Genomic DNA, 56312 nt, shown 5'->3' with positions numbered 1-56312 from the left:
AACTCTTGATCCTGCTGGAGTTTACTCCACAGAGAAATTTCAGCTAAAGAAAAAGCAGTCAGCCGTTGATATGAGATTCCTTGCTTTAGCATCTGTACAGGTGGGGATGGATGAGCTACCTCTTGCAAGTTATCCGTTGGTCCCGCATGGAGCTTGGCCAAAGAGCTACCTACTTGCCGTGAAAAACTATCAGGAATAGTCTCGTCAACAAGAAGCTTTGCTAGGCTCTCGCCATTGCAGTACTCAAAAGCAAGTAAGCCAGATGGGCGGTGAGAAGCTAATAACTTTGGTGAGTTCGGCACATTCGTTGGATTACTATCAGAAAACTTCGCGAAATTAACCGAACGATCGAATGCATAAGGTCCAGCGATAGTCTTATTTACCTGTTTGAGAAAAACCTTGTCGCCACCATCAAAAGTCAATACCCATGACTTATTACGGCCCCGAAAGCTAGGGCTAGAAACTGCTTGAACCCTGCCGTAATAATCTTCAGGCAGCAGCTTCTGCACATGCTGTCTAACATCTGAATCAAGTTCAGTAGTTTTCTGATCTGATCCATGGTGTATGCTCATCGCTGTTCTCTTTCCATTAGGTAAGTTGGTTACCCCGCCCACCATTAAACTTCTACCGATTTAGAAGAAGAGGGTTACTACCGCGTAGCCCACACCGCCGCCGATCAAGGCCAGCACCACGCTACGAGCCCAGCGGCCAACCGGTGAGGTGCCTTTGGAAGCAGCAATATAGGTGGTTTCGGTCTTGTGAGTAGTCATGTTATTTTTCCTTTCAATGATGATGGGCAAGTAATCCCAGAGGATGAATCGGACAAAAGCCCGGCTTTAAGCCACGTTGTCTGAGGCAAATGATCGTTGCAGTGAAACCTTAGAACCGGTTCGCAAAGCATTGTTGCTGTACACACGGGTTGCTATCCAGAACAGTAGTGGGATAGTTATCGCAGCAATACCAGCAGCGACCACCATTTCCCAGGTCTGTACGCCGTCTAGGCCAAAGCGGATAGGCATCAGGTAAGAAGAGAAAAGCGGGACGAAGGACAACCCCTTAAGCCAAGTCTCTTCAAGATAGGTGGGTGTAAGATACAGGGCGACGACCAGCAGAACCATCTGTAAAACCGACAGGGGCATCACTGCTGCACTTAGGTCTTCCTGCCGAGAAACCGTTGAAGCCAGAATCGTGTTCATGGTTGCAAAAATCATGTAGCCCAGCAAGAACCATACAAGGAACCATAGAAGAACTGCACCTACTTCAAGCTCTAACAGTAACCATCCGTCCACTATGGTGAAACCCAGCAGGCCAGTGCCGCCGATGAGAAGTAGCTGGACCAGCGTTATTGCTCCGATACCGATCATCTTTCCGGCCAACAGAGGCACAACACCGATTTTGGTGAGGAGGATTTCGACGACCCTCGATGACTTCTCTTCAACAACACCAGAGGTCAGGCTCTGGGATGAGTACACCAGAGAGCTAAGTAAGGCGCTGACCATCGCTGTAGCAAAAAGCAGGCGGGCATCTAGCTGGAAACTAGTATCCCCTATTTTCTCCCCTAAGAGCCAACCGCCAACGCCTGCGCCAACACCCGCGGTAAGGGCAAGCAAGCCAGTGACTAACAGGATGGTCTTATTCTTGGTACGGGTAAGAACTTCACGTCTAATAACGATTAACATTTCTTGGAAAGCAGTACTCACTGTTATTTCACCTACTTCATGCTGGGTAATTTGCTGAGTCATACATTTGGCCTTCATCGTGATTTACCTGCCGTTTCAAGCTCTGTTTCGAGAACAGGGGTGATACCGCGACCCGATGAGATATAATCCTGCGATAAGAGTGCGCCCAAGGACCGCTGCACTGGTTCAATACTGCGCAGCCCCCCGAATCGTGTCGCAGTTTCAAGTACACCCTGGGGAATGGTTGCTTCTCTGCCTTCAACGGTAATAAAAACTGATAACTGGTTGCTCATCTTGAATTCGATATGGAAGGAAGCAACCAATGACAGTTCGGCAACAAATTCTCCAGCTGGACGGTCAAACTTTAGTTCCCACCGGGTCTGGTCGGTATTTTGTAACTCTGAGACAGCACCGTCCGCCATCACTCTGCCGCGATCAAGTACGCAGACGCGGTCGCACAGGCGCTCAACAAGCTCCAGCTGATGCGATGAAAACAAGATGCCCACACCCTGAGCTGCCTGTTGCTGGATAAGACCAGCCATCGTATCTACCGCTAGAGGGTCAAGCCCTGAGAAGGGTTCATCAAGCACCAACAGTTCTGGGTTACCGACCAACGAAACAGCTAGCTGAACTCGCTGTTGGTTACCTAGCGACAGGTCTTGGGTGAGAGTTTTCTCATGACCAGATAGGCCCAGCGTGGCGATAAGTTCGTCAGCTTTTTCCTTCGCCTGTCCCAGGGTTTTCCCTTCAAGTAGAGCAAAGTGAACAATCTGATCTTTGACACTCATCTGGGGGTACAGGCCCCGCTCTTCCGGCATGTAGCCGATTGACCTGCGGTTCTCGGTTGAGATAGGTTCCCCGTCCCAGGTAATATACCCACCGGTGGGTTTAAGCATTCCTAGAATGATTCGCATGGTGGTGGTTTTACCTGCACCGTTACCCCCAATGAAACCAACAATTTCACCGCGGCGGACACCGAAATCTACATCTTGAAGCACCTTATGGTCACCGAAGCTACGGCCAATTCTGTGGAGTTTGAGACCGTTCATTGCGCACCTCGCTTTTCTTACTCTTGCGTCTTCACTAAAAACTCTAGTGAGGCGTTAGAGCTTGCCACATATACTTTCGTACAGTTCTGGGGTAGACGATAGTTCACGCATTTGTATGTTCGCTGCCGCACCTGCAACAGTTGTTGAACAATCTGAGGTGGTCTCGCCCAGGTTGGCTTTCTTTTACAGTCGCTACCATAAAGGAAGCACATGCACTTGGTTTCCTGCCCCATGAACAAATGCTTCGACGCACTCGCAGTGCTAGTCAATTGCACCAACCTTGAAGTTGCACTGCGCATGTGCGCCCACCTGGTTGAACACTCTGCCACCATCAAACAGGAAGATACCTTCATGTCCGTCGTCAGCCGGCCCCAGCGGCGATGTGAGTCCACACAGGCAGACCGTCACAATCGATGCAATCTATAATGATCAGGATGTTATCGATGTTGCATCTCTGCTAAGCATTAGCCAGGATGCTGTGGTCATGCCCATACCACCGGGCATTGGTCGGCAATTGTTGTAGGCTTTGACCCCGGGCTTCTTCTACTTGCACCGCCACAACAAAGCTCTGGAGGCGCCCCGCTAGCACTGGGGTCGGAAGCTAGTTCAACGACACGAAAAAGCAGGGCCTTTCACTAGAGGTCCACTATTCCCAGCTTCTGCCACTGCCCTAAGCTGTAGCGGTACACCATCAGCTGAGTCACCGAAAAACGGGCAAGTTCAGAGGGCAGATTAGCAAAGTCGTGTAAGGACGCCGCCAGCACAGGGGCCGGGGCGTGGTTGGCTAAGGTGAGGTGCGGCTTATAGGGGAAAGGTGAGACTGACTCCCCCACCACCTGCTGGCAGACGCCACGCAGGAGTGTAAGCTGCTCTTCCCCCTCCGCCAGGGGAAGGTAGGTCACCGGGGTGACCGGCTCAAAGGTCAGGGCTGGCCCCAGGTGCACCTGCACCGGGCCCAGCCCAGCCACCGCTTGCTGCAAAGACCCCAGAGGGTTGCCGCCGGCGTCCTCACTAATGAGCACCGTAATGTGACAGCTTTCGGCAGCAGGGCCCACCAGCCCCTGCCCTGCCCGCCAGCAGGTAAGACGCTCAGCTAGCGCCGCAGGTACCCCAGCAACAAGGCTGAGATACCTGCGGTGAGGGTCTATCGTCGGTGAAGAAAACACCAGGCCAGTACCACTATCTCTTAGAGGGCAGGCAGGAAGCCAACCGCGTCGTAGACCTTCTTCACGGTCACAGAAGCAATCTCACGGGCCTTGCCAGCGCCAATAGCTAAGAGACGATCCAGCTCAGCCGGGTCATCCATCAGTTCCAGGGCACGCTCACGGATGGGTGAGAGCTGCTCAACCACAATCTCAGCCAAATCAACCTTCAGGTGCCCATACATCTTGCCCTGATAGTCGGCAACAATATCGTCGATAGCCTTACCTGTGACAGCCGAGTAGATGGACAGCAGGTTAGAGACACCGGGCTTGTTCTCACGGTCGTAGGCGATCTCGCTACCGGCGTCAGTCACCGCGCTCTTAATCTTCTTGGCGGTCTTCTTAGGGTCATCAAGCAACCAGATAATACCCTTATCTGTGGTTGCAGACTTGCTCATCTTAGAATCAGGGGTCTGCAAGTCATAGATCTTAGCGGTCTCTTTCAAAATCACCGGCTCAGGCACCACAAAGGTAGTACCAAAGCGAGAGTTGAAACGCTGAGCCAGGTTACGGGTCAGTTCCAGGTGTTGACGCTGATCTTCACCCACCGGCACCACATCGGCCTGGTAGAGCAGAATATCTGCGGCCATGAGCACCGGGTATGTAAAGAGACCCACCGAGGCGTTGTCGGTGCCCTGTTTAGCGGCCTTGTCCTTGAACTGGGTCATGCGGGCAGCTTCACCATAGCCGGTAAGACAGTTAAGCACCCAGGCTAACTGGGCATGCTCAGGCACATGGGACTGCACAAAGAGCGGGGTCTTCTCAGGGTCGATACCGGCTGCAATATACTGGGCCGCAGTTTTACGGGTGCGCTCTAGCAGGACAGCAGGGTCCTGAGGCACCGTAATGGAATGCATATCCGGGATGAAGTAGAGACATTCGTGGTCTTGCTGAAGACCAACCCAGTTATTGACCGCACCAATATAGTTACCCAGGTGCATAGAATCTGCGGACGGCTGGGCGCCCGAGAAAGCACGCGGGGCACCTGTTGCCGCGTTAGGGATCATAGCCTTGGGGTCTTTTTCGGGGGTGGTCTGCTGTGAATTGCTCACGGGGCGTCCTTCGCTATCTTTAGGCCCCTTCACGGGCCAGTTCCATACCGTTCTTAGCGGTGAAGTTAATAGTGTCAACAGCGCGATCAATCATGTCGCGGGAATTCTCGTCATTGACCTCAAGCTGCTCAGCAATCACCTTTGACTGCACCAGACAAATCTGGAAGGAATGAGCAAGCTTCTCAACGTGAACATCAGACTCATACTCGGCCCGCTTCACAGCATGCTCCTTATAGGCTTGACGCTGGGCTGCCAGAGTGCGGTTGACGTTCACCAGCAGATAAGCTGCGATACCCAGCCAGGCCGCGATAATACCGGCCAGAATCCAACCCAGCACTGACTCTTCCCGGGCTGACTGTACGATAGCCCAAGCAAGTAGGGCAACCAAAATTGCCATACCGATGCCCGCACCTACCAGGGCCATCTTCGTGTTCTGCTCTTGCGCTGTTTTCTCTGAACCGTTCGACTGCATGACCTCTATTATGTCAAAGGAAGTAAGGCCGCGCTGAATCGTAGACCAAACTTAAGCGTAAAGTGGGGTACATGATGCCCCCGTCACGTGAAACCAAGTACCAGCAGGTCGCAAAGCTCATCAAGGAAGGCTACATTTCCCCTGCAGAGGAGAACATGCCCCTGCCCACAGAACGGCAGCTCCAAGATATCTTCGCCGTCTCACGGGCCACCGTCCGCCGGGCTCTGCGTGAACTGGCCGAAGCAGGGCTGATCTACCATGTGCAGGGCTCTGGCACCTACGTTGCGCCCCACAAGCAGCTGAAGCGGGCCCCGTCCTTACGCTCTTTCACAGAAGACATGGCAGCACGCGGCCACCGCCCCCACTCGCTAACCCTCGCCTGCCATCTCATCCAAGCGTCGCGGCCCGTCCAACGCGACCTCAACCTGGACGCTGGTGCTCAAGTCATTCAGATTCAGCGGCTCCGGCAGGCAGACGGCTCCCCTATCGCCCTAGAAACCGCCCACTTTCTGCCCGAAGCCTTCTCCCACCTAGAACCCCAGTTATCGGCCTCTCTCGACGCCCAGATGCAGGCCTCCGGTTTTCAGGTAGAAACCGCAACCCTACGGGTAGCAGCAACCAATCTGACCCAGGCAGAAGCAGCCCAGTTAGGGGTACCGCTAGGGGCAGCAGCCCTGCGAGTTGAAAAGGTGGGCTACACCCTGCGCGGTCTGCCCGTTGAAAGCACCCAGACCCTCTACCGGGGCGACCGCTACGATCTAGAAGTACAGGTTAAAAGGTAGCCCCCACTAGGTGAAGGTAGCTCCATGAAGGCACATGAGCGCATATAAGAATCGCCGGGTGCAGAGGCTTTGCAGCATGCACCCGGCGATTCTTGCAGAGACTCTAGTTCTCGGCAGCCTGACGTTCAGCGGTCTCAACCACATTGACCAGCAGCATAGCGCGAGTCATGGGGCCAACCCCACCAGGGTTAGGCGAGTACCAGCTCGACTTAGCGGCAGCCTCAGGTGAAATATCGCCGGTCAGCTTCTTCTTACCAGTCTCAGGGTCCTCAATGCGAGAGACACCAACATCAAGCAAAATAGCGCCGTCCTTCACCTGGTCAGCCTTCACAGCATGAGCCACGCCCACAGCGGCCACAATAATATCGGCATCGCGTAGGGCGGCGCTGACGTCCTCAGTGCCGGTGTGTACCAAGGTGGCAGTGGAATTGACGTCCTTGCGGGTCAGCAGCAAGCCCAAGGGGCGGCCTACGGTAATACCGCGACCCAGTACAGCCACCTTCTTACCCTTCCACGAAATACCGTGACGCTCCACCAGCTCAATCACACCGTTAGGGGTGCACGGCAGAGGCGAGGTTAGGGGGTCACTCACATTCAGAACCAGGCGGCCCAGGTTCATGGGGTGAAGGCCGTCGGCGTCCTTCTCGGGGGCAATCTTCTCAAGAACCCGATTGGTATCAAGGTGCTTGGGCAGGGGTAGCTGCACAATGTAGCCGGTGCAGGCCGGGTCATTATTGAGCTTCTCAAGCTCAGCTTCTAGGTCCTCCTGGCTGATGGTCTCAGGTAGCTCCACCTTAATGGAGGCGATACCGACCTCAGCGCAGTCGCGGTGCTTACCGCCCACATAGGAGCGGGAAGCAGGGTCATCGCCCACCAGCACAGTTGCCAGGCCGGGAGTAATGCCCTTTTCCTTTAGAGCAGCTACACGCTCAGCCAGTTCACTCTTAATCTGGGCGGCGGTAGCGGTGCCATCAAGGATCTGCGGCATGTTTACCACTCCTCAATACCGGAGTAGAGGGGGAACTTCTCGCACAGGGCGGTGACGCGCTCACGCTGGGCAGCGACGTCCGCACCGGGCTTGAGGGTTTCAGCGATAATATCAGCGACCTCGGTGAAGGCCTCTGCATCAAAACCGCGGGTTGCCAGGGCAGGGGTACCGATGCGCAAACCGGAGGTCACCATGGGCGGGCGGGGGTCGTTAGGCACAGCATTACGGTTGACGGTGATACCAGCTTCATGCAGCAGGTCTTCTGCCTCACGTCCGTTAATCTCAGCATCACGCAGGTCAACCAAGACCAGGTGAACATCGGTGCCACCGGAGATAACCTTTACACCGGCCTCTGCCATATCAGCCTGGTTCAGGCGCTCAGCTAGAATCTTTGCACCTTCAAGGGTGCGCACCTGGCGGTCCTTAAACATGTTAGAACCAGCGATCTTGAAGGCGGTAGCCTTACCTGCAATGGCGTGCATGAGAGGCCCGCCCTGCTGGCCGGGGAAGACAGCCGAATCAATCTTCTTCTTCAAATCTTCAATACACATGATGAAACCAGAACGAGGCCCAGCCAGAGTCTTGTGCACAGTCGATGAAACCACGTGGGCGTGGGGGACGGGGCTGGGGTGCAGGCCAGCGGCAACCAGTCCAGCAAAGTGGGCCATATCGACCCAAAGGTAGGCTCCTACTTCATCAGCGATCGCGCGGAAGGCAGCGAAATCAAGCTGACGAGTGTAAGCTGACCAGCCAGCAATAATGACCTGAGGCTTCTCAGCCAGTGCCAGTTCACGAACCTCATCCATGTTAACCCGGCCGGTTTCTTCATCCACACCGTAGGCGACAACCTCGTAAAGCTTCCCTGAGACGTTGAGCTTCATACCGTGGGTCAGGTGACCACCGTGAGCCAAGGACAGGCCCATAATCTTATCGCCGGGGGTGAGCAGGGCATGCATGACAGCATTGTTAGCCTGGGCACCGGAGTGAGGCTGCACGTTAGCGTGATCAGCACCAAAGAGGGCCTTAGCGCGGTCAATAGCCAACTGCTCCACTACGTCAACAAATTCACAACCGCCGTAGTAGCGACGCCCAGGGTAGCCTTCGGCATACTTATTGGTCAGAACAGAGCCCTGAGCTTCAAGAACAGCGCGGGGGGCAAAGTTCTCTGAGGCAATCATTTCCAGGGTGTTCTGCTGGCGGCCCTGCTCTTGCTTGATAGCTTCAGCGACCTCGGGGTCTACCTCAGCCAGAGGCAGGTTGGTGACGTTATGTGAAAGGTTGGTCATGCCACTTCCTTGAGTATGGTGATTCAGTTTCTTCTGCTATTCATATGAGGGATACAGAAGATTACGTGAGGCTTTAAACCGAGCGGCGCAGGTAAGCGCACTCTGCTTATAAGTGTATGTGACCTAGCTAGACAGAACCCGCTCCCGCGGCAGATTTGAGATAATTTTCAGGAAAATTAGACAATGCTGCTATTACGCTTTCTTGCTACACTAAAGGGCGAACTATGGGCGCTACCCCACTCATCGTAGTGCCCAGCGAGCACCTTGCAGACGCACCTGTTCCAGGAAAACCCCACTCGCCCCCACCACCACCGCATTAGGGAAGAGGCACCAGGCAATGGCCAGTATTACCAAGTCGCGCCGCCAAGAGCGCGTTGAAAACCAGAAGAAGAACAGCCGCAAATGGATTGCGACCGGCGCCGCAGCCGTCATTTTGCTCTGCGGTGGCGCTATCGTCTACAACAACGTCACCGGCGATAACCAGCCCTCCACCAGCAGCCAGGCCGTACCGGCAGCCTGCTCAACCACCCAGACCGTCACAGTCGCCACTACCGAACCCATGGCAGAAGCCCTCAAAACCATGCCGGTAGATGAAGAAACCTGCATCACCCTAGACATCACCACAGATAAGACCGCCAGCGATATAGTCACCGAATCAGCCAGCGGGACTGCAAGCACCAACCTCTGGATCCCTGACTCCACTGCCCGCGCTGAGCTAGCCATGGGCGAAGCCGGCACCGGCCTCACCCCCCTAGCAGAGTCCTTAGCCCAGACCCCCGGCGTCATCGTCTCAGAAAACAAGACCAGCTACGACACCTGGCTAGAAGCTCTCCACGCTGAAGAGACCGTCAGCATGGGGGACCCTAAAGAAGACCCCGGCGCATTTGCCGCCCTGCTTGCCGGTATCTCTGAAGCATCAGCAGGCACCGTCAGCGTTGAAGACCTCATTGGTGGCACCGCCCTGCGTGCCCAGAGCATCGGTGTTATCGAAGCCGCCCAGAGCGCCCCTGAGCTACTAGCTGATGTGGATAACGGCACCAAGGACGCCGTCATTGTGACCGAAGCCGACTACGCAGCCTACGCAGCAGCCCACTCAGATTCCGGGCTCACCGCAACCGTCCCCGGTGACGGCTCTTTTACGCTCAACTACCCCCTCTACCAGGCTTCTTCCAGCACGAACGCCACTATCGATGACGCCGCCCAGCAGATTATCGACTTTATGGCTAGCGAGGAGGGCAAGCAGGCCCTAGCGTCCGCCGGTTTACGCCCCGCAGACGGTCAAGAGCTAGAGGGCCAGTACAGTGCTGGCAGCTTTACCTCGCTGACCCCCAGCAACCAGGACATCCTCACCCAGGTGTGGACTTCTTACTCCTTGCAGTCAGCGCCCCTCCACGCGCTGGTCGTGCTTGATACGTCAGGTTCCATGCTCACACCGGAGCCCGGCAGCGACAAGACCCGCATGGACATCACCGTTGAATCTGTGCTGGCAGGCTCCCAGCTCTTCCCTGCCCGCGACTCCATGGGCCTGTGGAAGTTCTCCCGCGACCTCACCCTGCCCGATGGTACTGTCTCTGACTACCAAGAGCTCCTGCCTGTACGCGGTCTTGAAGAAACCGTAGACGGCAAGACCCAGCGTGAACTGATCCAGGAAGCAGGCGCCGGGATCGCCTCAACCGTTAACCCCCACGGCTTCACTGCCCTCTACGACACCACCCTGGCAGCTTTCCGCTCCGCTAAGGAAAACTACGACTACGGTTCAGTCAACGCCGTCATCATGCTAACCGACGGTAAGAACTTCGATGAAACCTCCATCAGCGAAGAAGAACTGATTGCCGCCCTTCAGGCAGAGCAAGACCCTGAAAACCCGGTCTTCATCATCATGATTGGCATCTCTGAAGAGGCCGACATGGAGGCTCTAACTTCTATCGCCCAGAGCGTCGGCGGTGAAGCCTACCAGGCGACCTCCCCCACCGATGTTCAGCGCATCTTTGCTGAAGCACTGACCGGTATCTCTGAAGCCGCCGCACAGCAGTAAGGTTCTTCCCTTAACACAGTAAAAAGTCCGCCCCTCCGTACTTGGAGGGGCGGACTTTTTACTGCTGATGACCAGTTCTACTAGCGGCGGAGCGAATATACCGGAGCCAGCTGGCGAAGGTATATTCGCTCCGTAGCGCTGGTGAGCTTAGTGGAAGAAATGACGTGCTCCGGTGAAGTACATGGTCACGCCAGCTTCCTTAGCCGCGGCGATTACTTCTTCATCACGGATAGAACCGCCGGGCTGAACAACGGCGCGCACACCGGCGTCCAGAAGCACCTGCAGGCCATCTGCGAAGGGGAAGAAAGCATCTGAGGCCGCAACGGCGCCACGGGCACGCTCAGCACCCTCAGCTAGAGTGTTAGCACGCTCTACCGAAAGGCGGCAGGAATCAACGCGGTTGACCTGGCCCATACCGATACCCACAGCAGCCCCATCATTAGCCAGCAAGATAGCGTTAGACTTAGCTGCGCGCAGGGCCTTCCAGGCGAACTCAAGGTCAGCGAGGGTCGCCTGGTCAGCAGCCTCACCGGCTACTAGCTGCCAGTTTTCGGCCTTGTCGCCATCGGCGTGCAGGCGGTCAGCGTCCTGGAAGAGGGCGCCACCAGATACCTGACGGTACTCGACAGTTTCACGGGCGAAACCTTCAGGTAGCTGCAGAATACGCAGGTTCTTCTTGGTCTGCAGAATCTCCAGGGCTTCAGGAGCGTAGGAGGGGGCAATAATAACCTCGGTGAAGATGCCCTTAACAGTCTCTGCCATTGCAGCAGTTACTTGGCAGTTAGCGGCAATAACGCCACCATAGGCGGAGAGAGGGTCGCAGGCGTGGGCCTTAGCGTGAGCATCGGCGATAGCGTCTTCTGCATCAGCAGCACCGACTGCGATACCGCAAGGGTTGTTGTGCTTGATGATGGCTACGGCGGGCTCATCGAAGTCGTAGGCTGCGCGCAGGGCTGCGTCACCGTCCACGTAGTTGTTGTAGCTCATGGCCTTACCACCGAGCAGTTCTGCCTGGGCGATGCCGGGGGCGGCAGCGGGGTCAACGTAGAGGGCAGCAGCCTGGTGGGGGTTCTCACCGTAGCGTAGGGATTCGGAGCGTTCGAAGGCAAGACCTGCGAAGGGGGGCCAGTAGTTGGCGTCCTCGTCTTGCTCGAACTGGGCTGCGGTCCAGGTAGCAACGGCGGTGTCGTAGGCGGCGGTGTGGGCGAAAGCAGCCGAGGCCAGGCGGCGGCGCTCTGCCAGGTTGAAGCCGCCTGCCTTGGCAGCTTCAACAACCTGACCGTACTTTGCCGGGTCAACAACGATGGCTACAGCGTCATGGTTCTTAGCTGCAGCGCGCACCATGGAGGGGCCACCAATATCAATTTTTTCGATGATAGCGTCCTGGTCTGCACCGGAGGCTACAGTCTCAACGAAGGGGTAGAGGTTGACGATGACCAGGTCGAAAGCCTCAATTTCCATGTCTTTGAGGGTGTCGATGTGGTCCTGCTTGCGGCGGTCTGCCAGGATACCGGCGTGGACGCGCGGGTGCAGGGTCTTGACGCGGCCTTCTAGGCATTCGGGGAAGCCGGTGATGTCAGAGACTTCGGTGACGGGTACACCGGCACCAGCGATGGCGGATGCGGTGGAACCGGTGGAGACGATAGCGACGCCAGCTTCGTGCAGGCCCTTTGCTAAATCTTCAAGGCCGGTCTTGTCGTAGACAGAAATAAGGGCACGCTTGAGCGGTACGCGGTCGAGCTCGATGAGACTCACAGATTAACTCCGTTTCTTTTGCTGCCGGGGTAAGCCAGGTAGCAGGTGGTTACGTGGATGTGAGTCGTTTTGGTATGGAGCCCCGACCCTAGGCCCAGCCCCGCAGGAGGAGGCTAAATTTGTGGGTTAGGCGCTGGGGCCTTGGAGGTCTTGGGCTAGGCGGGCGATGGTTTCTACCAGCAGTACCCGCTCTTTGATCTTGATGCGTTCGTGCAGGGTTTCTTCGGTGTCATCGTCGAGCACATCGACGGCAGCTTGGGCCAAGATAGGGCCGGTATCGACACCAGAGTCAACCAGGTGCACGGTCAGGCCGGTGACTTTCACCCCGTGGGCCAGGGCATCGCGGACGCCGTGGGCACCGGGGAAGGAGGGCAGCAGGGCGGGGTGGGTGTTAATGATGCGGTTCTTAAAGCGGTCCACAAGCTGGGCGTCAACAATACGCATGAAACCTGCAAAGATAATGTAGTCGGCCTCGTAGCTGGCGATGGCTTCTTCTAGGGCCCGGTTCCAGGCTTCGCGGGTCTCGTAGGCCTTAGGTTCTACCAGGAAGGTTTCTATTCCGGCGGCTTGAGCCCGTTCAAGGCCTAGGCAGGGTTTATCGGCGCCGACGGCTAGAACCGTGGCGTTGAGGTCGCCTGCTGCTACGGAATCAAGGATAGACTGTAAATTTGTGCCCGAGCCGGACACCATCACCACAATGCGCATACAGAAAAGTTTATCGTATGCTAGCGCCCCACACCGCAGAGTTTTTGTGATGAGACAGTGAAGGGGTGAGGGCTGTGCGGGGTCTTTGCTGTGGGGCGGTAAGGTGGTAGGTATGTCTGACACTGTGCGTCCTTCTCATCAGTTGCCCTCTGAGTCTGCCCTTGCGAGTATCAAGGTGTGGTCGCGACTTTCTTTTTTGGCCATGGTTGCCACGGTCGCTAGCGCCTCTTACCCTGGCTGGTTGGCTCTGGTGACCGCTGTGCTGGCGGTGCTCACTTGTGTGTTTGCCACCGTGGCGCTGGTGAAGATGGCGGGGGCTAGGTTCCCTGCTTTTTCGATGATTTTGATGGTTCTGCTGATATTGTGGTCGCTCTTTTTGGGTTTTGCGGCCCTCGTTCAGCTTCTTTTTGTGGATGCAACAATGGCCTACGCTGAATGTTTGCAGCAGGCTGTGACCTTAAGCAGGCAGCAGCAGTGCACCGTACAGATGAGCGATGGCCTGCTGCAGCAGCTTCTGGGCCAATAGTTGGCCTGGTATGTTATGAGTTTTATTGGGTGTGCATAGAAGAGTCAGGCTCACATGAGTTGTGAGCCTGGCTTATTTTTTAGGGGGAACGGGTTTCGTTCTCTGCGCCTTCAGCTAGTTCTTCCAGGCGTTTTTGGCGGCGGGCTTGCAGGGATTTCGGACGCCGGACCACAGGGCGGAAGGGAAGAGCAGGTTCTGCTTCTTCTTCGGTTTCGGCTACAGGTTCGGGTTCTGCCTGCTTGTTTGCAGGATCAGCTTCTGTGAGCTCAGTAGCTGGCTCTGTTTCCGCTAGCTCTGTCTCTACTTGCTCCTTCTCCATATGCTCGTCTTTCACTGGCACAAGTTTAAGCTGCACTTCTCTGTCTTTCTGAAGAGAACGCTGAATACGGGTCCTTGCTTTCTCGAGCTTAGCCTGAGCCTTTGTAGCTTTTTTCTGTTCGCGGGTGGGCTTGGTTTGGGCAAATCGTTCTAGTTCGCCGGAGGTATCTCGCACCAGCAGGTGAGCCAGGGCCAGGCCGAGCATGGTGCCTAGTGCCAGTAAGAGAGCTGAGTAGGCACCAAAGATGAGGGGGTGAGGGCCGATAGCGGTGAAGCGCCCCAGCCCCAGTGACCCGTTAGCGGCCCACCCTAGCAGGGCTATCAGCAGGAAGGTGGGGACGAGGGTAAGGACGGCTAGCCCCAGGGTAGAGAGAGTCCACGATAGCCAGCGGTAGCGGATTTTAAGGGAGAGCCACTCATCATAATGGTTTTCACCTTCGCGGAAGAACCACCAGCCCCCTAGGGCACCGGCGGCGAGGGGGACTGCTAGGGCCAGGTAGCCCCAGGGTTCGGTCGCGTGCGGTAGGGCCCCTAGCACCGGCAAGGAGGGCATGACCCCCACATTGGTGCCGGTCAGATCAACAGAGGTGCCCTCACCTAGGGCAAAGCCCGCCCCGGAGCTCCAGGCCATGGCATAGACCACCAGGTTGACCAGTAGACCTAGCTGTAGCAGGGTCAGGGCCAGGTCGCCGACTGCCCCGGCGCGTAGGCTCTGGTAGAGGGTGACTACCTCAGCCCAGTGCCAGAAGAGAGTGAGTGCCAGAAGTAGGGCGCCACCGGCTAGGAAAGCTAGTGAGCTGACCAGGGCTGCACGTAGTAGGGCCCAGGCGTAGGAGCCAGCCCAGCGGGAGTACTGGCTAAACTTTTTCACCCAGTCAGCTGCGTTCACACCGATCATGGCCGCCAGCGAGCGCGATTCGGCGTACCCGCCTAAGAGGATGCCTAGGGCTGCTACCCAGAGGGGCACGAGGGCGGCCCGTGTTGGGGAGGTGGAGAAGAAGTCGTTGGTGGAGAGTAGGCTCACCCCGGCACCTACCAGGGCGTAGGCGGTGAGGCCTCCTGCTAGGGGTTGCCAGAATTGGCCTTCGTAGCTGGCGCGGGCTAGGCGGCGTCCGGCCCGGTAGCACAGGGCTAGGGGGATGAGGGTTAGCCCTAGTGGTACGAGGCTCATGGTTCCGGTGACTGCTGAGAAGACTCCTTGTTCGGGAATGTTCATGTTCAGGGGTACGCCGTGGATTAGTAGCCAGATATGGCCGGCTGCAGAAATAGCTGCGGCGAGGGTGCCGCTGTTAAAACCGTTGGTGTACCAGATCGCTGCCAGGAGTAGGACGACGGTGAGGTAGGAGGCCAGCGCCACGAGGGCAAGTTCAACTGAGCCCTGGAGCCATAGGGGCATGGGGAGGGAACGTTTGGGGTGAGCGGTGGTATTCATCGCCTTTCATCATGTCATGTTTCTTTGTTCTGTGCTGTTCTTTCCTTGCACGCTGTAAGAAGTGCAGGGGTTCTGTGGGTCTGCGCTTCTCTTTTGGCTGCCTGGGTGGGGTTTATGATGTGAGAATTTAGTCTTCCCAGGGGTTAGTTGCTGGTACGCCCCAGGATTTATAGATTTCGGCTTTGCTGGAGATAATTTCGAGCTGGTGGACGGTGGCGGTTGCGGCCATGAGCCCTTCGAGGGCTGCTGTGGGGAGGGGGCGTGGGTCTTGGCCTCCTACGAGGTGTAGGTGCTTGTCGGTGTGGCGTCCGGCCCATTGCAGGGCTATCTTCGCGTCGATGTCTAGTACATGCGAGTCGAAGCGTTCCATGAGCTCAGCAAGCCAGCGTTCGGTTTCTGGGTAGGGGTAGAGCCCTTTGAGTTCGCCGAGGCTGAGTACTGAGATGTACATGGTGCGGTAGGAGCGGCGGCGGAGGCAGTTCACTACCTGCTGGTGCGGGGTGGCCTTGCGGATTTCGGCAAGGACGTCGGAGTCGAGAAGCAGACCTACCTGGCTCATGCAGCTTTGAGAACACCGTACTCGGTTGTGGCAGGGGTGCCCTTGGGGTTGAAGGCGAGCAGGAAGTTGAGGAATTCGCTGCGTTCGTTAGAGAAGCGGGTGTAGTCCTGGATGCTCATTGCGGTGTAGCCGCCGCGGGCTGGTACTGAGGCGGCGGAGATGTTCTTTTGAACGGTCAGGTGAGGACGGTGGGTGTGGGGTCGAGCGTTTGACATGCCGTCGTTGCGCGTAAGGTGCGCATTCCTTTCGAATACTTGCTCTTGCCTGCACCAAACAGCGCTGAATATGCGCGATGCAGACCGCTTCGTCATCCGAGCCACCCGTGAACATGGGGTTGGCGTTCAACCAAAGTCGGAGCTTAACAGTTGAATCTCTTGAAGCTGGTAAAAGCATAACCTGCCCTCGAAGTTTCTGTAAATATCTGTCTCATTATTTTTAATGCTGGAGTGAGTTGGCCTGCTGGTGCTGGGTCTTAGGTGGTGCGATACGCTAGAAGACTAGGTATTTGCTCTGTTGTGAAGGTGTGCCTGTGTCTACTTCTTTCCCTGAAATTCCGGTAACAGCCCCAGCCATTATTCGGCAGGTGGGCTCTGGTGCTTATACGCGGGGGCAGCGATATATGCGTGAGGGGCAGGTCATTCGTTACACCTATGATGAGCAGGCTCGGGTGCTTGAGGGGCAGGTGGCTGGTTCTGGCTCGGCGCCCTATACTGCGCGGGTGGCTTTCCCTGCTGAGGTTGTTGCTGGTTCTTATGCTTTTTCGGCAACGTGTTCGTGCCCGGTGGCTCATAACTGTAAGCATGCGGTGGCGCTCATGCTGACTGCTATTGACCGTACGGCTAAGGCTAAGCGGGCGATGACGGCCTCATCTAGCACCTGGAAAACCGCGCAGGAGCCCAGCAGCCCCCAGGAGAAGGTTCAGCAGATTCTTGAGGTGGCTCAGGGGGTGGGTCTGCAGCGGGCGGCAGATTTGGCACAAGAGCAGAGGGGTGAAGCGGCGATGTTTAGCCTGGAGGCTCAGGCCGATGAAGGCACCCAGGCGGACACCGGTGGGCAGGCTAGTAGGGCCCTGCCGGCGTGGCGGCGTTCTTTGGCTCATTCTCTAGCAGCGCGCCCCAGCTACGATAGCCGTAACCACCGGGTTGCCGGGGCCCTCGATGTGCGGCTGGTGGTGCCCGGTAAGTACGGGTGGACTAAGAATATTGGTGCTCCCCGGGTGTCGCTTGAAGCTCGTCCGCTGATGATGGGGGCCCGCGGTAAGTGGATTAAGGGAGGTTTGAGCTGGGAGAAATTTTCGGGCTCTGCCGCCGGGGCTGCGGGTACGGGTCTGCTCCCTGAACATGCAGCCTGGTTCAACGAATTTTATGCGGTGATTCGAGGCTCCCAATCTATCTATTCTTCGCACCGGGATTGGGCTTCTATTTCGAATGTGGATTCGTCCTTGCTCTGGCAGATGCTGGAATCTGCTAGCGATGTGGGCCTGACCGTGCTCCTAGAGGGCAAAGAAACCGGGCTGGCTATCGCCAGCGCCCCCCAGATTGAGCTGGCTTTAGACCCTGTGCCCGAACGGGGCTCTTCCACCGATGCTCTGCGGCTCACTCCCCTACTGCGCTGGGGCCCTTACACTCTTCCTGCTCATTTCACCCATAAGCTGGGCAATAACCGGCAGGGTTTCATTGCCCTGGGTGGGGCAGCCCAGGAGGCCTATGTTCAAGCTGCTACCGCTGCCCGCTGGGAGACTACCCTGCCCTCAGCCCTAGCCCAGGCTAGTGAGGTGGCACCTGAACACCGGCCCTCCTGGCTGAGCGCTGACTCTGAGCTGGTGCTCATTCCTCTTGCTGAGCCGGTCGATGCGGTTGCCGAATCCCTCATATCAGGGGAGCAAGTGACAGTACCGGCCGCAGACGTCCCCGCCTTTTTTGCTGACTACTACCCTGCCCTGACCCGGGCGCTTGCTGTCTGCACCACTAGCGAAGACCTGGAGCTACCGGCCGTCCGTATGCCAACTTTGGTGCTCACAGTCGCCTTCGATCAGCCAGGCCCGCCCTTTACCGCTTACACCGCCTGGCACTGGGAATACCCGGTCAACCCCACCGGTGACGATAGTGACTTCATCAGGCTCGATGCCCTGGGCTACCCCGGTGAAGACAGGGCCGATGTGCGCGATACCGCCCACGAATACCGGGTCCTCAAAGAGGTCAAAAAGATTCGCCCCGGCCTGCCCTTCACCCGCCACTCCACCGAAAACTGGGGCACCCGCACCCTGCTAGAAACCTACCTACCTGCCTACCAGCAGGTTGAGGGGGTGCGGGTCGATATCACAGGCCCGAAACCTGAATTCCGTGAACTGGATCAAGCCCCCGAAATTATTGTGACGGTGGACGATACCCGCCGCCGCGACTGGTTCGGGCTAGGGGTAGCTATCAAGGCTGGGCAATGGCATGTGGCTTTCTCAGAGGTTGTTGCAGCCCTGGCCAAGGGCCAAACCCACCTGCTACTGGGCAATGGCCAGTACTTTGCCCTTGACCGGCCCGAATTCATGAAATTACAAGAGCTACTGCGCGAAGCAGCCCAGCTCACCGACAAGACCGGGCCGCTAGAAATCAACCGCCACCAGGTAGGCCTCTGGGAAGAACTTGAAGAACTCGCCGCAGAAACCCAGACCGTTGCCGCCTGGGACGAGCAGGTCTCAGCCCTGCTCAACCTGGGCCACCACTCCCCCGCAGATGTTCCCCCCACCTTAGAGGCAACCCTGCGCCCCTACCAGGTGGAGGGCTACCAGTGGTTAGCCTTCCTCTGGGAACACGGCCTGGGTGGTGTGCTGGCTGACGACATGGGCCTGGGCAAGACCTTACAAACCATCGCCCTCTTCCTGCACGCCCAAGAAAAGAAGCAGGAGGCCAGCCAGCCCACCCGCGACCGCCAGCTAGACGGGAACGAAGCGGGGGTGGCACCGGGGGCAGAAGCCGATCCGGACGCGTCCGCCCCCTTCCTGGTGATAGCCCCCACCTCTGTTGTGCCCAACTGGGTGCGAGAAATCAAACGCTTTGCCCCCTCCCTTAAAGTAGTGGGTGTTGAAGAGTCGGTGCGTAAATCTAAACGGCACCTGACCGACACTATCGCCGGGGCTGATGTGGTGGTAACCAGCTACGCCCTCTTCCGCCTAGATGAAGAACACTACTTTGAGCTAGGTAGCCAGCAGCCCTTCGAGGGGCTAGTGCTCGATGAGGCCCAGTTCGTCAAAAACGCTAAAACCAAGGCCCACCAGGTAGCCCGCGATCTACCTGCCCGCCTCAAGATTGCGGTCACCGGCACCCCCATGGAAAACAACCTCATGGAACTGTGGTCCATGTTCTCTATTGCCGCCCCCGGCCTCTTCCCCTCCGCCCGCACCTTTAAGGACGTCTACGCCACCCCCATCGAATCCGGGGAAGAAACCAAGGCCCTGGGCAGGCTGCGCCGCCGCATCCGTCCGCTCATGAAACGCCGCACCAAAGAACTGGTGGCTGCCGACCTACCGGAGAAGACCGATATGCGCATCGATGTGCCCCTGGCACCGGCCCACCGCCGGGCCTATGATACGCACCTACAGCGCGAGCGCCAAAAAATTCTGGGCCTGCTGGAGGACATCGACAAGAACCGCTTCACCATTTTCCAGTCCTTGACGACCCTGCGCCGCCTGGCCCTGGATGCCACCTTGATTGATGCTGAACGCTATACCGGGGTGGAGTCTTCTAAGCTGGACTACCTGGAGCAGAATCTGCCTGAGATTATTCATGATGGCCACCGGGCCCTGATTTTTAGCCAGTTCACCGGCTACCTCAAGAAGGTCGCCGGTAGGCTCTCTGATATGGGTATCCCCTTCCTCTACTTGGATGGTTCTACCCGCAATCGCGGGGAGCTGCTGGAAGAGTTCGAGTCAGGTACGGCCCCTGTCTTTCTGATTTCTCTCAAGGCAGGTGGCTTTGGGCTGAACCTGACCAGCGCCGATTATTGCTTCATTATGGATCCCTGGTGGAACCCGGCTGCCGAGCAGCAGGCGGTTGATCGTGTGCACCGCATTGGGCAGACCAAGAATGTGATGGTCTACCGCCTGGTCTCAGCGGGCACCATCGAAGAGAAGGTCATGGAGCTCAAAGAGTCTAAGGCTGCTCTTTTTGATGCTGTGGTTGATGAGGGCGCTTTCTTTGCCTCCCAGCTCACCGCAGCGCAGATTCGCGACTTGCTGACTGTCCCTGCCCCAGAAGAGGGAAGCCAGCCTTCTTAGAGGGGGGGAGGGCAGGCTCACGCTGGCTGTCTTCCTTACCGTAGATTGTGGCGGCGCCGGTTACCCTTACGGGCTTTGGGCTCTGGCTCTTCTAGCAGCAAGGAAAGAGAAATACGCTGACGGGCCGGGTCTGCTTCAACCACCCGCACCTGCACAATATCACCAGATTTAACAATGCTGTGAGGGTCAGAGACAAACTCGCGGCTCATCTGCGAAACATGCACCAGCCCGTCCTGGTGCACCCCAATATCCACAAAGGCACCAAAGGCTGCCACGTTAGAGACGGTGCCCTCAAGAATCATGCCGGGGGTCAAATCGGCGATAGTCTCAACACCTTCTTCAAAGCGTGCGGTGCGGAAGGTGGGGCGGGGGTCGCGCCCAGGGGCTGAAAGCTCAGCAATAATATCGGTGATGGTGGGCAAACCGACGCTAGCTGTGGTGAAGTCACGCGGGTCCAGGGCCGCCAGGGCTTCTGCGCTGACCTTACCCTCAATGAAACCACCGGCAGCAGCCACCATAGAGCGGGCCAGATCGTAGGATTCGGGGTGCACCCCGGAGGCATCTAAGGGTTCAGTACCATCGGTGATACGGACGAACCCGGCAGCTTGCTCAAAGGCTTTAGGGCCCAGGCGGGGCACCTTCAGCAAATCGGTGCGGCAGGTGAAAGGGCCGTGTTCGGTACGGTAGGCAACAATGTTTTCGGCAATGGTCTTGTTCAAGCCGGCAACACGGGCAAGCAGGGCTGGGGAGGCCGAATTAACAAGCACACCCACCGCGTTGACGGAATCTTCAACAACCCCGTCAAGGGCACGGGTCAGGGCTGCCGGTGACACATCGTGCTGGTACTGGCCCACACCGATGGATTGGGGTTCAATTTTGACCAGCTCGGCCAGGGGGTCTTGCAGACGGCGGGCAATAGAGACCGCCCCGCGCAGGGAGACATCCATGCCCGGCAGTTCGCGACTGGCAAGTTCTGAGGCGGAGTAGACGGAGGCACCTGCCTCGGAGACAACGACCTTCTGGAGCCCGCGGTAGCCGCTAGCTGTGCATTCTTTCATCAGGTCAGAGGCAAGTTTGTCGGTTTCTCGGCTGGCGGTTCCGTTACCGATGGCTATGAGTTCTACCTGGTAGGTGCCCACCAGGTGCGTGAGCCTATCGAGGGAGGCCTGCCACTGGTTGCGGGGCGCATGGGGGTAAATAAGGTCAGTAGCCAGCACTTGGCCGGTCTGCCCTACCACTGCAACTTTGACGCCGGTGCGCAGGCCAGGGTCCAGCCCAAGGGTGGTGCGGGAGCCAGCAGGTGCTGCCAGCAGAACATCGCGCAAATTGGAGGCAAAGACGGTGATGGCGTCCTTTTCTGCCTGTTCGAAGAGAGAGGTTCTGGCTTCTGAGGCCAGGCGGGGCAGCAGGCGCTGGCGGCAGGCTATGCGCACAGTTTTAGCCAGCCAGCCAACCACCATGGTTTCGTCGGAGACCATGTTGAGCACCTGGGCACCAATTCCCAGGGCTTCGGCCACGGTGCGTTCGTACCAGCTGCGTTCCCGGTCGTATTCTTCAGCCAAAATTTCGGCTGCTTCGCGGGCCGCACCTTTGAGGGAGGACTTGGCCGGTGGGAGCACGTCCACATCGACGCTGACCTTGACGGCCCCTTCTTTTTCGGCCCGGAGTAGGGCTAGCACCCGGTGGGAGGGGATACGGCGGATTTCTTCATTGAATTCGAAGTAGTCGCTGAACTTGGCACCAGCTTGCTGCTGGCCGGGGATCAGGCGGGAGGTGATGACGCCGCGGCGCATGAAGCGTTGGCGGAGGGTTTCTGCCAGGGCTGGGTCTGTGAGGGCCTGTTCAATCAGCAGGGCGCGGGCCCCTTCCAGGGCGTTATCGACTGAGGCGACGGTTGCTTCAACGGTGCCGGGCTCAGCATCAGCTAGTTCAGACTCAACGTAGGCCTCAGCGATGTCAGCGGTGGGGGCGAAGGGAACTTCTAGCAGGTCTTCAACTAGTGATTCCAGCCCGGCCTCCCGCGCGAGGAAGGCCAGGGTCTTGCGCTTGGTTTTGTGGGGGGCGTAGAGCGCTTCGAGCTCATTTTTGGTGGGGGCGTGCGCCAGGGCGGCTGCCAGTTCTTCTGTCAGTAGGGCACGTTCGTGCAGGGTGCGGACGATTGCCACCCGGCGCTCTTCGAGTTCTCGCAGGTAGCGCAGGCGTTCAGCTAGGGTGCGGAGCTGGGTGTCGTCAAGCCCACCGGTGGCTTCTTTGCGGTAGCGGGCGATGAAGGGCACGGTGGCCCCGTCATCGAGCAGGGCTATAGCTGAGCGCACCTGGTCGGCCCGGGCACCGAGTTCTAGAGCGATTCGTTCCTCGAGGGGAGGGAGGGGGGTGTGGGGGGCATCTGCCGCGCCTGCATGTGTCATAGTTTCTAGTTTCTCATACTGTTTTTGCTGTTGGTTTGAGCAGGCTCTGCCAGGTGATGGGGGTCTGCTGTGGGGGCTGGGGGAGGTTACTTGGGTGGTGGGTGTTTGTTCATCTACTTGTAATAGTTAAGCTTGCAGTGGTCACAGAGGGGTGGGAGCACCTAAAGTGGTGCTACAGGGTACTTGGGAGCGGTCTAGACAGGGCTGTTACCAAGACTCTTTGACCCCGAGCCCATTCTTGTTTGACCTTGCTTTGGAGAACCACTGTGCCAGAGGAAACCGATCTTTCCTATACCGAATTCTGCGAGCGCTATGACTCGCTCTTGAGTGGGCTTGCGAGCATGGGCTGGACCTCTTCTGAAGCTCTTCATCGTGTATCTGTGCTTTACCCTGGTCTTGACCGGGACTTGGTGGAGCAGGCGGTTCATTCTGGCCGTTGGCTTTTTGGTAATGGTCAGGGGCAAACTCATTCGCATGTGCTGATGGCTTCGGCCCTGTGGTATGCGGTGGCTGTGACCTATGATTTGGACCCTGATTACGAGTACGCGGCGGTGGGGATTGACCCCATTATTATTCAAGATCTTCCGCGTATGCTTGAGGCTTTTGCTGTGCCTCCTGAGGAGATCGCTACGATTGTTGGGCGTATTGGTGCTGCTCTCAATTACATGGCCCAGCACCCCTATACTGAGCTTGATGAGCAGACCTACGATGATTTTTTGGCTCATCTTCCGCAGGAGATTGTCCATATTTCTCGTGGGGATTTCTCTTGGCCTCCGTCTCGGGCTCTGATTGAAGATCGCCTGGGGGATCGTTCTTGGTCTAGGGCCTTGCTGAAGGTGGGGGTTTGCCCGCCCAATGCTGAGGAGCAGGGTATCACGCTTGCAGCTAGTACCCTCAGTGAGCGTGTTTTCCGTAATACTCTGGGCGAGTTTTTGAACTATTGCATCCGTTATGACCGTAAGCCGTCGGTTTTGCTTTATGGTAGTTGGGCTGAGGATTCGGCAAGAAGCGGGCGCGTGCCTCACCTGGGTACGGTGCGAGCTAAGTATGGTTCGTGGCATGTGGCTCTTCAGGCTGGCCGTCAGATGTTTAATGATGTGCTGCTCATGGGGGCTTCGGGCTTGTCTGCCCGGCCTGTGGGTCAGCCTGCGGTTGATTCTACTGAGTCTCTTAATATTAAAGAGATTCAGGCGCAGGGTATTGGTGTAGTGCAGCCTAAGACTCTGACCGAGGCTGAGCGTGTTGAGCGGGCCTGGCGGCAGTTGGTTTCGGTCACGGAGCAGCGTCTTGAGGAGTTGCCCTGGAATCTTTCCTTGCGGATCTATTACATCTGCCCTGAGGTGGTTGCGACTAAGGATTTCACTAATTTTGTGAGTATTTTGCGTTCCCCTGCTGGCTATTTTTGTGAGCTGACGTCTCCTGATGAGTTTGAGACTATTGAGGTTGAGCTTGATACCGAGATGCTAGAAGATGCGGGGTGGACGGCACCTAATGGCCGGTGGACCCGTAACTTCTTGTCGGTTAAGGACGCCGCCGAGGGCATTATTGAGGCTATGCGTGAGGGTATGGGCTGTGACCGCCCTGATTTCTATCAGTCAGATGATCCGGCAGGCCACCCGGCGGTGAATGTGGCTCACCCTACTACCGGGTCTATTCCTATGGTGCCTGTGACCGGTAGTGGTTATATAGCGATTGAGGATTTTAGGTAGGGAACCCAACTCACGGCGTTAGAATAGGTGACCTATGAGTACCTCCCGTAAGCGTCCTTCTGCCCCTCGTTTTTCTTCACCTAGTGACCGCCAGATTCGTGCGGGCGTCCGTTTTGTAGCGGGTTTACCTGCTGGTGTGCAGCGTGCCTTGGCTCTGCTGCTTGTTGTGGTCTTACTGGTGGGCGGTCTGCTGTGGTTGCGGTCGCACCAGTGGAATGTGCGGTCTGCTCTTGATAGTTTGCTCAACCCTGCGGGTACGGCTGTGAGTACCGGATTTTCGGGTTCTGGGGTGCAGACTTATTCGACGGCTAGTGAGGTTCTTGAGGGTTTAACGGTGGCTGATTCCTACTCTGGGACTAAGTATAAGCGTGATGCTTATGGGCAGGCTTGGGCTGATATTGACAAGAATGGTTGCGATCAGCGGAACGATATTTTGACCCGTGATCTTACCGACCTTGATGTTGCTAGTAACTGTTTTGTGCTCTCAGGGCACTTGGTAGACCCTTATACGGCTGAGGCTATTGATTTTAAGCGTGGGCCTAAGACGAGCGATGCCATTCCTATCGACCATGTGGTGGCGCTGTCTAATGCCTGGGTTTCTGGGGCTTGGCAGTGGAGCCCAGAGCAGCGGGTTCTTATAGCTAATGATCCGCTCAATTTGCAGGCGGCTGGGCAGACTGCTAACACGCAGAAGTCTGATAAGAGTGCGGACGCCTGGCTGCCCCAGCCCGGTTACCGCTGTGAGTATGTGGCGCGGCAGGTGTCGGTGAAGGCCGCCTATGGGCTTACTGTCACTGGTGCTGAGAAGCGGGCTATGCAGGGTGTGCTGGCAACCTGCCCTGATCAGCCAGCCTATCGGTCTGCTTTTACCGGCTAGCTAGTGGCGGGCGGTGCGTGGCTCCCGGCAAGAAGGCGCCAGAGGCGAAATTTCCTCCTTCCAGGCCATGAGCACAGCCCTGGGTACCACCGTCGGTACCGGTAATATCGTTGGTGTTGTCCTCTCCCTGAGCATTGGTGGGCCCGGTATCTGCCGTGTTTTTGCCTGCTTCGGCATCGGAAACATGACCCAGGCAAAAGCCATCTCAGCTAACCTAGAGCACTCCTTCAGCATCTCGCCCTACCTTACTGCCGGCGTCCTTGCGGTAGGAACAGCCGCCGCCCTGCTTGGCGGCATTAGAACCGTAAAAAGGCTATCATTGGCTACCGCCTTATCTTCGCCCTGGTCTGTGGGCTGGGCGCTATCGCCCCACTCACCCTAGTCTTTGCCTTCTCAGACATCATGAACGGGCTGATGGCGATCCCCAACCTCATCGGGCTCTTGCTACTCTCTGGTCTAGTAGCGCGTGAGACTAAGAAGTACCTCACCCACCACCCCAACTCTTGAACACCGGGACACGACCAGCCTCAAAAAGGTCGCAGCAAAAATGGTTACCGATCCGCGGGCTGCTGACCGCCCAGATAAGACATCGAAATAATTTTTCGTACGCCTGAACACAAAACGCCAACAGTCCTATAGGTTGCGATATAAGCACGCTAAAATACCGCTAAAGTGGGGACAGGTCTTTTCGTATCTTCAACGTATTTCGCACATACTAGCGAAACGGCCTGCATGCTCATAGCCTCCCAGACCTGTGAGCAGCACCCATTCGGTCTCGCACCCGCACCTAGAAAAGGACACTCCTATGCCATTTACCCCTAACCGCCGCTCAGCTCTCAAACTAACCGCAGCAGCATCTGCCGCCTCCGCCCTAGCAGCTACCGCCACTACCGCCCACGCCAACGGCCAAAAGCGCATCGCCATTATCGGCTCCGGCTACGGCGGCGCAGTAGCCGCCCGCGCCCTCACTGAAAAGGGCTACACCGTCGACATGATCGAAATGGGCGCCGACTGGGAAAAGATGGCGCCTAAGTCAAACGGCTACCGGTTTGACCAGATGACCTCCCCCACCGAACGCTCCATGTGGTTCGAAGACCGCACCGACATGCCCCTCTCCAGCGTCTTCGGTCTAGACTACGTCAACCGCCCCATCAACCGGGCCGCCGGCGTCCTAGGCATCGAACGCTTCGCCAATATGAAGGTCTACGTGGGCAAGGGCGTAGGTGGTGGCTCACTGGCCAACGGCGGTATGGCAGTTACCCCTAACCCCTCTTTCTTCCAGCAAGTCCTACCCCAACTTGACGCTGCAGAAATGTACGCAACCTACTTCCCGCGCGCCAACACCAACCTGGGAGTCACCACACCCCCATCCGACGTGGTCGGCACCTCCAAGTGGTACCAGTTCTCACGAGTCTCTGCCTCCCAAGCAGCCAAAGCCGGCTTCAAACACCAGTTCGTACCTAACGTCTACGACTGGAACTACATGCGCCAAGAGAACTTCTCCCGCGTCCCCCGCTCAGCCCTAGGTCGCCAGGTCATCTTCGGTAACGACCACGGCAAAAAATCACTGCCCAAAACCATCTTGGCCACCGCCTTTGCCACCGGCAAAGTCAACCTCATCCCCCTGACCGAGGTAACCGCCCTCACCCAGCAAGCCGATGGCACCTTCTCCCTCGACTTGAAGACCATTGACTTCACCGGCAACCTGGTCAGCGCCACCACACAGGTCTACGACCGCGTCATCATGGCTGCAGGTTCTGTTGGCACCAACCGTCTACTGCTGCAAGCAAAGAACGCAGGCACTGTGAAGAATCTGCCCGCAACGCTGGGCACCAACTGGGGCCCCAACGGCAACATCATGGTAGCCCGCAACGTCAATGCTGCTACCGGCGGCTACCAGTCAGGAATCCCTGCCATGGGCATCTCCAACTGGGATAACTCCACCAACTCAGTCTTCGCAGAGCTTGCCCCCTTCCCTGCAGGCCTAGATATGCGCATCGGCCTCTACCTGGCTATCACCAACAACCCCAACAAGGGCACCTTCACCTGGAACGCCTCTACCGGCTCCATGGACCTCGACTGGGACTCCACCAAGGCAGCCCCCGGTGTTGCCGCAGCCAAAGCCTTCATGGACAAGATGAACGCGGCCAACCCCGGCACCTCCTACAACTCTGGTCTCTTCCAGGGTGGCAAGACCTTCGCCGACTACTTCACCTACCACCCGCTCGGCGGTGCCGTCATCGGTGAAACCACCGACCTCAACGGTGAAGTAAAGGGTGTGCCCGGCCTCTTTGTTATGGACGGCTCCCTGATTCCTGGCAAAATTGGTGTCAATCCCTTCGTCACCATTACTGCTATCGCAGAACGCAACATGGACCGTCTGCTGGCAGCAGGCCGTTTCGCCTAAGACTTTCGAGAGATGTACTAACCTATGACTTCTTTACTGACACCCCACCGCCGCACCCTGCTCAAGGCCAGCGCCTGGGCCGCTCCCGCCGTCCTAGCTACCAGTGCAATTCCCGCTTACGCTGCGAGTTTTGAAGAGATTCCTCGCACCGATCTGGCAATTCAGATTGCTGATCCCACTGTAGATTGGTCAACCTTTGAGCCTGTCTACGACACCCCTATTTACCGGGGCCCGACCACCACGACTAACGTAGCCGCTTACGCGTCTTTTCCCAATACCATGACCATCACCAATGTTGGTAGCGTACCAGCAGTTAACCCCACAGGGACCCTGCTCAGCGACATGCAGGACGTCTTTACGGATGCAACCGGCTCTAACCAGGCCGGAACCCAGGTCAATTCAAGCGACTCCCGCGTCACCTTCACCTACGCAGGCTCAGCAGGCTGGGGTTCTCCCAGCTTTGTCTGGACCTTTGCTGGTACTCTGCAGCCCGGCGAGTCAGTCGATATTCCCCTGCGCTACTACATCAACTGGCCTTTCTGGAACGTCCAGTATGAGCTCTTCCTATCCGCTACTGTAATTGACGAGATGGACGGCGACTCAGACGATAACTCCGATCACATGGGTACTACCCAGGGCCGCGTTACCTACTAAGTAGAGCTATGAGGAACCTTCCACCGGGGCAGGCTGTTTTCAGCCTGCCCCGGTCTATATCTGTGGCGATATAATTGGGGACGCCTTTCTTTTCTCTACCGGCGGCACTTAGCGTTTCCGTGTGCGCCGGTTTATCTGTCTCAACCTCGCAAGGAGAGTTATGGAAACCAAGAAGCAACAACAAGATCTAGCAGCCAAAGCCGAACGTGCAGCAGCAGGTGAAGATTTGAGCGCCCCGGTCCCTGAAAAATTTCACCGCCAGCCCTACTCCTTCGTCCGCCGCGGCGACCGCCTGACCGCCCGCCGCCAAAAAGCCTGGGACGCCTACGCCCCCACCCATGTGCTTGACCTACCCCGCAACGTTGGGGATACTTCGGTAGCTGAGGGTGCGACCTTTGACCAGCAGGCCCTTTACGGACGCACTGACGCGCCCCTGGTCGTTGAGATTGGCTCCGGCCTGGGTGAGGCTATCGTCAATCGGGCTGCCCAGGTACCTGAGGCTAACTTCCTGGCTGTTGAGGTCTACACCCCCGGTATCGCTGACCTGCTGCTGAAGATGGGCCAGGCCGGTGTTGAGAATGTGCGTGTTGCCCAGGCCAATGCCCCTGAGCTGCTGGATCATCTGCTGGAGGAATCTTCTGTTGATGAGCTCTGGGTTTTCTTCCCTGACCCCTGGCACAAGGCCCGCCACCACAAGCGTCGCCTGGTCTCCCCTGCCTTTGCCGATAAGGTAGCGCGTGTGCTCAAGCCCGGTGGCATTTGGCGTCTGGCCACTGACTGGGAGGAATATGCCCTGGTCATGCGCGAGGTACTCGAAGCTCACCCCGATTTCACTAATGCCCACGCCGGTGAAAACACCACTGAGGAGGACCCGGTCGGTGGCTGGGCTCCGCGCTGGGAAGGACGCGTGGTGACCAGTTTCGAGCGCAAGGCCGGTGAGGCAGGGCGTCGCGCCCATGACCTGACCTTTATTCGTCGATAAAAGGGTTCAGTAGTAAAAGTAGAGAAAAGGCGCCCCACCACAGGCTCATGCACTGCGGTGGGGCGCTTTATACCTCTAGCGAGTTAGGTAGGAGCCGCTTGTCGTGCTCTTATTGTTGGTCTACCAGCGGGTGATGGCTGCCAGGTTCTCTTCGGAGCTTTCGGGCAGGGGCTTTACTTCGCCGCCGGAGCGTAGTACCAGGTTGATAGCCTGGGCTGCTTCGCTCAGGCCTTCGCCGGTGGTGGCCTTCTCGTCTTCTGCTACCAGCAGGGTTGCAATCTGGCCCTGCTTGGCTGCTTCGAGCACTTCGCCTGCGCCGATGTAGCGCTTGCCAGAGCGGGCGTCCTCAAGCTGCTGGTTGAGGCTCTGGGTTTCGTGCTGAGCCTGCTCTTGAAGCACGGGCTGGAGCTTTTCCAGGAGCTGGGCTTCGCTCATCTCGTCCACGCGGCCGTCGCTAATGGTGGTCTCTAGTACCTGGCCCCATTCGGTGAAGCTGCGGAACTCGTTGGTGAGTTCTTCAATACCGGCCAGTACCAGGGGGTGGCGCAGGGGTTCGTTAACCTCGTCTTCGATGCCCTTGGCCACCTTGCGCAAGAAGCGTTCGCGGTAGATGCGGTCGGTGTCTGAGTCGTTGGTGTGGGCGTGGAAGGTTGCTACTCCCCCACCCTTGGGTACCTGCTGTTGGGTGCGCTGCACATCGTAGTCATCGTAGATGTCCTCTTCGCTTTCGATCATGTGCTTGAGGTCGATTTGGCCGATGCGGGTGCCGTCAGTTTCGAAGAGTCGCACGTCTTTGCGGGAGAGTGCTAGCAGGTGCAAGCTGGTGTCGGTGCTGAGCAGGGGTACTAGGGAGGTGAGGTCGTAGTCCCCTGCTACGGTGACTGCTTCGGGTAGGTCCAGGGGCAGGCGTAGGGCGGTCATGGTGCCGTTTTCTAGTAGGACGGCTAGGCCGTCGCCTTGGTGCTGCCAGTAGTCACGGTCATCGACGAGTTCGTGGGCTGGTGCTAGCAGTGCTTCTGCGTCTACGTCTCTTGCTTCTAGCTTTTCGCGAGCGGTAGCTAAGAGGTTGCGGAAGCGGGTGGAGTTTCCGGTGGTGTCTCGCCCTGCGCGTTCGGTGGGCATGGTGAGGGTGACGCGAGTTGCTCCCTCTGCCGCAGGTGCGGTGAGTGCTTTAGTGTCAAGAGCGTCAAAGGGCTTGTTGGTGGAGAGCTGGGCCTCGGTCATGGTCGACTCCTTTTTAGTCGGTTGGGGTAGCGGAAGTATTAACCGCTCCTAGAACTAAGCTAACTGGCTATAAAGGTGGCTTCAAGAGTATTCGGCCTAGAGAGAAGATAATGACAGTCTATTAACGCTAGACAGCTAAATTATCCAGACAATTAGAAGAACTGGTCTTGACTAGCGTAGACTTAAAGATTGTGGCGGCACCCAACCTTGGGTGCCGCCACAATATTTTAAGATGGCAGGCTTAACGCGGCCGGTAGAGCACCACGGCCTGGGAGGTAGAGCGTGCAGCCGGACGCTTGCCACGAGCTAGATGCATAGCCCCACCAGAGGTACCGGCAGCAAAAACGCGAGAACCCTCCTGAAGGCGATTGCGCAGATTCTCGTTATCAGCCTGCAACTCAACAATGCGGGTCCGCAGGGCCTCCACCTGGTTCTCAAGCTGCATGATGCGCTTAATACCCTCTAGTGAAACACCGGACTGGGAAAGCTCCTGGATCTCCTGAAGCTGCTGCACATCCCGCTCAGAATAGCGGCGGGCACGGCCCGGGGCCCGCTGGGGCTGAACCAGACCTAGCCGGTCGTACTGGCGCAGGGTCTGCGGGTGCATACCGGCTAGCTCAGCGGCCACAGAGATAACAAAAACTGGGCGATCGGCTTCCAATGTCATGTTTAACCGCCTGCTTTCCTCAGCATCTCTTCACGGGGGTTAGTTTGCGGGGCAGCTGCGATGAAGGCATCGAGGGCGGCTTCAGCTTCGGCAGTGAGATTGGTGGGCAACTGTACCTCAGGGATGACCAGCATATCGCCGCTACCCTTCTTGGTTACAAAGCCGCGGCCCTTAGCGCGCAGTTTACGGCCTGCCGGTGAGCCAGCGGCCAGGCGGAGCTTAACGCTTCCACCATCAAGGGTGGGGGCCTCGATGACGCCGCCCTTCACAGCTTCTTCCAGAGTGACCGGCACGCGCACCAGCAGGTTATCCCCTTCCCGCTCAAAGTAGGGGTGGGTATCTACGCGGACGGTGACAATCAGGTCCCCTGCCCCACCGGCACCGGGGTGCCCCTTGCCGCGGGCACGGATTTTCTGGCCGTCCTTAACGCCGCGCGGTAGGCGCACCTGGGTTTGGGAGCCGCCGGGGCGGAAGACTGAAACCTCAGCACCCTCATAGGCCTGTTGGAGGGTGATACGGGCACTAGTGGTCGCGTCTTTCCCCTGGGGCGCTGGCTGTGAGAAACCACCACCGGGGAAACCGCCGCCAGCGCCGGGGAAGCCACCTGCAGAGCGTGCTCCCCCACCAAAACCAGCGCCGCCACCGAACATGCCGCCGAGCAAATCTTCAATGTTAATGCCGCCAGCACCGCCACTGGTGGAGTAGGTGAAGTTACCGCCGCCAGGGAAACCACCGGGGAAACCGCCGCCAGCGCCGCTGAAGCCCGCGGCCCCGTACTTGCGGATCTGGTCGTACTCTTCCTTCTGCTTGGGGTCTGAGAGCACGTCGTAGGCTTCTGAGACTTCCTTGAACTTCTTCTCAGCAGCCTCATCACCGGGGTTCTGGTCGGGGTGGTACTTGCGGGCCAGCTTGCGGTAGGCCTTCTTAATATCTGCCTCGGAGGAATCCTCGGCTACGCCTAGTACCTTATAAAAATCTTGATGGAGCCAGTTTTCACTCGCCATGTGCCTCTCCTTCCGAGGTAGATCCTATGTCTTTTAGTGTCTTTTAGAGGGGTAAAACTGGGCGGGCACCCAGCCTGACCTATCAGGCCGGGTGCCCGCCCGCGTCCTTATTCTGCTACCGCAACAGCTACCTGGGCGGTTCGGACCACACGGTCCTTCACCTTATAGCCGTTACGTAGAACCATGGAGACTGAGTCAGGCTCAACCTCACTGGTGGGCTGCTGCAATACAGCCTCATGCACCTGGGGGTTGAAGGGTTCGCCAATCTCACCGAATCGCTCTAGGCCCTGCTTGGTTAGGGTCTCTTCGAGCTTGTTGGCAATCGCAGCGAAGGGGCCTTCTTCAAGGTCACCGTGCTTGCGGGCGGCGTCAATATCATCGATGACCGGCAGCAGGGCTGCTACCAGGTCGGCGATGACGAAGTCACGCAGCTGGTCTTTTTCCTTGGCGGTGCGGTTCTTGTAGTTGGTGAACTCGGCCTGAAGGCGGCGCAAATCCTCAAGGCGTTCGGCGGCTAGAGCCGCGTCAGCGTTTTCGGTTGCCTCTGCGCTATCGCCTGCCTTAGCTGCGGCAGATTCTTCGTCTACCGCAGCGTCAGCGGCTACACCTTCGGGCTCGGGGTGGCCTTCAGCAGCCGGGGCGGCGAAGGCGTCCTCCAGAGGGTCGGTGCCCTCGGGCTGGTTGTCTGCGGGCTCGTTGGTGTTCTCAGCCATGGTTAGTTCTTCTTCTCGTCTTCTTCATCGATTACTTCAGCGTCAACGACGTCGTCATCTTCAGCCTTAGCGCCTTCACCGGCTGCTGCATCTGCCTGAGCCTGGGCGTAGAGAGCCTCGCCCAGCTTGGTCTGAGATGCCTGCAGCTTCTCGAAAGCGGTCTTGACGGCCTCATCATCTTCACCTTCAAGGGCAGCCTTCAGGGCGTCAATGTCGGCCTGGACCTCGGTCTTGACGTCCTCGGGTAGCTTCTCGCCGTTTTCCTTGATGAGCTTCTCGATGGAGTAGGCGGTGTTCTCAGCCTGGTTGCGGGTCTCGGCGGCCTCGCGGCGGGCCTTGTCCTGCTCGGCGTGAGCTTCGGCGTCCTTAACCATGCGGTCGATGTCTTCCTTGGAGAGGGAGGTACCACCGGTGATGGTCATGGACTGCTCGGTGCCGGTGCCCTTGTCCTTAGCTGAGACGTGCACGATGCCGTTAGCGTCGATGTCGAAGGTAACTTCAATCTGGGGCACGCCGCGGGGGGCCGGGGCGATACCGGTCAGTTCGAAGGTGCCCAGGTTCTTGTTGTCGCGGGTGAATTCGCGTTCACCCTGGAAAACCTGAATCGATACTGAGGGCTGGTTGTCTTCAGCGGTGGTGAAGGTCTCTGATCGCTTGGTGGGGATTGCGGTGTTGCGCTCGATCAGCTTGGTCATCACACCGCCCTTGGTTTCGATACCGAGGGAGAGGGGGGTGACGTCGATGAGCAGAACGTCCTTGCGCTCACCCTTCAAAACGCCTGCCTGCAGGGCTGCACCCATGGCAACGACCTCATCGGGGTTGACGCCCTTGTTGGGTTCGCGGCCACCAGAGAGTTCCTTGACGACCTCGGTGACGGCGGGCATACGGGTGGAGCCACCGACCAGAACGATGTGGGCGATGTCTGAGACCTTGACGCCTGCTTCAGCGATGACGTCGTTGAAGGGCTTCTTGGTGCGCTCAATCAGGTCTGCGGTCATGTCCTGGAACTTGGCGCGGGTCAGCTTCTCATCCAGGTGGATGGGGCCCTCGGGGGTAACGGAGAGGTACTGCAGGGAGATGTTGGTGGAGGTTGCTGAAGACAGTTCCTTCTTAGCCTGCTCCGCTGCTTCGCGCAGACGCTGCAGGGCAATCTTGTCCTTGGAGAGGTCAGCGCCGGTCTTGGACTTGACCTGCTCTAGCAGGAAGTCAACGATGCGCTGGTCCCAGTCGTCACCACCGAGGCGGTTGTCACCGGAGGTTGCGCGTACCTGGATGGTGGAGAAGCCGTCGTCGTCCTTACCAACTTCAAGAAGGGAGACGTCGAAAGTACCGCCACCGAGGTCGAAGACCAGAATCAGTTCGTCTTCGTTGCCCTTGTCCAGGCCGTAGGCCAGGGCTGCTGCGGTGGGTTCGTTGACGATACGCAGGACGTTCAGGCCAGCGATTTCGCCAGCTTCTTTGGTGGCCTGACGCTCAGCGTCGTTGAAGTAGGCGGGGACGGTGATAACAGCGTCGGTGACTTTGTCGTTCAGGTAGGCTTCAGCATCGCCCTTGAGCTTCATGAGGGTACGGGCTGAGATTTCCTGGGCGGTGTACTTCTTGCCGTCGATGTCGGTAGTCCAGTTGGTGCCCATGTGACGCTTGACGGAAGCGATGGTGCGGTCAACGTTGGTGACTGCCTGGCGCTTGGCGACGTCGCCTACTAGAACTTCGCCGTCCTTTGAGAATGCTACGACGGAGGGGGTGGTGCGGGCGCCTTCCGCGTTGGCAATAACGGTGGGCTCGCCACCTTCGAGCACTGATACAACTGAGTTGGTGGTACCGAGGTCAATACCTACTGCACGTGACATTTTTTCTCCTGAGAGGTTGGTTATCTGTAAATCTTTCAAACAAGTTGAGCCGCGCAGGCTCAACTCGCTTGTCTTGATATCTAGTTTGCCACGTTTCAGAGAGAAGTCAACAGAGTTGAGTTAAAAAGACTCAACTTTTTTGCGCAGCTAAAGTTTAGGTTAATCAGAGCTGACGTCAGACTTACCCTGCCTTTACAAGACCAAGGCAGGCACGGGCGTCCGCACCTGTTAAAACCCTGAAAGTGCCTACAAAAAAGTCGGCACCCTGCATGCAGCAGGGCACCGACTCTAGTCAGAAGATAGGAGCTTCTTATTTACTCGGTACAGATTCTGTACCGTTGAACTCATCAAGAAGCTTAGCCTTGACACTTTCTTCGGTGTTCATACCAACAATCGCCCAGTTTTCACCGTAAACAGCCCAACCATTCTCACTGTCAGCTTCAGAGAAATCAGATAGTTCCTCATCAATTGTAGGGTTACCCTCGGCGTAGATGCCCATGACTAAAGGTGTAGAGTCATCAGCTTCCAACATGCTCATCATGTTGCTCAAGTCAACCGAGGAGCACATGAAAATACCAATGTCTTCAGGGTTTACATTCAAGTTAGGAGCTTCTTCTTCCTTAATATCCTCCATCTCTGACTTTATGACAGTATCAGCGCTATCTAGACACTTAGAGGCGGCAGAACCAGCAGTAGCTTCCTGCATGCCACCCTTGAATTTGTCGTAGCTAGAAACCTTGCTTGACCCGCCAAAGACACCGGTCAGGAAAAGAAGAGCGATAATAATAATCGCGATAGCAACAGCAATCAAACCACCAATAAGCAGGCCCGTGTTCTTCTTCTGAGGGTTCACGGGAGGCTGCCCTACAGGGGCACCTACAAAAGTATCGGGTGCCTGAGTACCGGGAACAGGCTGAGCAGCACCGCCCATGGGAGCAGGCTGGCTAGCAGCAGGCTGATGAGCATTAGGGGTGGTGGGCTGGTTGGGGTTGGGGGTATTGGGCTGGTCGGTCATGGAGAATCTCAATTCTTCAGATGTACAGTGTATTCGCAATAACTTTACCCAAAATGAGCAGTCTTCTCCTCTTTCGCGGGTGTATATGCAGCTTTATTTATTTTTCTATAGGCGGTACGCAAAAGCCCCACAGGTGTGTGGCCTGTGGGGCTTTCGTCATCTCGAAAGAACTCAAGAAACTGAGTGTCTGGTGCTACTCATCTTCAGTTCACTGCTGTATGAACCGGGCAAGCAATGCCTGAGAGTAGCACCATCAAGTGTGTGTACCTGTAAGACTATACATAGATTGCCCCTAGTTTTCCGCCTGAGAGCGAACTTTTTCTCACTTTTTATTCAGGTTCTCCCTAAACCCAGCTCTGACCGAAGGCATCATGCGAACATGGTGACTATGTATCGAATTATGACTGTATGCACCGGAAATATCTGCCGCTCCCCTATGGGCGAGTACCTCATTAAGCAGGCCGCTACCCAAGCTGGGCTCACTGTAGAGGTAGCTTCTAGCGGCATTTCGAACGAAGAAAAGGGCAACCCCATTGACCGGCGCGCCAAAAAAGTGCTGGACGAACTCAACATCAATACTGGCTCGCACAAAGCCAAGCAGTTTACCCGCGCTGATTTTGACCGCTACGACCTGCTACTAGCCATGGACACCAACCACTACCGGGAGCTCAAGCGCCTAGCGCCCAACGATGAGGCAGCGAGCAAGGTCCGCCTGATGCGCGAGTTCGACCCGGCTCTAACAGATAAGCCCCTAGACCAGCTAGGTATCTACGACCCCTGGTACGGTAATATGAGCGATTTCTATGAAACCTTCCAGATGATTCAGAACGCTGTCCCCGGAGTGATTGAGCACGCCCAAACCCACCATAACTAGCTAGCGCCGAATAATGAGCAGTGCGGTAGCCTGAGGGCAGAAGGTATAGCGAGGTGAAGGAGAATAGAGTGCTTGAGCTAAGGGAGTTAGCCGCCGTAGGTGAGGTGGTAGTGCAGGCCCGCCACCGGTTACACGGTGAGAGGCCACTGCTAGTAGCTCTTGATGGGCGCAGCGGGTCAGGTAAAACCACCCTGTCGGCTGAGCTGGCTGCCTGGGTCAAAGAGCAAAACATCCCCGCCCAGGTCTTTCACCTGGAGGACCTCTACCAGGGGTGGGGCGGGTTAGCGCAGGCCGCCCTAGCCTGGCAGCAGCTTGCCCAAACGGTAGTGAGCGGACGCGCCAACACCACAGACCAAACCCCCCACTGGTTTGGCTGGGATTGGGGCACCTCCCAGCCCACCGGCCCCCACCCTTTTACCGCCGCCTGGCAGGCAGCAGGTGGCGTGCTCATCGCTGAGGGGGTAGGGGCTCTCACCGGGGCCCACGATGTAGGCATTTTCGTAGAACTCGATGCTACCCGCCGCAGGCAGCGGGCCCTAGCTAGAGATGGGGAAATCTACCTCCCCTACTGGGAGATGTGGGCGGAACAAGAAGCCGAGCTACTCACAGCCTACGCCAGCGCCTATGCGGGCGCGGACGTCCGCTATCTTCCCGCCCAAGAGCACTAGCACTGGCCCGGAGGGGTTTGCGGCTACAGGTAAGTTTCCCGGTTATCTATATCTACCCCCCGCGCCAGGTAGCCCAGCAGCTCTTCGGTGAGCTGCGGGCTAGTGGCCAGGGGTGTGCCGTTGAGGTGGGTGACGGGGGCAAGAAGCCGCACGGAGGAGGCCAGCCAGAGAGCATCTGCCTCTAGTAGGTCTTGGGGGTAGAGGGGCCCGTAGCCCAGTTCCCACCCGGCTGCGCGGGCACCAGCAAAAATGGCGCCCTGAGTAGTGCCAGGCAGAATACCGTGGGAGGGTTCGGGGGTGTAGAGCACCTTCTTCTGGCCTTCAGTTTTGGCGAGGATGACAGATGAGGTTGCCCCCTCAAGAATACGGCGGTCCTCGGTGACCCAGATGGCATCATCTGCGCCGTGTTTGCGCACATAGCGTAGCACCGACATGTTGATGGCGTAGGAGAGAGTCTTGGCACCGGCTAAGAGCCAGGGGTAGGCGGAGTCTTCTGCTGGGTCGTGGCCGCGCGGTAGGAGCATGGCCCGCACCCCTTGCTGGCGCTGGCGCAAAATGGTGGGTGAGGACGGGGCCACAGTAACCCAGGTGTGGGGGCCGGCTTCAACGGTGCCGCGCGAGATGATGATTTTGACGGTGTGTTCTTCACCTAGCACGGTCTGGGGGCCTTGGGCTGCTGCATCGAGAGCTAGTTGCACGGCGGCGCGTAGGCCTTCTTCGGCAGGTAGGGGCAAATCGAGCAGGCGGGCGGAGCTTGCTAGCCGGGCCAGGTGAGCCTCAAATTTGCGGACGCGGCGGTTGGCAGCCAGCATAGTTTCGAAGACGCCGTCGCCTCGGGTGAGCCCCTGATCTTCAATGTTGATGAGGGGGGTGGTGGCGTCAACCAGTTCACCAGCGGGATTTTCTGGGGTTAGCATCACAACGGTTGTAGTCATACTTCTAAGATTAGCCCTTAACTCTGATGCTCCCGCGGCAACCTGGCTTGCAGGTTATCGGCGGGAGCATCTGATGCGAGCACCATACGCGGTGCGAGCGTGCTTCACGTCGTTTGGGCTAGAGACTGAGAAGCATGAAGGCCGGCTCTTCCAACCGTGGGGTTTGGTGACCGGCTATATATTTTTACTCTAACGCGATGGCCTGTCTTTTCTCAAAGGGATGGACGCGTTACATCCTATTGTTACTGCCACACCCAGGTCAGGGTCCCGGCAGCTGCCGATAGCAGGTACCCGGTCATGAGAATTGCTAGGGAGCACAGCAGGAAGGTCGCGTCATCGCGCTGGTAGACAGGCACGCGGGCCCAGGTGCGGGGCCCTGCACCGAAGCCTCGGGCTTCCATGGTGGTAGCTAGGCGGGTTCCGCGGCGGATGGCTTGGACCAGCAGGGCAAAGGTTTGCCCGGCCAGGGTGCGGACGCGGCGGGGCAGGGAGTCGCTGGCGCCTAGTCCGCGGGCTCGCCTGGCTTGGCCCAGGGTGTGCCATTCGCTGAACATGAGACCCAGTAGGCGTAGGGCCGCTAGGGCAGCGAGTACGAAACGGGCGGGAAGTTTGGCTGTTTGGGCGAGGGAGTCGCCCAGGTGGGTGGGGTCGGTGGTGGTAATCAGTAGGAGGCTGGGCAGGATGAGGGCCAGGCCTCGGGTCATGAGGGAGATACCCATGGCCAGGGAGTCGGTGGTGATCCAGATGAATCCTACCTGTAGGACTGTTTCTCCTGTTTTTTCGGCGATGAGCGAGGTGGACCAGCCTGTGAGCAGGGCGCCTACCAGTAGGGGCCAGAAGCGGGCCAGCAGGGCGAGGGGCTGGATGCCCCAGGCTTTGAACAGGGCCAGTTCCAGGGCGAAGACGGCTAGGGCTGTGCCCCAGTCTTTGATGAGGAGCAGCCCTATAGATAGGAGGAAGGTGGCCAGTAGTTTGGTGCCGGCGTTGAGTTTTCCGGCACGGCTACGGTGGGCGGGCCCGAGTGCGAAGAGGTCAAGCGCCATGGGTGGTTTCCGCTTTCTGCAGGGTGAGGTGCTGGCCGCCGAGGGCAGCTACGTAGTCCTTATCGTGGGTTACGGAGATGACCGCAAGACCCCGGTCAAGTAGTTCCCTCATCAGGGTGACAAGTTCGGCCCAGGTAGTGGCGTCCTGGCCGAAGGTGGGTTCATCGAGTACCAGCACCCTTGGTTCAGTAGCCAGAGCTGTAGCCACCGAAAGTCGTCTTTTCTCCCCTCCTGAGAGGGTGAAGGGGTTAGCCTCTGCTAGGTGAGTAAGGCGCAGGCGGGTCAGAAGTTCATCGGTGCGGACTGCCAGGCGGGTCTCATCTATTTTTTCTTTGCGTACACGGGCTAGGTGCCGGGGTCCAAATTCTAGTTCTGCCCGCACGGTGGGGGCAAGGAACTGTTGTTCTGGCTCCTGGAAGACCAGGCCGATACGGTCGGCTAGTTCGGCTGCGGGCCAGCTGGCCGGGTCGGTGCTGCGGTAGCGGGCAGGCAGGCTTGCTGTGAGCCCCTGGTGGGCGTAGACCTGCCCAGCAGCTGGGTAGATGAGCCCGGCTAAGGTTAGGGCCAGGGTGGTTTTCCCTGCCCCGTTAGACCCTAGAAGAGCCAGGTGTTCCCCGGCGTGCAGAGTCAGGTTAATTCCGTTTGCCACGGTGGGCAGATCCAGGGTGGGCACCTGCCCGGCGGCGAGCGCGCGGGCGCGCTGCTTACGTTGGCGGCGGGTGGGTAGCTCTCGGGTGATTGCTAGATCGCGGGCCTCAAGCAGCGGGGTGTGCCCCCCAGCGACCTGCCCGGGGCGGACGTCCTCCCCCGTCTGCGCTGCCCGGGGAGGGTGGGGCACATACCCGGGCACCCATACCCCACCGGCAATGAGCTGTTCACGGGCCTGGGTAAGTACCTGCTGGGCTGGCCCGTCATAGCTGATGCCGCCTTGGGCGTTGAGAACTAGCACGCGGTCTACGTGTTCAGCCCAAATACCGACCCGGTGTTCGATAACCACCAGAGTAGCCCCTGAGGCAGCGGTGGCAGCTAGTACGGCGTCGCGTACTTCTAGCACGCCGGCAGGGTCAAGGTTGGCGGTAGGTTCATCTAGTAGCAGGGCGCCGGGGCGCATGGCTAGGATTCCTGCTAGCCCCAGCCGTTGCTTCTGCCCGCCTGAGAGGGCTGAGGTGGAGCGGTCAAGAGGTAAAGAGCCTAACCCGACAGCGTCCAGGGCCCAGGTGACCCGGCCCCAGATTTCTTCACGGGGCACTCCTAGGTTCTCAGGCCCAAAAGCTACGTCATCACCTACTCGCGCTAGCACCACTGAGCTTTCGGGGTCCTGTTGCATGAGGCCACAGGCCCCCCGCGCCTGGGTGGGGGGCTGCCCGTTGACGGTGAGTTCACCGAGCTGGGTTTGGCCGTCCTCATCAACGAGCAGGCCTGCCATGGCGTGCAGCAGGGTTGATTTTCCTGCTCCGGAGGGGCCTACCAGGAGTACTTTCTGCCCCGGCTCAATCTCAAAGTTCAGCCCCGAAAAGGCGGGGGTGGCCCGCCCAGGGTGATGCCAACCAAAATCGCGGGCCACAAAGCGGGCCCCCTGCTGCATGTGCATGGCTGTGTTCTCCGCTCTAAATCTGTGTGCGGGAAGGGTTACTAGCCCGGCGGCGGGCACGGCCAGCAGCCAGAGAATCAAGCGCCCCAGTGCTGGCCAGGGCGTGGGTGAGTAACCAGGAGACCAGGCCAGCGAGCACGGTGCCAGAGATAATTCCGCATACCGCATAGGTCACGGCCTTAGAGCCTTCAAAGACACCTGCAAAGTAGATAAAGAGTTCAGAGATGCCCATGAAGGCACCGGCAGAGGCACCGGCTAGGAGGGCGGTTCCCAGGTTCCAGATTCGATAGGCAAAGAGTAAGAAGATGAGTTCGGTGCCTAGTCCCTGGATCAGGCCAGAGAGAATAATTCCTACAGAGTAGCTACTGCCAAGAAGCATAGAAATTATTGCTGCCAGCAGCTCGGTGTAGAGGGCGGCGCCGGGTTTGCGGATGATATAACCACCGAGGACGCCGGCAATCAGCCAGGTGCCGCCCACCAGTGAGGCGTATTCGGGGGCAAGGGCTAGGGCTGTTTGGGCCAGATTATAGCCGCCGTTGTTCCAGGCCCAGAAGATAACAGCGCAGGCAACTGCCAGCACAGAAGCTATAACGATATCGTTGACGCGCCAGGTCAGCGCAGATTTCTTAGACATAAAGCCTTCCTTTGATGTGGTACAGCAAAGGGGGCATGCACAGGCAAGGCTCATAGCCTGCCGCTTTTTCGACTCCCTAGCGCCGGTACTAACCGGATCAGGTTCGAGGGTCTGCGTGTGCACTCTCAGCGCCCGGTGTGGGCGCTCCCCTGTCGTTTCCGCCGTGGGCGGACGTTCTTTCTGAACGCCTTTGTAGTATAAGCAGGTCATGCCGCCAAAGAAAAGATACAAACTTTTGTGACAGCAGGTATCACTAGCTGCCCACATTTACACAGTACTGATAGTGTTAGTGCCAGTAGCTCTCTGAGAGCCCCCTACCAGCTACCGAAAGGGAACCTCCATGAACCCCCTCATCAAGATTGTAGGAACCGCTGCTTCACTCGGCGGTGTTGCCTTGTCCAACAAAATCCTGAGTGCAACCTGGACTAAAATTACCGGCAATGAGCCACCGGCCAATAACCCCGATGACGATGAGCGCTGGCGCGACATCATCATCTGGTCCCTGATTACCGGCCTGGTGGGCACTATCATCAAGGTCAGTATCACCCGCGCTCAGCGTCAGCTTGAGACTAAGGTCGATTCTGATTCTGGTTCACAGGCTGAAGTCTAAGCTGACCGATAGCCCTCTTTTACGGCTGGCCCCGCTCACTGCTGAGCGGGGCCAGCCTGCATTTAGCATCTCATTAACCGTTTCACTAGCCCATCAAGAAAGCTCAGCCGATACCATATAGCCATGACCACACCAGCAACCGGCAGCCCCGGAGCCACCACCTCCGCGACTCGCTCCACCTTCCTAGCCTGGGCCCTCTGGGACGTAGGTAACGCCAGCTTCAACGCCATCATGACCACCTTCGTCTTTGCGGTCTACATCACCAGTTCCAGCTTTGGCAGCACCGAACACACCTCAGCAGTTCTCTCTACCGGCCTAACCATCGCAGGTTTCTGCATCGCAGCCCTCGCCCCGCTCTCAGGCCAGCGGGCTGATATCACTGGCCGCCGTGGCCTCTGGCTGACTGTCAATAGTCTGCTTCTGGTTCTCATCATGGCCCTCTGCTTCTTCGTGGCACCCAGCCCCGACTATCTCATCTGGGGTGTTGTTCTTCTTGCCCTGGGCAACCTGGTCAACGAGTTTGCGGTAGTGAACTACAACGCTATCTTGCCCACGATCTCCACCCGGCAGACCATCGGCAAGATGAGTGGCATCGGCTGGGCTGCGGGCTACTTTGGCGGCATTATGGCCCTGCTGCTGGTGCTCCTTGGCTTCATATCCCCCGGCCTGCTGGGCATCACCGAGGACGACTCCCTCAACATCCGCGCTGTTGCCCTCTTCTCAGCGGTTTGGGCCCTGGTGTTCTCTCTGCCCCTGATTCTTAAGGTGCGCTCTCTGCCGCAGCCGGTGCGTGCGGACGTCCCCCGTGCAGGTGTTCTGGCCTCCTACCGGCAGCTCTTTGCCACCATCGGCAGACTCTACCGCCAGGCCCCCACCACTCTCTACTTTTTGGTCTCTTCTGCTGTCTTCCGTGATGGTCTCAACGGCATTTTCGCCTTCGGTGGCATACTCGCGGCAGGTTCCTTTGGTTTTAGCACTCATCGGGTCATTATCTTTGCCATCTTCGGCAATATCGTCGCCGGTGCCGGGGCCGTCCTCGGTGGCTTCTTCGATGACCGCTTTGGCCCCAAACGCGTCATCATTTTCTCCCTGGTGGCGCTCATGGCAGCGGCTCTCCCCCTACTGGCGTGGCCGTCAGCCACCATGTTCTGGGTCTGCGGCCTCACCCTCTGCGCCTTTGTGGGCCCTGCCCAGTCAGCAGCCCGCTCCTACCTGGGGCGTCTGGTAGAAGAAGGCCAAGAGGGCGAAATCTACGGGCTGTACTCCACCACCGGCCGCGCCGCCAGCTTCCTAGCCCCTGCCCTCTTTGGCACTTTCGTCACCCTGATGGACAGCCAGGTTTGGGGCATCATGGGCATCGTCATTGTGCTCCTGGCTGGCCTACTGTTGATGATTCCTATTAAGGACCCGCAGCAGGCTACTTTATCGGCACCTGAGCACAAGCAGCTCTAAGAAAAGAAAATAGCTCTAAGAAGAGAAAGAAGGGGGCCCAGCCTCATAGCTGGGCCCCCTTCTTTACCTTCTGACTTACTCACGGTGCGAACTCACTGATGGCGCAGAGGAGTATTCTCCATAAGGCACAATCATCTGAGTCTTCACCATCTCTTCTACCGCCACGCTAAAGCTTTCACGGTCAATGACGCCGTAGAGTTCCTGCATTTTCTCGTACACTTCTTCGTAGCTGCGAGGGGTTTCAAGAAAAGTCCAAATATCAAACGCAGTAATAGAGATTCGAGAAAGAATCCCTTTAGTTGTCAGCAGAAACTTCTCATCAATAGCTAAAACTTCAGTACCCTCAGCCCGGCGGAAATAGGCTGTACCGTCTGCGAGCGCTTCTTGCTCACGCTCGTCCTCGCACCCAGTAACCGGCGCTGCCTGATATAGAAACTCCTGCACCAAAGGAGCAGCTTTTTCTTGCCCAGCAAGAAGTTCTTCAAAGAAAGGAACTGTGTCAGAAATTTCGCTATAGGTCAGTTTGATAGCTCCGCCTACGCGGTTGAGCAGACGAGCTAGTTCCTCTAGCCCCCGCGGCATCTGTTGCACCCCTGAAGACTGTAAAACAATGGCAAACAGGGCCTCATCTAGGGGTAGGCGTTCCCAGCTTACCGGGGCCTGGCCGGTCTTATCCCGGTCGAGGATAACCAGGTGCGAGAGGGTATAGGTACTGCCCGGTTCAGCGACTTTCAGGCCTTGCTGGGCCGGGTCATATTGCACCTTGGGTTCATTCTCATTCTCAATCACCGAAAGAGGCTTAGGGTAGGGCATGATGCTCAAGTCATCGATGTTGATGACAGCCGTCTCATCACTGAGATAGGTCAGGGAGGCCCCAAGCTTTCTGGCTGCTGTTGTCTTGCCTGTACCAGAGGCGGCTACCAGCCCCACAGCTTGTTTGCTCTCAGGATTCCCCAGGGCAGCAGCATGCAGCAGGTGCTTTTTACCAGCGTGCGCTTTAAGGAGGTGCATAGTCACCTGCACTGTCAGGCGCTCTGCAGCCCGCTTCTCATCAGAGCTATCGATGGTGGTGACCTCAAGGCTCTTGGGGTAGGCAGCTACCGTTTCAGTCCCCGGACGCTGGGTTAGCACGACTAGGCGCAGGCCCTCGGTGTCAGCGTCAGTCACAGAATCGATGACCTGCGGGGCCAGGGACCCCCAGGCTCGCAAGGTTTCTTCCCACAACCAGTCTGAGGCGTCCTCAAAGACCACCAGCACCGGAACGTCTGCAGGGTGAAGCAACAAGCCGCGCATGGGGCTCCTTTAGCTGGTTGAGGTGTCGGTAGGGATGAGAGTTTTGTGGAAGTTGAGGTAGCTACGCGAGGCTGTAGGGCCACGCTGGCCCTGGTAGCGGTTACCGTAGGCTCCTGAACCGTAGGGGTGTTCGGTGGTGCTGGTGAGCTGGAAGAAGCAGAGCTGACCTACCTTAGAGCCGGGCCACAGCATAATCGGCAAGGTCGCCATATTCGACAGTTCCAGGGTTACATGCCCCGAGAAGCCGGGGTCGATGAAACCGGCGGTGGAGTGGGTGAGCAGCCCCAAACGCCCCAGAGACGATTTACCTTCAAGCCGGGCCGCGATGTTATCGGGCAGGGTCACCTTCTCGTAGGTGGCGCCCAGCACGAATTCACCCGGGTGCAGCACAAAGGGCTCATCGGGTGCAACCTCAACCAAGCGGGTGAGATCTTCTTGAGCCTGCGAAGGGTCAATGTAGGGGTATTTATGGTTATCGAAGAGCCGGAAGAAGCGGTCAATGCGGACGTCCACCGAGGCGGGCTGAATCATTGACGGGTCGTAGGGCTCTAGGGCAATGCGCCCAGCATCAATTTCTTTGCGGATATCCTGATCAGAAAATAGCACACTTCAAAAATACCGTACTCTACCGGCCCCTTGCTGCTGCCCTACCGCAGATATTCAAGAAATAGGGAAAGGAACTAGTGGCGTAGTACACCCCTACCAGGGTGGTGCAAAAGAGTAATCTTAAGAGCACATCATCTTATGTCACTCGCATGAAAGCAGACTATGACTCCCCTCGTGCTTTGTACGCTCACCATTATCGTGACGCTGGCGGTGAGCGGTTACGCCAAGGCTAAAGAGCCTGCCAGCACCGTCACCGCTATCGTCAACCTCAAGTTAGATCAATGGTTACCGGTCAAGCTGGTTGCACGTACCCTGCCCTGGGCAGAGCTGGCGCTAGCAGCCGTCCTTTTCTTTGCCCCCGGTCTTATCCAGGTGCTCGCTGCCGTAGCTGCTGTACTGCTTTTTATCGGCTACTGGGTGTTCATTGCACGGGCCGTTGTTCAGGGTAATACCGCTAGCTGTAACTGCTTCGGTTCAGCATCTACTGCTCCTATCTCGGTGTACACTCTGGTGCGCAATACTGCCCTTTTGCTGGCTGCTTGTGGCGCGCTCATCGGGGCTTTAAACACCGGCGGGTCAGCTTTCACCATGCTTTTGGCTCTTGATGCTCATGGCTGGCTGTGGGTCATTGGTGCAGGTCTGGCCTCGCTGACTCTTTGGGCCATTTATCGTTCTGAGCTTGTTCCTGTAAGTGGCACAGAGGGTGCCCCCTCTGCCCTCGAATTTCCTGTGGATGAGCAGGGTGAATATGTGCGTACCCCTATCCCCTATGCTGCTCTCCATTACCCTGTAACAAACCCTTCCCAGGAGCCTGGCACCGGTCAGGCCACGACGCTTCGTGAGCTTGCTGCGCAGCAGGCACGCGTCCTCATCTGGGTTTCTCCCGGTTGCGGCCACTGCCACGAGGTCATCGCGAAGATTGATGAGTGGCAGCAGCAGCTACCTATGCTAGGTGTTCACCCTGTGGTATCAACTGACAGCAATATCCAGCATTTCACTTTTACCACCGATGTGCAGTGTTTTGTTGATCCAGGTTTTAAAACTCAAGCCCTCTTCGGCAGCGGCACCCCCGGCTCTCTTGCTCTTGGGGCGGACGGTCTTCTAGCAGGCGGCCCCGTCTTTGGCGGTAATAAGGTCATTAGTTTTATTGAAGACATCATTACTGAAGTCAACGCCGACTATTACAACCATGTAGAGGCTGATGCCGAGGCGGTAGATGATGGGGAGTACGAAACTATCGTTATCGAGCGCCAGTAGTTCTGGGCCCAGTGGTGCTGGGTCTAGTGGTGCTGAGTCTAGTGGTGCTGAGTCTAGTGGTGCTGAGTCCGGTCCTTTCTAGGTGCACTCAGGCCCGGTGCTTTCCCTGGTTCATGGGGGGGGAAGGCACCGGGCCATAGTTTTTATGAGCGAGATTTTTTATGAGCGAGCGCCGTGCTAGAGAATGTTGAACTGTTGTAGGGTCTCTTCCGGTACTACCGCAGCAACAAGTAGGGCTAGTAGGAAGAGCAGGGAGATAACCCCTACGGTGGTGGATTTCCAGCCGGGGTGGAGTTCGTTGAAGGTCACCAGGCCGGGGTGTTGCTTGTTCATCTGAGTCACGTTGATGGCCTGGTAGACGGTGGTCTGCGGGGCGATAGAGGTGGCAATAGAGCGCAAGGTCTTAGCATCCCAGATGCGCCCATCGAGGCGGAAAATACGCTTGTTCTTAGCGTTGACAGCCCACAGGGCAGGGACCCCTTTATAGCGTAGGGCTGCTATGCCAGTTAGTTCCTTGGTAGCAGCCTGGCGGGGGGTCAGGCGTTCAGCGAAAACAGTTTGTGAGATGTGGTCAAGTTCTGCGGCCTGCCAGCCAAAGAGTCGCCCGCTCAGCACATGGGTCTGGGTTTTCACCACAATCTGTGGGCGCAAGGTGGAGTAGATCGCGAAGAGCGCGCCTAAGGTAATAAGCCCTAGGAGCACCATAAAGACTGGGGTGGGGCGCTTGGCCAGCATGAACCAGATACAGGCTAAAGCCAGGACGCCCGCAGGTAGGCCCGCGATGAGGCGGCGGTGGTAAGAGTTGATGCGGGGGTGAAAAATCTTTGTGACGGCCCCGTATTTGTCGGGTACCTGGTGAGCGTGTTCTGCCATGGCTCTACTCTATCGGCAGTCTGACACAAACGGGGTGTAAGCGTGTGTGAGCTACATTTAAAGGGTGGTGCATTTTAGAACTTCAGTAGACCGTGTCTTAGCCTGGTGGCTGGTGGGCGTACTCGCTGCCATCCTCATTGCTTTGGCGTCCTTAGCTCTTATCAACCGTCTGGTGTACGGCCCTGAGGGGCAGGTGCGCGCCTATTTCGCTGCTGTGCGAGAGGGGGATGGCTCTAAAGCCCTGGGTATTTTGGGGGCTCAGGTGCCAGAGGCTAGCGTCGCTATGCTCGATGGGGATGCCCTGCAGGCGTCTTTGACTGGGATGAAACATCTCTCCGCTGAGGCGGTTACGGTAACCGATGGTGGGGAGCGGGCTACTGTGACCGTTACCTATACGTTAGAGGGGCAGGAAGGTAGCACGGATTTTCATCTTCATAAGGTGGGTTCTCACTGGGGTGTTTTTGACCGCTGGCAGATTGATGCCAGTGAGCTGCCAACCGTAGAAGTTACCTCCAATTCGGTGGAGGCAGCTACTCTCAACAACACCAAGGTTTCGGTTGAGGGTGGTGCACGGGAATTTGCGGTTTTCTACCCTGGCTCCTACACGGTCACTTATGAGTCGGCTCTCTACACCGCCAGTTCGCAGACGGTGGCGGTGACAGCACCGGCCGGTGAGCCCTTGCCCCTGGCTGTAGAGCTAACCCCCTCAGAAACTGCGGCAACGTCGGTGCAGCAGCAGGTAAAAACCTATCTTGATACCTGTGCTACAAAGAATTCGCTCTACCCTGCCGGTTGCCCTTTTGAATACGATTTTTCGGGCCGGGTCGATGGCGATGTTACCTGGCTGGTGACCGAGTACCCTCAGGCCCAGGTTACTTTGGCTGGGGGTAAGTGGGCGCTGGGTAAGAGCAGCGGTGAGGCAGAGATTTCTTTTACTGAGCTTGATCTTTATACCGGTAAGACCCAGCAGGTCACTGAGACCGTCATGTTCACGCTTGCTGGTTCCCTCACGGCTGACGGTGAGGCTCTTACTTTTACCCCGGATAGTTAGGTGAGCTTTCGCCTAGTTCACTGCGCGCAGATCACGTACCAGGTGAGGTTCGTCGGCGGTGTCCCCCAAACGGTTTTTTTACGAGGTTTCTCCCAGCTAAACGGGAGAGAAATCCGGTCTGAGGGTGGTTACATTAAAGAGGCTTTTGAGCCTGGTGCAGAGTTTTATTGGCTCTTTACCGCCCTTTGTATTTCATCTTTAACGATGTTTGGAGGCTTCTCATGACCCAGCACGCTGCAGCTCCCTCGTCATCGACCTTGTTTGACAAGATCTCTCAAATTTCTGCCCGCCTGGAGCAGGTCAGCCCACTCAGTGACCCTATCCCTACTGTTCCTTCAGTCCGTGGCCAGGCAAAGTCCGGCGGCACTCGTTTTGCTGAGCCGGTTGGGACGACCGCCCACCCTACTCAGCCTTGGGGCCAGGCCTCCGCGTAGGTAGGTTCTTTGAGGGAAAAGGATATGACTAAAGCCCGGGCAGAATATTCTGCCCGGGCTTTGGTCTATCGTGTGTAGGCTTCAGTCTACCCTAGGGGCCTTTAGCGGCGGCGGGCGTCCTTTTCTGCTAGTTGCGCGAACATGTCATTGTAGGCCTTCAGTTCGGCATCACCGTCACGGTCGGCTTGGCGGTCGATTCGTTTTTGTATTTTCTTATCGTTCATGGACCATTGCACCGCAACAGCGACGGCAATAATCATGGTGGGTATCTCGCCGATAGCCCACATGAGTGAGCCCCCTAGTTTCTGGTCCTCAATGGCAGATAGGCCCCAGGGGCGTCCTAAATTACCGAACCAGGAGGCTTGAAGCAAGGTGTCCATTTGCATGATGGAGATCCCCACAAAGGCGTGATACCCCAGGGTCGCAATGATCATGATCAGGCGCATGGGGTAGGTGGGGCGGTGGGGCAGGGGGTCTATGCCGATGAGCACCAGGCTGAAGATGTAGCCGGTCAGCAGGAAGTGAATCAGCATGAACTCGTGGCCTACATGGTAGCGCAGCATGACCCCAAAGAGGGGGGTGAAGTAGACGATGACGATTGCCCCGGCAAAGTGAACGGCTGCGAAGATGGGGTTGGTGACTACTTTAGACCAGCCTGAATGTACCAGGCGTAGGATCCATTCGCGCGGCCCGCGGGTGCCATCGGCGCGAGGTTCCAAGGCACGCAAGAATAGGGTAACGGGGGCCCCGAGTACTAGGAAGATGGGGCAGACCATGGTCAGGAGCATGTGCTCTACCATGTGCACGGAGAAGAGCACCTTGGAGTAGACGGCCAGGGCGCCGCAGGTGATGTAGAGCAGCACCAGAAGGCCCAGGAACCAGGAGATGGTGCGGGCCATGGGCCAGTGCCCGCCGCTGTGCCGTACTTTGTGCAGGGCCCAGATGTAGGCGAAGGCTGCGAAGCTGATGAAGGCTACCCAGAACCAGTCAAAGCGCCACTGGGTGAACCACTGGGTGAGGTGCGGTTCTGGGGGCATGTCGTAGAGGGTGATGATGCGGACGGGCTCGGCGTGAGCGTCCAGGGTCTGGGGGGCGGGGGGCCGGGTGCGGGAGAGGGAGACAGCCAGGCCGTTGGCGGCGCCCATAATGATCAGTTCGCAGGCGATAGCGGACCAGATGCCTCGGGTAGCGCTGGTGAGGCCTGAGCGCATCATGGGCAGTAGCCGTAGGCGGTGAATGACGCCGATTGCCCCTAGTACCAGGGTGAGCATGACTTTGGCGACTACTAGCGCCCCGTAGGTGGTTGTGAAGAGTTCGCTCAGGGTGTTGAGGCGCACCAGGGCGTTGATGGCGCCAGAGACAGCTAGTAGTAGGAACCCTAGCAGGGCTAGGGCGGAGTAGCGGCTCAGCACCGCAAGGGCCAGGGGCACACGCCGGGCGGACGTTGGCACCGCCCCTCTCTGCTTCTCAGTGAGGGTGCCGGTGCCTGCTTGGTCCCCGGTGATGTCGCGGGAGATGAAAGCTAGTACCATCAGCCCGCCGCACCAGAGCACTACCCCTACGAGGTGTAGGCCCAGGGAGTTGACTGCCCCCATGTGGTCTCTACCGCCTGAGGAGTGCCCTCCTAGGGCCATGGCCACAATGCTGATCATGGATAGGCCCAGGGTTAGCAGTAGACCGGTCAGTGACCGTACCGCGCAGACGAGGGTTGCTACGGTCGCGGCCACAATGATGCTGGTGGCTTCTTGTTTGCCGGAGTCGATGGTGGTGATGTAGCTGATGAGTTCTGAGGTGTACTCGGTTCCACTGGAGGGGGAGCGGCCTGTGATGCTGGCGTAGTTGAAAATGAGTACGGTAATGGCGGCGATAGTCCAGGTGATGGAAGATGCGGACGCCAGTGTCAGGGTTCTTCTAAAAGCTGGGTGTTCAGTGCGGTGCAGGTTCTTTTGCCGTTGGGCTGCATCGGTGGCATGGGCCATGTTGATCTTGGTCTGGCCTTTAGCTGAGTCAAGGAAGCGGGGCACCAGGCCTAGGGCAAAGATGATAGAGCCCATGGTTGCGGCCATTGAGAAGTTGCGGAGGCTCTCGGCTACTGGCAGGCCCCAGCGTACTAGGGCACCGGCGTCCGCTAGGTCTGTGGCGGAGGTTGAGCCGGTGATGGGTAGGGTCATTACCAGGGCTAGGAGGGAGGCGAGGGGGAAGGCCCATATCCAGTGGCTTTTGAGGCCCCGCACCATCTCGTGTGCTGCCATGTTCATACCTGATTCTTCTTGAGGGTCTTTAAGGCGGGGTGGGAGTTAGCTGTTTTACTGGCGTTTGGTTTTAGCCAGTACGATTACTAGCGCTGAACCTAAGGCTGCTACTGCCAGGAGGGCCAGCATGGCTTTGAGAGAGGTGGGTAGCCCCTCCCCTACCTGGCTCATGGGGTCAGGAGCGGTTGTGGTGGTGTTGGTACTGCCGGTGTGTTCTGCTGAGGGTTCAGCATCCCCTGGGCTTGTGACCGGTGTAGCAGAGCTGGCTGTATTGTTGCCCTGCTCTACGGTGTAGGTGAAGGTTCCCTGGATGGGGTGGCCGTCGGATGAGACGGCTCTCCAGGTGACGGTGTAAGTGTCATCATTGGTGGGTGCTAGGTTTTGGGTGACTCCGGTGCCTTCTACTTGGGGGCTGCCGTCTGTGACGCTTTCACCGGCGGTGTTGGTGACGCGCACCTGGTTGGCTCCGTCCACGTCCATAATGTCGCCGCTGTAGGTCAGTTCTATGCTGGCGGGCGCTTCGGTGAGGGTCGCCCCGTCAGTGGGGTTGGTGGATACTAGCTCATCGTGGGCGGAGGCTGGGTGCATGGCCAGTAGGTTGCAGGTAGCGAGGGCTAGGGCTGCGATGAAGGTGCGGGTAGAGGCTGTAGGTGCCTTAAACATAGGAGTTGTCCTTGCCTGTTGAAAGTGGGCGCGGCAGGTGCCCACCGGCTAGCAGGTGGGTGTGTCTTGCCTGCCTATTATCTCACGGCAGTGGTGGGTTATTCCCGTAGGTATAGCAAAAGGGCCACCCCGTACGTGGGGTGGCCCTTTCTAAAGTCTGTTCAAGAAATTTACTTCTTGGTGGAGACTGCTGCCTTCAGCTTTGAACCTGCGGTCAGCTTAACACCGTGACCTGCGGGAATCTGAATGGTTTCACCGGTCTGCGGGTTGCGACCGGTACGAGCTGCACGGTCAGTGCGCTCAATTGCCATCCAGCCGGGGATGGTGATCTTCTCGCCCTGTGCAACAGATGCTTCGAAGACCTGGAACAGTGCGTCAAGCACACCGTTCACTGCTGCCTGGCTGGTGCCAGCCTTCTCTGCAACCTCTGCAACGAGTTCGCTACGGTTCTTAGCCATTGAATGCTCCTCCTGAGACTTTCAAAAAGTGAGTGGCTGGGTTAGCCCTTTTCACAAGGCTAACCATATCAGCTACAGATTACCAGCTTGACTTGGTAACACCGGGCAGCTCGCCACGGTGTGCCATCTCGCGGAAGCGTACACGGGAGATGCCGAACTTCTGGAAGGTACCGCGGGGGCGGCCGTCAATCTGGTCGCGGTTGCGAACGCGGACGGGTGAAGCGTTGCGGGGCAGCTTCTGCAGGCCTACGCGGGCTGCTTCGCGCTCCTCGGGGGTTGCGTTTTCGTCAACCAGGGTCTTCTTCAGTTCCAGGCGCTTTTCAGCGTAGCGTGCAACGATGACCTTGCGCTGCTCGTTGCGAGCAATCTTGGACTTCTTCGCCATTGTTTAGCGCTCCTCTCGGAAGTCAACGTGCTTGCGGACAACGGGATCGTACTTCTTGAGAACCATACGATCGGGGTTGTTACGGCGGTTCTTACGGGTTACGTAAGTGAAGCCGGTGCCCGCAGTGGACTTAAGTTTGATGATAGGACGTACGTCCTTAGCCTTTGATGCCATGTTTAGATCTTCTCTCCGCGTGCAAGGATGTCAGCAACTACTGCGTCGATACCACGTGCGTCGATAACCTTGATGCCCTTTGCAGAGACGTTCAGGGTTACGTTGCGACGAAGTGAGGGTACGTAGTACTTCTTCTTCTGTACGTTAGGATCGAAACGACGCTTGTTGCGACGGTGCGAGTGCGAAATGCTGTGTCCAAAGCCGGGAACAGCTCCGGTCACCTGGCAGACAGCTGCCATAGTTTTCTCCTCCAAATGTTGACGAAATGACGGTACGCAGTTGGCGTTCGACAGTTTCCTGACGATCAGCAATGGGCGTCCCGTCACCTATAGGTAGAGCACCGGGTTATTCTCCAAGGCTAGAGTGTTTGAGATCCGCCATCGGGTGAGAGGCCGATGAGAATCCCTGCCGCGGGAAAAACGGTGAAGCTTAGGTGCACGAGAGGTGTTGCCACCACTACGAACAGCCTTAAAGTCTAGGTAATTACGGGATACCACGCAACCTATGAGCCCAACAAAAAGCTTGCGCCAGCCGGTGCTGGTGCTACCTGCTCCGGTGTGCGCAAGCTGCTTCTCATGATTCATTGGTGCGTTTGAACCTTCCATCAATTCTACCGGGGATTTAACTTTTCGCAAGTCATCTCAGGCTTTAAACCGCGCTTTCCCGCCTTGGCAGAAGGTGCCAGGCACCAACGTCCTCCCCTGCCGCAGAGGTAAATTACAAGCGTGTAATCTTAAGTGTGATGTTAACAGCTTAAGTCTTTTAATCCTAGAGCTCACCTGTTAAAGGGTGGCAGGTGCTTCTTCGGGTAGCAGGTCAAAGCGGGTCCAAGTGGGGTATTTGGGGCTGATACTGTCCCCTGAGCTGGTGCCACGTAGGCGGCGACCGATCCAGGGGACCACAAATTCTCGGGCCCATTTAGCGCCATCCAGGGCCTCTTGGAGGCGGGTTTTATGCAGTGGCTCGGGGATGGTGGGATCGCCGATACCGATGTTTTCTGCATTGAGAGTTTCTAGTACTCGGCGGGCGGTGAGGGTATGACCGGCCGCGTTCATGTGGAGGCGGTCCGGGGCCCAGTAGCGCGTATCCAGCAGCTCGTGCATGCGCCAGTAGTCTACGACGGTGACGCCACGGTTATCTGCAACTTCACGTAAAAGCTCATTGAAGAGAGCCACACGGGCGCGGTTACCGCTGAAAAAGCCCTTGGGCCCGGGGTCAAAACCGGTCATGGTAAAGACCTTAACTCCCTCCTCGAGCAGGGCTTTAAAGGCCGCATCGTAGCGTACCATCAGGGAGTCCACGTCAAAGCCGGGGCGCAGGGAATCGTTGCCTCCACCGACGAGGGATACTAGGTTGGGTTTAAGCTCTAGGGCAGGTTCTAGCTGTTCTTCGATGATGGGTACTAGCAGTCGCCCGCGGATTGCTAGGTTGGCGTATTGGGCCTTGGGATCTGCCAGCATGAGCTGTTCAGCGACTCTGTCGGCCCAGCCGCGCACCCCGTTGGGGCGTTCAGGGGCGTGATCGCCTACGCCTTCGGTGAAGGAGTCGCCTAGGGCGATGTAGCGGATAGGTTCATCTCGTCCGAGAGTTGAGAGCATGCGGGCTTGGGCCTTATCTCTATGAGGTGGGTACTAGGCCACTTTACCTCTGGGTCTGGCCGGATTCCGAGCGCGCGAGAAAACAAAACCGGCTCCGAAGGGTCACCGGTTCACCCTATTTTGGGCATAAAGAGAGCCCCCTACCGGATTCGAACCGGTGACCCCCTGTTTACAAGACAGGTGCTCTGGCCAGCTGAGCTAAGGAGGCAAGACTTTTCCAGTGTACCTGATATTTCGGGCTTGCGCATATTCCCGGTGACGGGGCGGACGGCCGCACCGGCGGAGTCTGGAATCCCGCTGGTAGTGGGTTTTACAGTCTAGGCACAGAAAGAGGCAGCTACGCCCTTTCCCTAGCCACTGAGCGTAGGAAAAGGCCTGTAGCTGCCCCATGACTGTATTTATCGGCTTAGCTTCTTATACGGGCAGCAAGCCCTGCGGGGGCCTCTTACCAATGTAAGTTTTAGCTCTTCTTCTTGGCCTCAATTTTCTGGTTGATCCAGGCGTTGAAGTCGTTGGAGTTGAAGAGCTCACCGTCAGCGAAGACGGTGGGGGTGCCGCTAATACCGTTAGTGGCTGATTCGAGGGTGACGGTCTGGATGAAAGGACGCCAGGTGTTGTTAGTGACGTCGTCCTTCACATCTGCCCCGTATTTCTCAGCGATAGCAACGAGTTCTTCGTTAGAGAGGCCACCGGTGCCCTGGTGGGTGAAGATTTCTTTCTGGAAGTTCAGGAAGTCTTCGGCTGATACTTGGTTAGCTACGGAGTAGGCAACGTTGTTGGCCCGGGCGGAGTAGAAGGTGGGGCTGTGGGCGTCGAGGAAGGTCAGGTTTCGGATTTCCACAGTGAGGTCGCCGCTGGCTACCAGTTCGGCGATAATGTCTGCGTTCTGGGCTTCGAAGTCGGCGCAGTGGACGCATTCGTAGTCCTGGAAGATGGTCAGGCGTACGGGTTCACCGTTCTTGTTTGCTTCTTCAGGGAGGGCTACTCCTAGCGGCATTTTTGCTTCAGAGCCATCTTCTAGGGTGTAGGTGGCTTCTGTGGTGCCCAGGGTGTTGCTGTCGCGGATGGCTTCGGTGCTGGTGTTCTGTTGGATGCCATCTGCGGTGATGACGATGCCGCCGTACTGGTTAGCGGAGGAAGGCACCGGGCCTACATCTGCGATTTGGTTGCGGTTACCGTTGACCACAACAATTGCGATGATTGCGACGATGAGGGCAACCACACCGAGGACGGTGAACTGAATCCAGCGAGTGGAGGATTTTGAGGTTTTCTTGGCCTGCTGTGCCGCCACGTGGCGGGCACGCTCGCGGGCGTCAGTGGTGGGCTTTACCTTAGACACAGATGTGCCTCACTTTCATACGTGCGTTCTTGATAGGTTCAAGCCTACCGCGATTCGGTGGGGATATCTGGTCTTCTCCGGACGCTCCAGCTAGTCTCACAGGAAACAATGAGTGTATGGGAGCGGTGGTGGATAAGGTGCGAGGAATCTATGAAAGGACGTGGGAAATAGCTGCTTTGTAACTGGTTGATTAAAACAAAAAAGTCCTGGACAAACGTCCAGGACTTCCTTGTATCCCACTATAAAAACCGGCGGTGACCTACTCTCCCACACCGTCACCAGTGCAGTACCATCGGCGCAAAGAGCCTTAACTTCCGGGTTCGGGATGGAACCGGGTGTTTCCCTCTTGCTATAACCACCGTAAACCTACGATGCAACACCACCCACCACAGGGGCAGCGCCCAACAAAACCCCCAAGGGTTATTGCCTCAAAACCATACAGTGGACGCAAACAACAAACATACCCAGAAAAAAATGTAAGCCTTCGGACTATTAGTACCAGTCA

At 57.5% G+C, this 56312-nt stretch carries 54 protein-coding genes, 1 tRNA gene, 1 rRNA gene and 2 riboswitches (1 of these 58 running past the window's edge); of the genes, 18 read left to right on the top strand and 38 right to left on the bottom strand.

Going from position 1 to position 56312, the window contains the following annotated elements; genetic code table 11:
* The 7 genes from lxmK to ACEE09_RS03155 form a co-directional block, all read right to left on the bottom strand.
* A protein-coding gene (gene lxmK / locus ACEE09_RS03185) for a class V lanthionine synthetase subunit LxmK (protein ID WP_449082007.1) crosses the window boundary here: on the bottom strand, positions 1–572 show its 5' portion. The gene continues 541 nt to the left of window position 1, outside the view; the window shows 572 of its 1113 coding nt (coding positions 1–572); its start codon is at positions 570–572; its stop codon lies off the left edge, out of view.
* A gap of 60 nt (positions 573–632) precedes the next feature.
* Positions 633–770 carry a hypothetical protein gene (locus tag ACEE09_RS03180; protein WP_449082005.1) on the bottom strand — a complete coding sequence of 46 codons (138 nt, stop codon included), beginning with the start codon at positions 768–770 and terminating at the stop codon, positions 633–635.
* Positions 771–836: 66 nt separating this feature from the next.
* Positions 837–1742, bottom strand: a complete 906-nt coding sequence (locus ACEE09_RS03175; protein WP_449082003.1) for an ABC transporter permease — start codon at positions 1740–1742, stop codon at positions 837–839.
* Between the two features lie 11 nt (positions 1743–1753).
* A complete protein-coding gene (locus ACEE09_RS03170; RefSeq protein ID WP_449082002.1) occupies positions 1754–2728 on the bottom strand; it encodes an ABC transporter ATP-binding protein in 975 nt (324 codons plus the stop codon).
* A gap of 635 nt (positions 2729–3363) precedes the next feature.
* Positions 3364–3894: a 2'-5' RNA ligase family protein gene (locus ACEE09_RS03165; RefSeq protein ID WP_449082000.1), complete on the bottom strand. Its 531-nt coding sequence runs from the start codon at positions 3892–3894 to the stop codon at positions 3364–3366.
* 20 nt (positions 3895–3914) lie between these two features.
* On the bottom strand, positions 3915–4937 hold the full coding sequence (gene trpS / locus ACEE09_RS03160) for a tryptophan--tRNA ligase (protein ID WP_449082182.1): 1023 nt from the start codon (positions 4935–4937) through the stop codon (positions 3915–3917).
* 64 nt (positions 4938–5001) lie between these two features.
* The gene (locus tag ACEE09_RS03155; protein ID WP_449081999.1) at positions 5002–5454 is read right to left on the bottom strand and encodes a hypothetical protein; all 453 of its coding nucleotides are present in this window, start codon (positions 5452–5454) and stop codon (positions 5002–5004) included.
* A gap of 71 nt (positions 5455–5525) precedes the next feature.
* Here ACEE09_RS03155 and ACEE09_RS03150 point away from each other — a divergent pair, with 71 nt between their 5' ends.
* Positions 5526–6236 (top strand): GntR family transcriptional regulator, encoded by a 711-nt coding sequence (locus tag ACEE09_RS03150; RefSeq protein ID WP_449081998.1) that lies wholly within the window; start codon positions 5526–5528, stop codon positions 6234–6236.
* Positions 6237–6339: 103 nt separating this feature from the next.
* Here ACEE09_RS03150 and ACEE09_RS03145 read toward each other — a convergent pair whose 3' ends face one another.
* Both ACEE09_RS03145 and glyA read right to left on the bottom strand, forming a co-directional pair.
* Positions 6340–7224 (bottom strand): bifunctional methylenetetrahydrofolate dehydrogenase/methenyltetrahydrofolate cyclohydrolase, encoded by an 885-nt coding sequence (locus ACEE09_RS03145; RefSeq protein WP_449081996.1) that lies wholly within the window; start codon positions 7222–7224, stop codon positions 6340–6342.
* A 2-nt stretch (positions 7225–7226) separates the two neighbouring features.
* Positions 7227–8510 carry a serine hydroxymethyltransferase gene (gene glyA, locus ACEE09_RS03140; protein ID WP_449081994.1) on the bottom strand — a complete coding sequence of 428 codons (1284 nt, stop codon included), beginning with the start codon at positions 8508–8510 and terminating at the stop codon, positions 7227–7229.
* A gap of 337 nt (positions 8511–8847) precedes the next feature.
* Here glyA and ACEE09_RS03135 point away from each other — a divergent pair, with 337 nt between their 5' ends.
* On the top strand, positions 8848–10545 hold the full coding sequence (locus ACEE09_RS03135) for a substrate-binding domain-containing protein (protein ID WP_449081992.1): 1698 nt from the start codon (positions 8848–8850) through the stop codon (positions 10543–10545).
* Between the two features lie 147 nt (positions 10546–10692).
* Here ACEE09_RS03135 and purH read toward each other — a convergent pair whose 3' ends face one another.
* Together purH and purN are read right to left on the bottom strand one after the other, a co-directional pair.
* Positions 10693–12300: a bifunctional phosphoribosylaminoimidazolecarboxamide formyltransferase/IMP cyclohydrolase gene (gene purH / locus ACEE09_RS03130; RefSeq protein WP_449081990.1), complete on the bottom strand. Its 1608-nt coding sequence runs from the start codon at positions 12298–12300 to the stop codon at positions 10693–10695.
* A gap of 126 nt (positions 12301–12426) precedes the next feature.
* Positions 12427–13005, bottom strand: coding sequence for a phosphoribosylglycinamide formyltransferase (gene purN / locus ACEE09_RS03125; protein ID WP_449081988.1), 579 nt, complete (start codon positions 13003–13005; stop codon positions 12427–12429).
* Positions 13006–13117: 112 nt separating this feature from the next.
* Here purN and ACEE09_RS03120 point away from each other — a divergent pair, with 112 nt between their 5' ends.
* Positions 13118–13531, top strand: a complete 414-nt coding sequence (locus ACEE09_RS03120; protein WP_449081986.1) for a hypothetical protein — start codon at positions 13118–13120, stop codon at positions 13529–13531.
* A gap of 79 nt (positions 13532–13610) precedes the next feature.
* Here the strand turns inward: ACEE09_RS03120 and ACEE09_RS03115 are convergent, their stop codons facing one another.
* The 3 genes from ACEE09_RS03115 to ACEE09_RS03105 all read right to left on the bottom strand — a co-directional run bounded on the left by ACEE09_RS03115 (position 13611) and on the right by ACEE09_RS03105 (position 16055).
* Positions 13611–15281 (bottom strand): cell division protein PerM, encoded by a 1671-nt coding sequence (locus tag ACEE09_RS03115; RefSeq protein WP_449081984.1) that lies wholly within the window; start codon positions 15279–15281, stop codon positions 13611–13613.
* A gap of 127 nt (positions 15282–15408) precedes the next feature.
* Positions 15409–15840: a plasmid stabilization protein gene (locus tag ACEE09_RS03110; protein ID WP_449081982.1), complete on the bottom strand. Its 432-nt coding sequence runs from the start codon at positions 15838–15840 to the stop codon at positions 15409–15411.
* Positions 15837–16055 (bottom strand): nuclease PIN, encoded by a 219-nt coding sequence (locus ACEE09_RS03105; protein ID WP_449081980.1) that lies wholly within the window; start codon positions 16053–16055, stop codon positions 15837–15839. Before ACEE09_RS03105 ends, ACEE09_RS03110 begins: the two co-directional genes overlap by 4 nt.
* A gap of 36 nt (positions 16056–16091) precedes the next feature.
* Positions 16092–16220, bottom strand: a riboswitch (SAM riboswitch).
* A gap of 149 nt (positions 16221–16369) precedes the next feature.
* Between ACEE09_RS03105 and ACEE09_RS03100 the strand changes: the two genes are divergently transcribed.
* Positions 16370–20107 (top strand): DEAD/DEAH box helicase, encoded by a 3738-nt coding sequence (locus ACEE09_RS03100; protein WP_449081979.1) that lies wholly within the window; start codon positions 16370–16372, stop codon positions 20105–20107.
* Between the two features lie 35 nt (positions 20108–20142).
* Here the strand turns inward: ACEE09_RS03100 and ACEE09_RS03095 are convergent, their stop codons facing one another.
* A complete protein-coding gene (locus ACEE09_RS03095) occupies positions 20143–22515 on the bottom strand; it encodes a Tex family protein (RefSeq protein ID WP_449081977.1) in 2373 nt (790 codons plus the stop codon).
* 266 nt (positions 22516–22781) lie between these two features.
* Here ACEE09_RS03095 and ACEE09_RS03090 point away from each other — a divergent pair, with 266 nt between their 5' ends.
* The 7 genes from ACEE09_RS03090 to trmB all read left to right on the top strand — a co-directional run bounded on the left by ACEE09_RS03090 (position 22782) and on the right by trmB (position 29144).
* Entirely contained in the window at positions 22782–24224 is a 1443-nt protein-coding gene (locus ACEE09_RS03090; protein ID WP_449081975.1) for a TY-Chap domain-containing protein, read from the top strand.
* A 34-nt stretch (positions 24225–24258) separates the two neighbouring features.
* The gene (locus ACEE09_RS03085) at positions 24259–25101 is read left to right on the top strand and encodes an HNH endonuclease family protein (protein ID WP_449081973.1); all 843 of its coding nucleotides are present in this window, start codon (positions 24259–24261) and stop codon (positions 25099–25101) included.
* A 13-nt stretch (positions 25102–25114) separates the two neighbouring features.
* Entirely contained in the window at positions 25115–25483 is a 369-nt protein-coding gene (locus ACEE09_RS03080) for an alanine:cation symporter family protein (protein ID WP_449081972.1), read from the top strand.
* Complete coding sequence (locus ACEE09_RS03075; RefSeq protein WP_449082180.1) at positions 25417–25608, top strand: alanine:cation symporter family protein; 192 nt, start codon at positions 25417–25419, stop codon at positions 25606–25608. The genes ACEE09_RS03080 and ACEE09_RS03075 overlap by 67 nt, the downstream gene beginning before the upstream one ends.
* A 298-nt stretch (positions 25609–25906) precedes the next feature.
* The gene (locus ACEE09_RS03070; RefSeq protein WP_449081970.1) at positions 25907–27508 is read left to right on the top strand and encodes a GMC oxidoreductase; all 1602 of its coding nucleotides are present in this window, start codon (positions 25907–25909) and stop codon (positions 27506–27508) included.
* A 24-nt stretch (positions 27509–27532) separates the two neighbouring features.
* A complete protein-coding gene (locus ACEE09_RS03065; protein ID WP_449081968.1) occupies positions 27533–28162 on the top strand; it encodes a hypothetical protein in 630 nt (209 codons plus the stop codon).
* 160 nt (positions 28163–28322) lie between these two features.
* Complete coding sequence (gene trmB / locus ACEE09_RS03060; RefSeq protein WP_449081967.1) at positions 28323–29144, top strand: tRNA (guanosine(46)-N7)-methyltransferase TrmB; 822 nt, start codon at positions 28323–28325, stop codon at positions 29142–29144.
* Between the two features lie 120 nt (positions 29145–29264).
* On the opposite strand, the gene ACEE09_RS03055 is transcribed toward trmB, so the two are convergent.
* From ACEE09_RS03055 to ACEE09_RS03030, 6 genes are all read right to left on the bottom strand, one after another.
* Complete coding sequence (locus tag ACEE09_RS03055; protein WP_449081965.1) at positions 29265–30368, bottom strand: baeRF3 domain-containing protein; 1104 nt, start codon at positions 30366–30368, stop codon at positions 29265–29267.
* Between the two features lie 241 nt (positions 30369–30609).
* Positions 30610–31035, bottom strand: coding sequence for a heat shock protein transcriptional repressor HspR (locus ACEE09_RS03050; RefSeq protein ID WP_449081963.1), 426 nt, complete (start codon positions 31033–31035; stop codon positions 30610–30612).
* 2 nt (positions 31036–31037) lie between these two features.
* Entirely contained in the window at positions 31038–32039 is a 1002-nt protein-coding gene (locus ACEE09_RS03045) for a DnaJ C-terminal domain-containing protein (protein ID WP_449081961.1), read from the bottom strand.
* A gap of 107 nt (positions 32040–32146) precedes the next feature.
* Positions 32147–32752: a nucleotide exchange factor GrpE gene (locus ACEE09_RS03040; RefSeq protein WP_449081960.1), complete on the bottom strand. Its 606-nt coding sequence runs from the start codon at positions 32750–32752 to the stop codon at positions 32147–32149.
* A gap of 2 nt (positions 32753–32754) precedes the next feature.
* Positions 32755–34602 (bottom strand): molecular chaperone DnaK, encoded by a 1848-nt coding sequence (gene dnaK, locus ACEE09_RS03035; protein ID WP_449081958.1) that lies wholly within the window; start codon positions 34600–34602, stop codon positions 32755–32757.
* 310 nt (positions 34603–34912) lie between these two features.
* Entirely contained in the window at positions 34913–35617 is a 705-nt protein-coding gene (locus tag ACEE09_RS03030) for a hypothetical protein (protein WP_449081956.1), read from the bottom strand.
* Positions 35618–36017: 400 nt separating this feature from the next.
* On the opposite strand from ACEE09_RS03030, the gene ACEE09_RS03025 reads away from it, so the two are divergent.
* Together ACEE09_RS03025 and ACEE09_RS03020 are read left to right on the top strand one after the other, a co-directional pair.
* A complete protein-coding gene (locus ACEE09_RS03025) occupies positions 36018–36491 on the top strand; it encodes a low molecular weight protein-tyrosine-phosphatase (RefSeq protein ID WP_449081954.1) in 474 nt (157 codons plus the stop codon).
* Between the two features lie 53 nt (positions 36492–36544).
* Positions 36545–37159, top strand: coding sequence for a hypothetical protein (locus tag ACEE09_RS03020; RefSeq protein WP_449081952.1), 615 nt, complete (start codon positions 36545–36547; stop codon positions 37157–37159).
* 23 nt (positions 37160–37182) lie between these two features.
* On the opposite strand, the gene ACEE09_RS03015 is transcribed toward ACEE09_RS03020, so the two are convergent.
* From ACEE09_RS03015 to ACEE09_RS03000, 4 genes are all read right to left on the bottom strand, one after another.
* The gene (locus ACEE09_RS03015) at positions 37183–38094 is read right to left on the bottom strand and encodes an aminotransferase class IV (RefSeq protein WP_449081950.1); all 912 of its coding nucleotides are present in this window, start codon (positions 38092–38094) and stop codon (positions 37183–37185) included.
* A 242-nt stretch (positions 38095–38336) separates the two neighbouring features.
* Entirely contained in the window at positions 38337–39137 is an 801-nt protein-coding gene (locus tag ACEE09_RS03010) for an energy-coupling factor transporter transmembrane component T family protein (RefSeq protein WP_449081948.1), read from the bottom strand.
* Positions 39127–40728, bottom strand: a complete 1602-nt coding sequence (locus ACEE09_RS03005) for an ABC transporter ATP-binding protein (RefSeq protein ID WP_449081946.1) — start codon at positions 40726–40728, stop codon at positions 39127–39129. The genes ACEE09_RS03010 and ACEE09_RS03005 overlap by 11 nt, the downstream gene beginning before the upstream one ends.
* Before the next feature lie 16 nt (positions 40729–40744).
* Complete coding sequence (locus ACEE09_RS03000; RefSeq protein WP_449081945.1) at positions 40745–41362, bottom strand: ECF transporter S component; 618 nt, start codon at positions 41360–41362, stop codon at positions 40745–40747.
* A 56-nt stretch (positions 41363–41418) separates the two neighbouring features.
* Positions 41419–41523: riboswitch (TPP riboswitch) on the bottom strand.
* A 179-nt stretch (positions 41524–41702) separates the two neighbouring features.
* Here ACEE09_RS03000 and ACEE09_RS02995 point away from each other — a divergent pair.
* Positions 41703–41972, top strand: coding sequence for a DUF4235 domain-containing protein (locus ACEE09_RS02995; RefSeq protein ID WP_449081943.1), 270 nt, complete (start codon positions 41703–41705; stop codon positions 41970–41972).
* Positions 41973–42095: 123 nt separating this feature from the next.
* Positions 42096–43424 carry an MFS transporter gene (locus ACEE09_RS02990; protein WP_449081941.1) on the top strand — a complete coding sequence of 443 codons (1329 nt, stop codon included), beginning with the start codon at positions 42096–42098 and terminating at the stop codon, positions 43422–43424.
* 75 nt (positions 43425–43499) lie between these two features.
* On the opposite strand, the gene ACEE09_RS02985 is transcribed toward ACEE09_RS02990, so the two are convergent.
* Together ACEE09_RS02985 and dcd are read right to left on the bottom strand one after the other, a co-directional pair.
* The gene (locus ACEE09_RS02985) at positions 43500–44717 is read right to left on the bottom strand and encodes a hypothetical protein (protein WP_449081939.1); all 1218 of its coding nucleotides are present in this window, start codon (positions 44715–44717) and stop codon (positions 43500–43502) included.
* Positions 44718–44726: 9 nt separating this feature from the next.
* A complete protein-coding gene (gene dcd / locus ACEE09_RS02980; RefSeq protein WP_449081937.1) occupies positions 44727–45323 on the bottom strand; it encodes a dCTP deaminase in 597 nt (198 codons plus the stop codon).
* Between the two features lie 162 nt (positions 45324–45485).
* Here dcd and ACEE09_RS02975 point away from each other — a divergent pair, with 162 nt between their 5' ends.
* On the top strand, positions 45486–46580 hold the full coding sequence (locus ACEE09_RS02975; RefSeq protein ID WP_449081935.1) for a MauE/DoxX family redox-associated membrane protein: 1095 nt from the start codon (positions 45486–45488) through the stop codon (positions 46578–46580).
* Positions 46581–46757: 177 nt separating this feature from the next.
* On the opposite strand, the gene ACEE09_RS02970 is transcribed toward ACEE09_RS02975, so the two are convergent.
* Positions 46758–47453, bottom strand: a complete 696-nt coding sequence (locus ACEE09_RS02970; RefSeq protein WP_449081933.1) for a hypothetical protein — start codon at positions 47451–47453, stop codon at positions 46758–46760.
* A 67-nt stretch (positions 47454–47520) separates the two neighbouring features.
* Here ACEE09_RS02970 and ACEE09_RS02965 point away from each other — a divergent pair, with 67 nt between their 5' ends.
* Together ACEE09_RS02965 and ACEE09_RS02960 are read left to right on the top strand one after the other, a co-directional pair.
* The gene (locus ACEE09_RS02965; protein ID WP_449081931.1) at positions 47521–48504 is read left to right on the top strand and encodes a hypothetical protein; all 984 of its coding nucleotides are present in this window, start codon (positions 47521–47523) and stop codon (positions 48502–48504) included.
* A gap of 221 nt (positions 48505–48725) precedes the next feature.
* Positions 48726–48938 carry a hypothetical protein gene (locus ACEE09_RS02960; protein ID WP_449081929.1) on the top strand — a complete coding sequence of 71 codons (213 nt, stop codon included), beginning with the start codon at positions 48726–48728 and terminating at the stop codon, positions 48936–48938.
* A gap of 101 nt (positions 48939–49039) precedes the next feature.
* Here ACEE09_RS02960 and ACEE09_RS02955 read toward each other — a convergent pair whose 3' ends face one another.
* The 10 genes from ACEE09_RS02955 to rrf all read right to left on the bottom strand — a co-directional run bounded on the left by ACEE09_RS02955 (position 49040) and on the right by rrf (position 56170).
* A complete protein-coding gene (locus ACEE09_RS02955; RefSeq protein WP_449081928.1) occupies positions 49040–51196 on the bottom strand; it encodes a cytochrome c oxidase assembly protein in 2157 nt (718 codons plus the stop codon).
* A 48-nt stretch (positions 51197–51244) separates the two neighbouring features.
* On the bottom strand, positions 51245–51853 hold the full coding sequence (locus ACEE09_RS02950) for a copper resistance CopC family protein (RefSeq protein ID WP_449081926.1): 609 nt from the start codon (positions 51851–51853) through the stop codon (positions 51245–51247).
* 170 nt (positions 51854–52023) lie between these two features.
* On the bottom strand, positions 52024–52311 hold the full coding sequence (locus ACEE09_RS02945) for an HU family DNA-binding protein (protein WP_237197087.1): 288 nt from the start codon (positions 52309–52311) through the stop codon (positions 52024–52026).
* A gap of 79 nt (positions 52312–52390) precedes the next feature.
* Positions 52391–52696: a 30S ribosomal protein S14 gene (gene rpsN / locus ACEE09_RS02940; RefSeq protein WP_237187198.1), complete on the bottom strand. Its 306-nt coding sequence runs from the start codon at positions 52694–52696 to the stop codon at positions 52391–52393.
* 3 nt (positions 52697–52699) lie between these two features.
* Positions 52700–52870, bottom strand: coding sequence for a 50S ribosomal protein L33 (gene rpmG / locus ACEE09_RS02935; RefSeq protein WP_185173514.1), 171 nt, complete (start codon positions 52868–52870; stop codon positions 52700–52702).
* Positions 52871–52872: 2 nt separating this feature from the next.
* Positions 52873–53109 carry a 50S ribosomal protein L28 gene (rpmB, locus tag ACEE09_RS02930; RefSeq protein WP_083090534.1) on the bottom strand — a complete coding sequence of 79 codons (237 nt, stop codon included), beginning with the start codon at positions 53107–53109 and terminating at the stop codon, positions 52873–52875.
* Positions 53110–53652: 543 nt separating this feature from the next.
* Positions 53653–54468 (bottom strand): SGNH/GDSL hydrolase family protein, encoded by an 816-nt coding sequence (locus ACEE09_RS02925; RefSeq protein ID WP_449081922.1) that lies wholly within the window; start codon positions 54466–54468, stop codon positions 53653–53655.
* 134 nt (positions 54469–54602) lie between these two features.
* A tRNA-Thr gene (locus ACEE09_RS02920) sits at positions 54603–54676 on the bottom strand.
* A 252-nt stretch (positions 54677–54928) separates the two neighbouring features.
* Positions 54929–55807 (bottom strand): DsbA family protein, encoded by an 879-nt coding sequence (locus ACEE09_RS02915; RefSeq protein ID WP_449081920.1) that lies wholly within the window; start codon positions 55805–55807, stop codon positions 54929–54931.
* A 246-nt stretch (positions 55808–56053) separates the two neighbouring features.
* Positions 56054–56170: ribosomal RNA gene (gene rrf / locus ACEE09_RS02910) — 5S ribosomal RNA — on the bottom strand.
* Positions 56171–56312: the final 142 nt, after the last annotated feature.

The sequence above is a fragment of the Rothia sp. 88186D007BW genome, assembly GCF_053544215.1.
Note: the sequence above shows the minus strand (reverse complement) of the source record. Positions and strands in the feature narration are given on the sequence as shown.

Excerpts from the sequence above, each read along its gene's own strand:
- ACEE09_RS03045 (WP_449081961.1), bottom strand. The coding sequence starts at position 32,039 with ATGGCGAGTGAAAACTGGCTCCATCAAGATTTTTATAAGGTACTAGGC.
- ACEE09_RS03070 (WP_449081970.1), top strand. The coding sequence starts at position 25,907 with ATGCCATTTACCCCTAACCGCCGCTCAGCTCTCAAACTAACCGCAGCA.
- ACEE09_RS02925 (WP_449081922.1), bottom strand. The coding sequence starts at position 54,468 with ATGCTCTCAACTCTCGGACGAGATGAACCTATCCGCTACATCGCCCTA.
- ACEE09_RS03005 (WP_449081946.1), bottom strand. The coding sequence starts at position 40,728 with ATGCACATGCAGCAGGGGGCCCGCTTTGTGGCCCGCGATTTTGGTTGG.
- trpS (WP_449082182.1), bottom strand. The coding sequence starts at position 4,937 with ATGATCCCTAACGCGGCAACAGGTGCCCCGCGTGCTTTCTCGGGCGCC.
- ACEE09_RS02960 (WP_449081929.1), top strand. The coding sequence starts at position 48,726 with ATGACCCAGCACGCTGCAGCTCCCTCGTCATCGACCTTGTTTGACAAG.
- ACEE09_RS03145 (WP_449081996.1), bottom strand. The coding sequence starts at position 7,224 with ATGCCGCAGATCCTTGATGGCACCGCTACCGCCGCCCAGATTAAGAGT.
- ACEE09_RS03015 (WP_449081950.1), bottom strand. The coding sequence starts at position 38,094 with ATGACTACAACCGTTGTGATGCTAACCCCAGAAAATCCCGCTGGTGAA.
- ACEE09_RS03180 (WP_449082005.1), bottom strand. The coding sequence starts at position 770 with ATGACTACTCACAAGACCGAAACCACCTATATTGCTGCTTCCAAAGGC.
- ACEE09_RS03085 (WP_449081973.1), top strand. The coding sequence starts at position 24,259 with ATGAGTACCTCCCGTAAGCGTCCTTCTGCCCCTCGTTTTTCTTCACCT.
- ACEE09_RS03010 (WP_449081948.1), bottom strand. The coding sequence starts at position 39,137 with ATGGCGCTTGACCTCTTCGCACTCGGGCCCGCCCACCGTAGCCGTGCC.
- ACEE09_RS02970 (WP_449081933.1), bottom strand. The coding sequence starts at position 47,453 with ATGGCAGAACACGCTCACCAGGTACCCGACAAATACGGGGCCGTCACA.
- ACEE09_RS03150 (WP_449081998.1), top strand. The coding sequence starts at position 5,526 with ATGATGCCCCCGTCACGTGAAACCAAGTACCAGCAGGTCGCAAAGCTC.
- ACEE09_RS03065 (WP_449081968.1), top strand. The coding sequence starts at position 27,533 with ATGACTTCTTTACTGACACCCCACCGCCGCACCCTGCTCAAGGCCAGC.
- ACEE09_RS02990 (WP_449081941.1), top strand. The coding sequence starts at position 42,096 with ATGACCACACCAGCAACCGGCAGCCCCGGAGCCACCACCTCCGCGACT.
- rpmG (WP_185173514.1), bottom strand. The coding sequence starts at position 52,870 with ATGGCATCAAAGGCTAAGGACGTACGTCCTATCATCAAACTTAAGTCC.
- ACEE09_RS02975 (WP_449081935.1), top strand. The coding sequence starts at position 45,486 with ATGACTCCCCTCGTGCTTTGTACGCTCACCATTATCGTGACGCTGGCG.
- ACEE09_RS03175 (WP_449082003.1), bottom strand. The coding sequence starts at position 1,742 with ATGACTCAGCAAATTACCCAGCATGAAGTAGGTGAAATAACAGTGAGT.
- rpmB (WP_083090534.1), bottom strand. The coding sequence starts at position 53,109 with ATGGCAGCTGTCTGCCAGGTGACCGGAGCTGTTCCCGGCTTTGGACAC.
- ACEE09_RS03155 (WP_449081999.1), bottom strand. The coding sequence starts at position 5,454 with ATGCAGTCGAACGGTTCAGAGAAAACAGCGCAAGAGCAGAACACGAAG.
- purN (WP_449081988.1), bottom strand. The coding sequence starts at position 13,005 with ATGCGCATTGTGGTGATGGTGTCCGGCTCGGGCACAAATTTACAGTCT.
- ACEE09_RS03030 (WP_449081956.1), bottom strand. The coding sequence starts at position 35,617 with ATGACCGACCAGCCCAATACCCCCAACCCCAACCAGCCCACCACCCCT.
- ACEE09_RS02950 (WP_449081926.1), bottom strand. The coding sequence starts at position 51,853 with ATGTTTAAGGCACCTACAGCCTCTACCCGCACCTTCATCGCAGCCCTA.
- ACEE09_RS03115 (WP_449081984.1), bottom strand. The coding sequence starts at position 15,281 with ATGAATACCACCGCTCACCCCAAACGTTCCCTCCCCATGCCCCTATGG.
- ACEE09_RS02955 (WP_449081928.1), bottom strand. The coding sequence starts at position 51,196 with ATGAACATGGCAGCACACGAGATGGTGCGGGGCCTCAAAAGCCACTGG.
- ACEE09_RS03120 (WP_449081986.1), top strand. The coding sequence starts at position 13,118 with ATGTCTGACACTGTGCGTCCTTCTCATCAGTTGCCCTCTGAGTCTGCC.
- ACEE09_RS03105 (WP_449081980.1), bottom strand. The coding sequence starts at position 16,055 with ATGTCAAACGCTCGACCCCACACCCACCGTCCTCACCTGACCGTTCAA.
- rpsN (WP_237187198.1), bottom strand. The coding sequence starts at position 52,696 with ATGGCGAAGAAGTCCAAGATTGCTCGCAACGAGCAGCGCAAGGTCATC.
- ACEE09_RS03000 (WP_449081945.1), bottom strand. The coding sequence starts at position 41,362 with ATGTCTAAGAAATCTGCGCTGACCTGGCGCGTCAACGATATCGTTATA.
- trmB (WP_449081967.1), top strand. The coding sequence starts at position 28,323 with ATGGAAACCAAGAAGCAACAACAAGATCTAGCAGCCAAAGCCGAACGT.
- ACEE09_RS02995 (WP_449081943.1), top strand. The coding sequence starts at position 41,703 with ATGAACCCCCTCATCAAGATTGTAGGAACCGCTGCTTCACTCGGCGGT.
- ACEE09_RS03040 (WP_449081960.1), bottom strand. The coding sequence starts at position 32,752 with ATGGCTGAGAACACCAACGAGCCCGCAGACAACCAGCCCGAGGGCACC.
- ACEE09_RS03110 (WP_449081982.1), bottom strand. The coding sequence starts at position 15,840 with ATGAGCCAGGTAGGTCTGCTTCTCGACTCCGACGTCCTTGCCGAAATC.
- ACEE09_RS03025 (WP_449081954.1), top strand. The coding sequence starts at position 36,018 with ATGACTGTATGCACCGGAAATATCTGCCGCTCCCCTATGGGCGAGTAC.
- ACEE09_RS03055 (WP_449081965.1), bottom strand. The coding sequence starts at position 30,368 with ATGACCGAGGCCCAGCTCTCCACCAACAAGCCCTTTGACGCTCTTGAC.
- ACEE09_RS03135 (WP_449081992.1), top strand. The coding sequence starts at position 8,848 with ATGGCCAGTATTACCAAGTCGCGCCGCCAAGAGCGCGTTGAAAACCAG.
- ACEE09_RS03170 (WP_449082002.1), bottom strand. The coding sequence starts at position 2,728 with ATGAACGGTCTCAAACTCCACAGAATTGGCCGTAGCTTCGGTGACCAT.
- ACEE09_RS02945 (WP_237197087.1), bottom strand. The coding sequence starts at position 52,311 with ATGGCTAAGAACCGTAGCGAACTCGTTGCAGAGGTTGCAGAGAAGGCT.
- ACEE09_RS03050 (WP_449081963.1), bottom strand. The coding sequence starts at position 31,035 with ATGACATTGGAAGCCGATCGCCCAGTTTTTGTTATCTCTGTGGCCGCT.
- ACEE09_RS02985 (WP_449081939.1), bottom strand. The coding sequence starts at position 44,717 with ATGCGCGGCTTGTTGCTTCACCCTGCAGACGTTCCGGTGCTGGTGGTC.
- ACEE09_RS03095 (WP_449081977.1), bottom strand. The coding sequence starts at position 22,515 with ATGACACATGCAGGCGCGGCAGATGCCCCCCACACCCCCCTCCCTCCC.
- dnaK (WP_449081958.1), bottom strand. The coding sequence starts at position 34,602 with ATGTCACGTGCAGTAGGTATTGACCTCGGTACCACCAACTCAGTTGTA.
- glyA (WP_449081994.1), bottom strand. The coding sequence starts at position 8,510 with ATGACCAACCTTTCACATAACGTCACCAACCTGCCTCTGGCTGAGGTA.